Annotated in this window: 47 protein-coding genes and 3 pseudogenes (2 of these 50 cut by a window edge); 26 read left to right on the plus strand and 24 right to left on the minus strand. The window is 74.8% G+C overall.

The genetic code is table 11. From position 1 onward, the window contains the following. Positions 1–292: the final stretch of an alpha/beta fold hydrolase gene (locus tag AC230_RS21480; RefSeq protein ID WP_049717953.1), read on the plus strand. 407 nt of this gene lie to the left of the window's left edge; the window shows 292 of its 699 coding nt (coding positions 408–699); its start codon lies beyond the left edge, outside the window; it ends in the stop codon at positions 290–292. A 74-nt stretch (positions 293–366) separates the two neighbouring features. Here AC230_RS21480 and AC230_RS21485 read toward each other — a convergent pair whose 3' ends face one another. After that, the gene (locus AC230_RS21485; RefSeq protein WP_241833321.1) at positions 367–2,235 is read right to left on the minus strand and encodes an AMP-binding protein; all 1,869 of its coding nucleotides are present in this window, start codon (positions 2,233–2,235) and stop codon (positions 367–369) included. Positions 2,236–2,428: 193 nt separating this feature from the next. On the opposite strand from AC230_RS21485, the gene AC230_RS21490 reads away from it, so the two are divergent. Genes AC230_RS21490 through AC230_RS21510 form a run of 5 tightly spaced genes read left to right on the plus strand, consistent with a single transcriptional unit; the run spans position 2,429 to position 16,711 of the window. Then, positions 2,429–3,700 carry a DegT/DnrJ/EryC1/StrS aminotransferase family protein gene (locus AC230_RS21490; protein ID WP_049717954.1) on the plus strand — a complete coding sequence of 424 codons (1,272 nt, stop codon included), beginning with the start codon at positions 2,429–2,431 and terminating at the stop codon, positions 3,698–3,700. A 22-nt stretch (positions 3,701–3,722) separates the two neighbouring features. Continuing rightward, positions 3,723–4,895, plus strand: a complete 1,173-nt coding sequence (locus AC230_RS21495) for an NAD(P)/FAD-dependent oxidoreductase (RefSeq protein WP_049717955.1) — start codon at positions 3,723–3,725, stop codon at positions 4,893–4,895. Then, positions 4,892–12,376: a hybrid non-ribosomal peptide synthetase/type I polyketide synthase gene (locus tag AC230_RS21500; protein WP_049717956.1), complete on the plus strand. Its 7,485-nt coding sequence runs from the start codon at positions 4,892–4,894 to the stop codon at positions 12,374–12,376. Before AC230_RS21495 ends, AC230_RS21500 begins: the two co-directional genes overlap by 4 nt. A gap of 55 nt (positions 12,377–12,431) precedes the next feature. Continuing rightward, positions 12,432–15,563 (plus strand): non-ribosomal peptide synthetase, encoded by a 3,132-nt coding sequence (locus AC230_RS21505; RefSeq protein WP_049717957.1) that lies wholly within the window; start codon positions 12,432–12,434, stop codon positions 15,561–15,563. Then, entirely contained in the window at positions 15,560–16,711 is a 1,152-nt protein-coding gene (locus AC230_RS21510) for an acyl-CoA dehydrogenase family protein (RefSeq protein WP_049717958.1), read from the plus strand. Before AC230_RS21505 ends, AC230_RS21510 begins: the two co-directional genes overlap by 4 nt. Positions 16,712–16,783: 72 nt before the next feature. Here the strand turns inward: AC230_RS21510 and AC230_RS21515 are convergent, their stop codons facing one another. The 6 genes from AC230_RS21515 to AC230_RS21540 all read right to left on the minus strand — a co-directional run bounded on the left by AC230_RS21515 (position 16,784) and on the right by AC230_RS21540 (position 23,446). Then, positions 16,784–17,158, minus strand: coding sequence for a response regulator transcription factor (locus tag AC230_RS21515; RefSeq protein WP_049717959.1), 375 nt, complete (start codon positions 17,156–17,158; stop codon positions 16,784–16,786). Next, entirely contained in the window at positions 17,155–18,438 is a 1,284-nt protein-coding gene (locus AC230_RS21520) for a metal-dependent hydrolase family protein (RefSeq protein ID WP_107082205.1), read from the minus strand. The genes AC230_RS21515 and AC230_RS21520 overlap by 4 nt, the downstream gene beginning before the upstream one ends. Next, positions 18,435–19,532, minus strand: coding sequence for an SAM-dependent methyltransferase (locus tag AC230_RS21525; protein WP_078871469.1), 1,098 nt, complete (start codon positions 19,530–19,532; stop codon positions 18,435–18,437). The genes AC230_RS21520 and AC230_RS21525 overlap by 4 nt, the downstream gene beginning before the upstream one ends. Before the next feature lie 78 nt (positions 19,533–19,610). Continuing rightward, on the minus strand, positions 19,611–21,236 hold the full coding sequence (locus AC230_RS21530; RefSeq protein ID WP_078871470.1) for a class I adenylate-forming enzyme family protein: 1,626 nt from the start codon (positions 21,234–21,236) through the stop codon (positions 19,611–19,613). 306 nt (positions 21,237–21,542) lie between these two features. Next, on the minus strand, positions 21,543–22,760 hold the full coding sequence (locus AC230_RS21535; RefSeq protein WP_049717962.1) for an MFS transporter: 1,218 nt from the start codon (positions 22,758–22,760) through the stop codon (positions 21,543–21,545). Next, positions 22,757–23,446, minus strand: coding sequence for a FadR/GntR family transcriptional regulator (locus tag AC230_RS21540; RefSeq protein WP_049717963.1), 690 nt, complete (start codon positions 23,444–23,446; stop codon positions 22,757–22,759). The genes AC230_RS21535 and AC230_RS21540 overlap by 4 nt, the downstream gene beginning before the upstream one ends. Before the next feature lie 147 nt (positions 23,447–23,593). Here AC230_RS21540 and AC230_RS21545 point away from each other — a divergent pair, with 147 nt between their 5' ends. Beyond that, positions 23,594–24,358: a maleylpyruvate isomerase family mycothiol-dependent enzyme gene (locus tag AC230_RS21545; RefSeq protein ID WP_049717964.1), complete on the plus strand. Its 765-nt coding sequence runs from the start codon at positions 23,594–23,596 to the stop codon at positions 24,356–24,358. 316 nt (positions 24,359–24,674) lie between these two features. Here the strand turns inward: AC230_RS21545 and alaS are convergent, their stop codons facing one another. Both alaS and AC230_RS21555 read right to left on the minus strand, forming a co-directional pair. Next, a complete protein-coding gene (alaS, locus tag AC230_RS21550) occupies positions 24,675–27,305 on the minus strand; it encodes an alanine--tRNA ligase (protein WP_049717965.1) in 2,631 nt (876 codons plus the stop codon). Between the two features lie 114 nt (positions 27,306–27,419). Beyond that, a complete protein-coding gene (locus AC230_RS21555) occupies positions 27,420–28,508 on the minus strand; it encodes a diaminopropionate ammonia-lyase (RefSeq protein ID WP_107082206.1) in 1,089 nt (362 codons plus the stop codon). 117 nt (positions 28,509–28,625) lie between these two features. Here AC230_RS21555 and AC230_RS21560 point away from each other — a divergent pair, with 117 nt between their 5' ends. The 4 genes from AC230_RS21560 to AC230_RS21575 all read left to right on the plus strand — a co-directional run bounded on the left by AC230_RS21560 (position 28,626) and on the right by AC230_RS21575 (position 32,854). Further along, a complete protein-coding gene (locus tag AC230_RS21560; protein WP_049717966.1) occupies positions 28,626–29,546 on the plus strand; it encodes a LysR family transcriptional regulator in 921 nt (306 codons plus the stop codon). A gap of 156 nt (positions 29,547–29,702) precedes the next feature. Continuing rightward, positions 29,703–30,104, plus strand: a complete 402-nt coding sequence (locus AC230_RS21565; protein ID WP_049717967.1) for a hypothetical protein — start codon at positions 29,703–29,705, stop codon at positions 30,102–30,104. A 176-nt stretch (positions 30,105–30,280) separates the two neighbouring features. After that, the gene (locus AC230_RS21570) at positions 30,281–31,525 is read left to right on the plus strand and encodes a hypothetical protein (protein ID WP_049717968.1); all 1,245 of its coding nucleotides are present in this window, start codon (positions 30,281–30,283) and stop codon (positions 31,523–31,525) included. 189 nt (positions 31,526–31,714) lie between these two features. Next, positions 31,715–32,854, plus strand: coding sequence for an ABC transporter substrate-binding protein (locus tag AC230_RS21575; protein WP_049717969.1), 1,140 nt, complete (start codon positions 31,715–31,717; stop codon positions 32,852–32,854). A gap of 55 nt (positions 32,855–32,909) precedes the next feature. On the opposite strand, the gene AC230_RS21580 is transcribed toward AC230_RS21575, so the two are convergent. Further along, the gene (locus AC230_RS21580) at positions 32,910–33,503 is read right to left on the minus strand and encodes a TetR/AcrR family transcriptional regulator (protein ID WP_078871471.1); all 594 of its coding nucleotides are present in this window, start codon (positions 33,501–33,503) and stop codon (positions 32,910–32,912) included. Between the two features lie 118 nt (positions 33,504–33,621). Between AC230_RS21580 and AC230_RS31355 the strand changes: the two genes are divergently transcribed. Further along, a complete protein-coding gene (locus AC230_RS31355; RefSeq protein ID WP_053161322.1) occupies positions 33,622–33,912 on the plus strand; it encodes a hypothetical protein in 291 nt (96 codons plus the stop codon). 3 nt (positions 33,913–33,915) lie between these two features. Here AC230_RS31355 and AC230_RS21590 read toward each other — a convergent pair whose 3' ends face one another. Next, on the minus strand, positions 33,916–34,317 hold the full coding sequence (locus AC230_RS21590) for a MerR family transcriptional regulator (RefSeq protein WP_049717970.1): 402 nt from the start codon (positions 34,315–34,317) through the stop codon (positions 33,916–33,918). A 173-nt stretch (positions 34,318–34,490) separates the two neighbouring features. Between AC230_RS21590 and AC230_RS21595 the strand changes: the two genes are divergently transcribed. Together AC230_RS21595 and AC230_RS21600 are read left to right on the plus strand one after the other, a co-directional pair. Further along, positions 34,491–36,326 carry a multicopper oxidase family protein gene (locus AC230_RS21595; RefSeq protein ID WP_049717971.1) on the plus strand — a complete coding sequence of 612 codons (1,836 nt, stop codon included), beginning with the start codon at positions 34,491–34,493 and terminating at the stop codon, positions 36,324–36,326. 96 nt (positions 36,327–36,422) lie between these two features. Then, a pseudogene (locus AC230_RS21600) lies at positions 36,423–37,859 on the plus strand (purine-cytosine permease family protein). Here the strand turns inward: AC230_RS21600 and AC230_RS21605 are convergent. Further along, positions 37,805–38,317, minus strand: a complete 513-nt coding sequence (locus tag AC230_RS21605) for a VOC family protein (RefSeq protein ID WP_049717972.1) — start codon at positions 38,315–38,317, stop codon at positions 37,805–37,807. The pseudogene AC230_RS21600 and the gene AC230_RS21605 sit on opposite strands and share 55 nt — an antisense overlap. Before the next feature lie 588 nt (positions 38,318–38,905). On the opposite strand from AC230_RS21605, the gene AC230_RS21610 reads away from it, so the two are divergent. Then, entirely contained in the window at positions 38,906–40,393 is a 1,488-nt protein-coding gene (locus AC230_RS21610; protein ID WP_049717973.1) for an amino acid permease, read from the plus strand. 308 nt (positions 40,394–40,701) lie between these two features. Here AC230_RS21610 and AC230_RS34375 read toward each other — a convergent pair whose 3' ends face one another. Continuing rightward, the gene (locus tag AC230_RS34375; RefSeq protein ID WP_277816924.1) at positions 40,702–40,827 is read right to left on the minus strand and encodes a hypothetical protein; all 126 of its coding nucleotides are present in this window, start codon (positions 40,825–40,827) and stop codon (positions 40,702–40,704) included. Here AC230_RS34375 and AC230_RS21615 point away from each other — a divergent pair. The 3 genes from AC230_RS21615 to AC230_RS21625 all read left to right on the plus strand — a co-directional run bounded on the left by AC230_RS21615 (position 40,826) and on the right by AC230_RS21625 (position 42,776). Further along, complete coding sequence (locus tag AC230_RS21615) at positions 40,826–41,512, plus strand: transglycosylase SLT domain-containing protein (RefSeq protein WP_049717974.1); 687 nt, start codon at positions 40,826–40,828, stop codon at positions 41,510–41,512. The genes AC230_RS34375 and AC230_RS21615 overlap by 2 nt on opposite strands. A gap of 138 nt (positions 41,513–41,650) precedes the next feature. Continuing rightward, positions 41,651–41,992 (plus strand): hypothetical protein, encoded by a 342-nt coding sequence (locus AC230_RS21620; protein ID WP_049717975.1) that lies wholly within the window; start codon positions 41,651–41,653, stop codon positions 41,990–41,992. Further along, positions 41,985–42,776 (plus strand): SDR family NAD(P)-dependent oxidoreductase, encoded by a 792-nt coding sequence (locus AC230_RS21625; protein WP_241833322.1) that lies wholly within the window; start codon positions 41,985–41,987, stop codon positions 42,774–42,776. The genes AC230_RS21620 and AC230_RS21625 overlap by 8 nt, the downstream gene beginning before the upstream one ends. 195 nt (positions 42,777–42,971) lie before the next feature. Here the strand turns inward: AC230_RS21625 and AC230_RS34380 are convergent, their stop codons facing one another. Next, positions 42,972–43,097 (minus strand): hypothetical protein, encoded by a 126-nt coding sequence (locus AC230_RS34380; protein ID WP_277816920.1) that lies wholly within the window; start codon positions 43,095–43,097, stop codon positions 42,972–42,974. On the opposite strand from AC230_RS34380, the gene AC230_RS21630 reads away from it, so the two are divergent. Continuing rightward, entirely contained in the window at positions 43,096–43,854 is a 759-nt protein-coding gene (locus AC230_RS21630) for a transglycosylase SLT domain-containing protein (protein WP_049717801.1), read from the plus strand. The genes AC230_RS34380 and AC230_RS21630 overlap by 2 nt on opposite strands. Positions 43,855–43,869: 15 nt before the next feature. On the opposite strand, the gene ligD is transcribed toward AC230_RS21630, so the two are convergent. Next, entirely contained in the window at positions 43,870–44,835 is a 966-nt protein-coding gene (gene ligD, locus AC230_RS21635; RefSeq protein WP_049717977.1) for a non-homologous end-joining DNA ligase, read from the minus strand. A gap of 162 nt (positions 44,836–44,997) precedes the next feature. Here ligD and AC230_RS21640 point away from each other — a divergent pair, with 162 nt between their 5' ends. The 3 genes from AC230_RS21640 (at position 44,998) to AC230_RS21650 (ending at position 49,395) form a co-directional block, all read left to right on the plus strand. Further along, positions 44,998–45,801 carry an ABC transporter ATP-binding protein gene (locus AC230_RS21640; protein ID WP_049717978.1) on the plus strand — a complete coding sequence of 268 codons (804 nt, stop codon included), beginning with the start codon at positions 44,998–45,000 and terminating at the stop codon, positions 45,799–45,801. Beyond that, positions 45,798–48,347 (plus strand): ABC transporter permease, encoded by a 2,550-nt coding sequence (locus tag AC230_RS21645; protein WP_049717979.1) that lies wholly within the window; start codon positions 45,798–45,800, stop codon positions 48,345–48,347. Before AC230_RS21640 ends, AC230_RS21645 begins: the two co-directional genes overlap by 4 nt. A gap of 148 nt (positions 48,348–48,495) precedes the next feature. Then, positions 48,496–49,395: an acyl-CoA thioesterase gene (locus tag AC230_RS21650; RefSeq protein ID WP_049717980.1), complete on the plus strand. Its 900-nt coding sequence runs from the start codon at positions 48,496–48,498 to the stop codon at positions 49,393–49,395. Positions 49,396–49,397: 2 nt separating this feature from the next. On the opposite strand, the gene AC230_RS21655 is transcribed toward AC230_RS21650, so the two are convergent. From AC230_RS21655 to AC230_RS21675, 6 genes and pseudogenes are all read right to left on the minus strand, one after another. Further along, positions 49,398–49,733, minus strand: a complete 336-nt coding sequence (locus AC230_RS21655; protein WP_241833323.1) for a GNAT family N-acetyltransferase — start codon at positions 49,731–49,733, stop codon at positions 49,398–49,400. 291 nt (positions 49,734–50,024) lie between these two features. Continuing rightward, entirely contained in the window at positions 50,025–50,546 is a 522-nt protein-coding gene (locus AC230_RS21660; RefSeq protein WP_241833324.1) for a hemerythrin domain-containing protein, read from the minus strand. A 191-nt stretch (positions 50,547–50,737) separates the two neighbouring features. Continuing rightward, the gene (locus AC230_RS33930; protein WP_241833325.1) at positions 50,738–51,553 is read right to left on the minus strand and encodes a multicopper oxidase family protein; all 816 of its coding nucleotides are present in this window, start codon (positions 51,551–51,553) and stop codon (positions 50,738–50,740) included. Between the two features lie 154 nt (positions 51,554–51,707). Continuing rightward, positions 51,708–51,815, minus strand: a pseudogene (locus AC230_RS33935) (hypothetical protein); the annotation flags it as partial. A gap of 25 nt (positions 51,816–51,840) precedes the next feature. Next, positions 51,841–52,257, minus strand: coding sequence for a hypothetical protein (locus AC230_RS21670; protein WP_049717982.1), 417 nt, complete (start codon positions 52,255–52,257; stop codon positions 51,841–51,843). After that, positions 52,254–52,601 (minus strand): darcynin family protein, encoded by a 348-nt coding sequence (locus AC230_RS21675; RefSeq protein WP_049717983.1) that lies wholly within the window; start codon positions 52,599–52,601, stop codon positions 52,254–52,256. Before AC230_RS21675 ends, AC230_RS21670 begins: the two co-directional genes overlap by 4 nt. A 97-nt stretch (positions 52,602–52,698) precedes the next feature. On the opposite strand from AC230_RS21675, the gene AC230_RS21680 reads away from it, so the two are divergent. Then, positions 52,699–53,439, plus strand: a complete 741-nt coding sequence (locus AC230_RS21680) for a TetR/AcrR family transcriptional regulator (RefSeq protein ID WP_049717984.1) — start codon at positions 52,699–52,701, stop codon at positions 53,437–53,439. A gap of 235 nt (positions 53,440–53,674) precedes the next feature. On the opposite strand, the pseudogene AC230_RS21685 reads toward AC230_RS21680, so the two are convergent. Continuing rightward, a pseudogene (locus tag AC230_RS21685) lies at positions 53,675–54,538 on the minus strand (carbohydrate kinase family protein); the annotation flags it as partial. A 247-nt stretch (positions 54,539–54,785) separates the two neighbouring features. Continuing rightward, positions 54,786–55,301, minus strand: a complete 516-nt coding sequence (locus tag AC230_RS21690; protein WP_277816925.1) for an EF-hand domain-containing protein — start codon at positions 55,299–55,301, stop codon at positions 54,786–54,788. A gap of 252 nt (positions 55,302–55,553) precedes the next feature. Between AC230_RS21690 and AC230_RS21695 the strand changes: the two genes are divergently transcribed. Then, entirely contained in the window at positions 55,554–56,075 is a 522-nt protein-coding gene (locus AC230_RS21695; RefSeq protein ID WP_049717986.1) for a hypothetical protein, read from the plus strand. Between the two features lie 81 nt (positions 56,076–56,156). Here AC230_RS21695 and AC230_RS21700 read toward each other — a convergent pair whose 3' ends face one another. Continuing rightward, positions 56,157–56,744 (minus strand): TetR/AcrR family transcriptional regulator, encoded by a 588-nt coding sequence (locus AC230_RS21700; protein WP_049717987.1) that lies wholly within the window; start codon positions 56,742–56,744, stop codon positions 56,157–56,159. A gap of 267 nt (positions 56,745–57,011) precedes the next feature. Here AC230_RS21700 and AC230_RS21705 point away from each other — a divergent pair, with 267 nt between their 5' ends. Then, positions 57,012–57,569 carry a 2Fe-2S iron-sulfur cluster-binding protein gene (locus AC230_RS21705; protein ID WP_049717988.1) on the plus strand — a complete coding sequence of 186 codons (558 nt, stop codon included), beginning with the start codon at positions 57,012–57,014 and terminating at the stop codon, positions 57,567–57,569. Further along, on the plus strand, positions 57,566–57,671 hold the start of the coding sequence (locus AC230_RS21710; RefSeq protein ID WP_049717989.1) for an FAD binding domain-containing protein. 893 nt of this gene lie beyond the right edge of the window; only the first 106 of its 999 coding nucleotides appear in the window; it begins with the start codon at positions 57,566–57,568; its stop codon lies beyond the right edge, outside the window. The genes AC230_RS21705 and AC230_RS21710 overlap by 4 nt, the downstream gene beginning before the upstream one ends.

The raw sequence follows: 57,671 nt of genomic DNA on the forward strand, positions 1-57,671 counted from the left end.
GAGGGCCTCGCCCCACTGGTCCCAGGGCTCCTACGACGCGCGCCTGGCCGAACTGGCCGACTGGGACACGGAGACGACGCACATGGACTACCTGGAGACGGCCTACATCCCGGTCGTCCCGCTCGTCCCGTCCCTCGTCGTCGTCCCCGACCCCAGCCAGATCATGACCCCGGAGCACGCGGCCGAGTTCGCCCACGCCGGCTTCGAGATCCGCAAGCTGCCGGGCCTGACGCACAACGTCCACGTGGACGACTTCCCGCGCTACCTGGCCGCCCTGGAGGGCTGGATCTGACCGGCGCGGGACCCGCGAGGGTCGGTTCCACCGGCGTCCCGCCGGCCCACCGGGCCGGCGGGACGCCGCGCGTCCTACCGGGCCGCCGCCCGCCTCCGCAGCGCCGCCTTGTCGACCTTGCCGATGCCCAGGTACGGCAACCCGTCCACCACCTCCAGCCGTTCGGGCAGCTTGAAGCCGGCCAGGCCGCGGGACCGGAGGAAGGCCCGGACGTCCTCCAGGTCCAACGACCGCCCCGCGCACGGGACCACGTACAGACAGACGATCTCGCCGAAGCGCGGGTGCGGCGCCGCGACCGCCGCCGCGGCGGCTACCGCCGGGTGCTCGGCCGCCAGCAGGTCCAGCTCCGCGGCCGGGATCTTCTCACCGCCCCGGTTGACGACGTCCCGCGTGCGCCCCTCCACGACCAGCGCCCCGGAGGGATGGACGCGGACCAGGTCGCCCGTGCGGTAGAAGCCGTCGGTGGTGAACGCGGAGGCGTCCGCCGCCGGATCGCCGAGGTAGCCGGCGACCGTGTACGGGCCGCGGGTCAGCAGCTCGCCCACACCGCCGTCCGCCACCGGCGCGCCCTCGTCGTCCAGGACGAGGATCTCGTCGGCGGGGGAGAGGGGCCGGCCCTGGGTGCCGAGGACGACCTCGTCGGGGTCGTCGAGCGCGGTGTAGCACAGCAGGCCCTCGCTCATCCCGTAGCACTGCTGCACCCGGCAGCCCAGCGCCTCCGGGATCCGCTCGATCTGCCGCGGGTGCGGCCGGGCGCCGCCGACCTGGAGCACCCGCAGGCTGCTCAGGTCGGGCGTGCCCGGCTCGGACGCCGCCTCCGCCCACCGCTCGGCGAGCGCGGGCACCAGCGTCGTATGGGTCACGCCCTCACGCTCGATCAGCTCGAACGCGGCCGCCGGCTCGGCCGAACCGCCCAGGACGACCGTCCCGCCCGCGCTCAGCGTCCCCAGCACCCCGGGACAGCCGAGGACGAAGCCGTGGGTGGCGGGCATCACCGCCAGATAGATCGCGTCCGGGCCCACCCCGGCCACCGCCGGCGTGTGCCGCAACTGGTGGCCGTACGCCTCGTGGAGGCGCGGGATGACCTTCGGCCGGCCCGTGGTGCCGTTGGACAGCAGGCACACCGCCGGATCCCCGGGCCCGGCCGGCTCACCCTCCCCGCCGGCCTCGTACGGCCCGTCCGGGGGCGCGCACAGCGCCGTCAGGTCGACGGTGTCGGCCGCGTCCTCGGGCCGCCCGCCGGTCACCAGCAGGGCCATCGGCCCCTCCGGTCCCGGGTGGCCGTCGCGCAGCGCACGGCCCAGCGCCAGGTGGTCGAAGCGCGCGTGCCGGCGCGGCAGCGCGAGCGCGGCGGGACGCGTGACGGAGACGATGTGCTCCAGCTCGAACGCGCGCAGCGTCACCGGCGTGAGCACCGGCGGGGCGCCGAGCCGCGACAGCGCCAGGGTGAGCACCACCAGCTCGACGCCGTTGGGGAGCTGGACGACCACCGGACTGCCGCGCCGGACGCCGAGCGCGGCCAGCCGCCGCGCGGCCGCGCCGACGGCCGCGGCCAACTCCCCGTGCGTGAGCCGCCGTTCCCCGCACACCAGCGCCGGGGCACCGGGCCGCGACGCGGCGTGCGCCAGGACGATCTCGTCGATCCGCTCCGCCCGCCACAGCCCCTCACGGCGGTAGCGCTCCGCCCGCTCCCCGGCGATCACCGGCCACCGGCGCGGCGCCGCGCGGCTGATGAGCGCGTCGAGCTCCGCGAGCGTGAAGTCGTGCTTGTCCCACAGGTCCACCTCGACGCCGAAGCGCTTGCGGAGCGCGGTCTCCAGCTCCACGGTCTCGGTGGAGTCCAGCGCCAGATGGGCGCGGAGCAGGCGGTCCGGGAGCAACTCCTCCTCGTCCACCCCGATTTCCCGCAGGATGGTGCGTATCCCGTCCACGGATCCGTCCACGGCGACGCCCTCCCTCTCACCTTTCGCTCACCGTAGCGCGCCGACGGCCCGTGTTCTTTACATCACTGGTCGTAGAACCCACAGCATCCAACGGCCAGTAGCCGCGCGGTACACCCGGCAGGACGATTCCGGGGACGGTGTGAAAGGCACACCGCGCTTCGGGGGAAGTGTCGTCAAAATGCCCTCACGGACCATGCCACCACGATTCGCCGTGCCGTATCCGACGCGCGGCAGCGTCCTCGGCGAGGAGGAACTGGAAGCCCTGTCGGACGTCGTCAGGTCACAGCTCCCGCTGTCCGCCGGCACCCACCGCGAAGCCTTCGAGGAGGGCTTCCGCCGGCTCGTGGGCAGCCGCCACGCGCTGTCCGTCACCAGCGGCACCGTCGCGCTGGCCCTCGCCGTCAACCTGCTCGACCTGCGGCCGGGCGACGAGGTGATCGCCACGCCGCAGACGTACAAGGCCACCGTCCAGCCGCTGCTCGACCGGCAGGTGCGCGTGCGTTTCTGCGACGTCGAACCGCATTCCCTCAACGCCGATCCGGCGAGCGTCGAATCCCTGGTGACCGACCGGACCCGGGCGATCCTGCTCGTCCATTACGGCGGACTCCCCGCCGACATGGAATCCGTCATGCGCATCGCCCGCCCGCGCGGCATCGTGGTCGTCGAGGACTGCGCGCACGCCCTCGGCGCCCTCCACCACGGCCGGCGCCCCGGCGCCCTCGCCGACATCGGCTGTTTCAGCTTCCATTCCAGCAAGAACATCACCACCCTCGGCGAGGGCGGCATGGTGACGCTGCGGGACGACGCCTGGGCCGAACGGCTCGACCGCATGCGCTCCAACGAGTCCGACGCGGCGTTCGTCCCCGCCCCGCGCCGCCTCGCCGACGGCGACGACCCGTTCCCCTGGATGCTGCACCCCGGCAACTCCTACACGCACGCCTGCGTCGAGGTCCGCCACGCCGGGACCAACGCCACGCTCTCCGAGGCGGGCGCCGCCGTCGGACTCGTCCAACTCGGCCGCCTGGACGCCCTCGTGGCCCGGCGCCGCGCCATCGCCGCCCGGATCACCGCCGTCCTGGAGCGCTACCCCTTCGTCCGCGTCGTCCGCGAACCGGAAGGCGTGCGCAACGCCTACCACCTGTACACCTTCTTCCTCGACCCGGCGTGCGGCGTCAGCCGCAACGCCTTCGTCGAACGGCTCGTCGCCACCGGCGTGGAGATGCAGCTGCGCTACTTCCCCCTGCACCTGCTGCCCGAGTGGCGGGCCCGAGGGCACGGCCCCGGCGAATGCCCGGTGGCCGAACGGATGTGGTTCGAGCGGCAGGTCAACCTCCCCTGCCAGCCCGGCCTTTCGGACGAGCACGTCGACCGGCTGCTGGCCGCGCTGGAGACCGTCCTCGACGAGACCGCCCGCGGCCGCCCGCCCGCCGGCCCCGCCCCCGTACCGATGCGGATCCCCCACTGACCCCCGAGCCCGAGGCGGACACATGGAGTACGACATCGTCGTCGTCGGCGGCGGACCCACCGGGCTCGCCACCGCCTGGCACACCGCCGCCCGGGGACGGCGGACCCTCGTCCTGGACCGGCACGGCTTCTTCAACGAACGCGCCGGCAGCGGCGGCGCCGAACGGCACTGGCGCCTCCAGTACACCCAGGAGGACCTGTTCCGCCTCACCCTGGAGACCCTGCCGCTGTGGCGGCGCCTGGAGGAACTGGCCGAACGCACCCTCGTCCACTCCACCGGAAGCCTCTGGTTCGGCGACATCGAGGTGGAGACCAACGAGGGCCAGATCGCCGCCACCGCCCGCACCATGGACCGCCTCGACGTCCCCTACGAGTGGCTCGGCGCCCGCGACATCGAGAAACGCTTCGGCTTCGCCCGCCTGCCCGCCCACTACGAGGGCTTCCTCCAGCCCGACGGCGGCACCATCGACGTCCGCGGCACCCTCGCCGCCCTCTACCGCCTCGCCCAGGAGAACGGCGCGATCCTCAGCGGCGGCGAACGCGCCCTGGAGGTGCTCCCCGACGCCGACGGCGTCACCGTCCGCACCGACCGCGGCACCCACCGCGCCGCCAAGGCCGTCCTCGCCAACGGCCCCGGAATCAACGACCTGCTGGCCCCGCTCGGCGCCCGGCTCGGCATACGGCTCTACGAGATGGCCCTCGTCACGCTGCGCCGCCGCGCCCCGGACCACCTGCCCTTCTGGTTCGTCTTCCAGCAGCCGGCCGAGCAGGACACCAACCTCTTCTACGGCTTCGGCCACAACCCCTGGTCGCCCGGCGACCTCGTCCGCCTCGGCCCCGACTTCGAGGTCGACCCGCTCCCCGACGCCGACGCGGCCACCGGCCGGGCCGACCCGCGCCACGTGCGGCGGCTGTGCTCCTGGGTGGAGCGCCACCTGCCCGTCCTCGACCCGCACCCCGTGCGCACCGGCAGCTGCCTGGCCGTCCTCCCCGCCGACCCCGCCCGCCAGTTCCACCTCGGACGCGCCGACGGCCTCGTGCCGCACGGCGAGCACCTCGTGCTCCACAGCTCCGGCTGGGGCTTCAAACTCGTGCCCCTCCTCGGCCGGATCTGCGCCGACCTGGCCATCGACGGCCGCACCGCGTCCGACATCGCCCGCCTCGCCCCGACCGCGCCGCAGGAGGCTCAACCGTGACCGGCCACCCCGCAGCCGACACCACCGACCACGCCGTCGCGATCACCGGAATGTCCGGGCGCTTCCCCGGCGCCCCCGACCTCGACACCTACTGGCGCAACCTGCGCGACGGCGTCGAGTCCATCACCACCCTCACCGACGAGGCCCTCGCCGCCGAGGGCGTCCCGCCCGAGGTCCGCCGCCGGCCCGAATACGTCCCGCGCGCCCCCCTCGTCGACGGCTTCGACCTCTTCGACGCCGCCTTCTTCGGCGTCAACGCCCGCGAGGCCGCCCTCCTCGACCCCCAGCAGCGCCTCTTCCTGGAGACCGCCTGGCACGCCCTGGAGGACGCCGGACGCGGCCCCGGCACCGACGGCGACGTCGGCGTCTTCGCCGGCGCCGGCATGTCCGCGTACCTCATGTCCAACCTGCTCGGCGGCGCGCCCGTCGTCATGAGCCCGCAGATCTTCGAGCTCCAGATCCACAACGACAAGGACTACCTCGCCAGCCGCACCGCCCACCTCCTCGGCCTCACCGGCCCCGCCGTCACCGTGCAGACCGCCTGCTCCAGCTCCCTCGTCGCCGTCCACCAGGCCGTCCGTGCCCTCGTCGCCGGCGAATGCGGCACCGCCCTGGCCGGCGGCGTCCACCTGCGCGTCCCGCACCGCGTCGGCTACCTCTACGAACAGGGCCTCATCTACTCCCCGGACGGCCACTGCCGCCCCTTCGACGCCGACGCCCGGGGCACCGTCTTCGGCAACGGCGTCGGCGCCGTCGTCCTGCGCCGGCTGAGCGACGCCCTCGCCGACGGCGACGACATCCTCGCCGTCATCCGCGCCACCGCCGTCAACAACGACGGCTCCGACAAGGTCGGTTACACCGCCCCCAGCGCCGCCGGACAGGAACGCCTCATCGCCTCCGCCCTGGCCGCCGCCGGCGTCGACGCCACCACCATCACCGCCCTGGAGGCCCACGGCACCGGCACCTTCATCGGCGACCCCATCGAAATCACCGCCCTCAGCCGCGCGTTCGCCGAGCACACCACCGAACGCGGCTTCTGCGCCGTCTCCTCCGTCAAGTCCAACATCGGACACCTGGAGACCGCCGCCGGCATCGCCAGCCTCATCAAGGCCGTCCTCCAGCTCCGCCACCAGGAACTCGTCCCCAGCCTCCACTTCCGGCGCCCCAACCCCCGCATCGACTTCGACGCCACCCCCTTCCACGTCACCACCGAACTCACCCCCTGGAAGAACGGCACCCACCCCCGCCGCATCGGCGTCAGCTCCTTCGGCATCGGCGGCACCAACGCCCACGCCATCCTCGAACAGGCCCCCCGGCCCGCCCCGGCCCCCGCACCCCGCCGCACCCCCCAGATCGTCCTCCTCTCCGCCCGCTCCCCCCAGGCCCTGGAGCAGGCCACCGCCGACCTCGCCGGCCACCTCGCCGCCGACCCCGACCAGCCCCTGGCCGACACCGCCCACACCACCCGCACCGGCCGCGCCCCCCAGCGCTTCCGCCGCGCCCTCGTCGCCCGCACCGCCCAGGAGGCCGCCGACGTCCTCGCCGGCGCCGACCCCGCCCGCCTCCCCGGCGCCGCCGTCCCGCCCGGCACCCCCAAAACCGTCTTCCTCTTCCCCGGCCAGGGCACCCAGTACCCCGGCATGGGACGGGGCCTCTACGCCGACGAACCCGTCTACCGCGCCGCCGTCGACGAATGCGCCGACCTCCTGCACCCCCTCCTCGGCACCGACCTGCGCACCGCCCTCCACCCGCCCGCCGGCGCCGACCCCGAGGAGACGGCCCGCCACCTGGAGAACACCGCCCTGGCCCAACCCGCCCTGTTCGTCACCGAATACGCCCTCGCCCGGCAGCTCGCCGCCTGGGGCATCACCCCCGACGCCATGATCGGGCACAGCATCGGGGAGTTCGTCGCCGCCTGCCTGTCCGGCGTCATGACCCTGCCCGACGCCCTGCGCCTGGTCGCCGCCCGCGGCGGCCTCATGCGCGACCTGCCCTCCGGCGCCATGCTCTCCGTCGGCGCCGCCGAGGAGACCGTCACCCCGCTGCTCACCCCAGGCCTGTCCGTCGCCGCCGTCAACGCCCCCGGCCTGTGCGTCGTCTCCGGACCCCACGAGGAGACCGACGCCCTCGCACAGGAGCTCGCCGCACGCGACATCCCCACCCGGCGGCTGCACACCTCCCACGCCTTCCACTCCGGCATGATCGACCCGATCGTCCCGGACTTCACCGCACGCGTCGCCGACACCGCCCTCGCCGAACCCGCCCTCCCGTTCGTCTCCACCGTCACCGGCGACTGGATCGACGACCACCGCGCCACCGACCCCGCCTACTGGGGCACCCACATGCGCGTCCCCGTACGGTTCGGCGCCGCCGTCCACCGCGCCGTCACCGACCTCGGCCGCTGCGTCCTCCTGGAGGTCGGCCCCGGCAACACCCTCGGCTCCCTCGCCCGCCAGGCCGTCCCCGCCGGCACCCCCGTCGTCCCCGCCATGCGCCGCCACGACCAGGACGCCCCCGACACCGACGTCCTCCTCGGCGCCGTCGCCGGACTCTGGCTCGCCGGCACCGACATCGACTGGACCCTCCTCGAACCCGAGGGACGCCGCGCCCACCTGCCCGGCTACCCCTTCCAGCGCCGGCGCCACTGGATCGCCCCGCGCACCGCCCCCGGCACCGGACCCGTCCTCGACGTCACCGTGCCCGAGACCGGGGAGACCGGGGAGACCGGGGAGACCGGGGAGAGCGGCGGCGACCGCCCCGCCCACCTCCTCACCCCCTACGCCGCACCCCGCACCGACCTCGAACGCGACATCGCCGCCCTGTGGGAGGAGTTCTTCGGCTTCGCCCCCGTCGGCGTCCACGACAACTTCTTCGAACTCGGCGGGCACTCCCTCCTCGCCACCCAGATGCTCAACCGGCTCCGCTCCCGCACCGGCCGCTCCGCATCCCCCAGCGAACTCCTCGCCCGCCCCAGCGTCGCCGCCCTCGCCGCCCTCCTCGCGGACCGCGCCCCCGCCGGCGACGACACCACCGGCCTGCCCGCCCTCGTCCCCGACCCCGGCCACCGCCACGAACCCTTCCCGCTCACCGAGATGCAGCAGGCCCAGTGGATCGGCCGGCTCGGCAGCTTCGACATGGGCGGCGTCGCCCCCCACCTCTACCTCGAATTCGACAGCGACACCCTCGACCGCCACCGCCTCGAACGCGCCTGGCACAAGGTCGTCCGCCGGCACGAGATGCTGCGCATCGTCGTCCTGCCCGACGGCCGCCAGCGCATCCTCGACGACGTCCCCGACTACCGCTTCGCCCACCTCGACCTCACCGGCGCCGACCCCGCCGACGCCGAGGCCCGGCTCGCCGAGATCTCCGAACGGATGGGCGCCGACGTCCGCCCCGCCGACACCTGGCCCCTCTGGGAGATCAGGACCAGCACCCTCCCCGACGGCCGGCTGCGCACCCACGTCAGCTTCGACCTGCTCTGCGCCGACGTGGCCAGCTTCTTCTACCAGATCCTGCCGTCCTGGCGGGAGTTCCACGACGACCCCGGCCTCCCCGACACCCCGCCCGCCCTCTCCTTCCGCGACTACGTCCTCGCCGAGGAGGTCCTGCGCGACACCCCGCTCTACGAACGCTCCCTCGCCTACTGGCAGGACCGCGTCCGCGCCCTGCCCCCCGCCCCCGAACTGCCCACCGCCGTCGCCCCCGGCGACCTCACCCGCCCCCGCTTCGTCCGCCGCCACGCCCGCCTGGACGCCGCCCTCTGGGCCCGCATCAAGGAACAGGCCGGCGAACACGGCGTCACCCCCTCCAGCGCCCTCGTCGCCGCCTACGCCGCGACCGTCGCCACCTGGAGCAAGAACCAGCACTTCACCCTCAACTTCACCGCCGTCAACCGGCTGCCCTTCCACCCCGAAGTCGACGCCATGGTCGGCGAGTTCGCCTCCTTCGAACTCCTGGAGGTCGACACCCGCGCCCTGGACACCTTCGGCGACCTCGTCGCCCAGGTCCAGCGCCGCAGCTGGGAGGACTTCGAACACCGCCACATCAGCGGCGTCCGCATCCTGCGCGAACTCAACCGCGTGCGGCGCGACACCAGCGGCGGCGTCATGCCCGTCGTCTTCACCAGCGCCCTGTCCACCGAGCAGGACCCCGCCGCCGTCCCCTCACCGGTCGCCTGGCTCGGCGAACAGAACGCCTTCATCTCCCAGACGCCCCAGGTCACCATCGACCACTTCGTCCTCGAATTCGGCGGAGTCCTCGAACTGGCCTGGCACGCCGTCGACGAACTGTTCCCCGACGGCATGATGGCCGAGATGTTCGCCGCCTACCAGGACCTCCTGGCAAGCCTCGCCGAACCCCAGGGCTGGCACCGCCCGCCCGCCGTCCCCCTGCCCGCCTGGCAGCTCGAGGCCCGCGACCGCGCCAACGACACCGCCGGACCCGTCCCCGGCGGACTGCTCGCCGACCGCGTCCTCGCCGCCGGCACCGCCCCCGCGACCGCCCACCGCCCCGCCGTCGTCACCGCCGAGCGCACCCTCACCCACGCCGAACTCACCGGCCACGCCGTCGAACTGGCCCGCACCCTGGCCGGCCGCGGCCTCGGCCCCGGCGCGGTCGTCGGCATCGGCCTCGCCAAGAGCTGGCGGCAGATCGTCGCCGCCGTCGGCACCTCCGCCGCGGGCTGCACCTACGTCCCCGTCGACCCCGAACTGCCCGCCCCCCGGCGCGCCTGGCTCGTCGAGCACGCCGGCATCGACCTCGTCCTCACCGACGGCACACCCGACCCCGGCTGCTGGCCCGACGGCGTCCCCACCCTCGCCGTCCCCGCCGGCGACGGCCGCCCGCCCGAGCGGACCTGGCACTGCCCCGCCCGGCCCGAGGACACCGCCTACGTCATCTACACCTCCGGCTCCACCGGCACCCCCAAGGGCGTCGCCGTCTCCCACACCGCCGCCCTCAACACCCTCACGGACGTGGCCGAACGCTTCGGCGTCGGCCCCGACGACCGGGTCCTCGGACTCTCGTCGCTCAGCTTCGACCTCTCCGTCTTCGACGTCTTCGGCGTCCTCGGCGCCGGAGGCGCCCTCGTCCTGCCCGAACCGGAGGCGAGGCGCGACCCCGCCCGCTGGACCGGCCTCCTGCGCGACCACGGCGTCACCGTATGGAACTCCGTGCCCGCGCTCCTCGACATGCTCGTCACCCACCTGGAGAACACCCCCGCCCCCGACACCGGACCACTGCCCCTGCGGCTCGCCCTGCTCAGCGGCGACTGGATCCCCGTCCGCCTCCCCGACCGCGCCCGCGCCCTGGCCCCCGCACTCCAGGTCGTCAGCCTCGGCGGCGCCACCGAGGCCGCCGTGTGGTCCATCGCCCACCCCGTCGGCGAGGTCCCGCCCGACTGGACCTCCATCCCCTACGGCCGCCCGCTGCGCAACCAGACCTTCCACGTCCTCAACGACCGCATGGAACCCGCGCCCGTGTGGACCGCCGGACAGCTCTACATCGGCGGCGCCGGACTCGCCACCTGCTACTGGAACGACGAGACCCGCACCGCCGAGTCCTTCGTCACCCACCCGCGGACCGGCGAACGCCTCTACCGGACCGGCGACCTCGGCCGCTACCTGCCCGACGGCACCATCGAGTTCCTCGGCCGCGAGGACTTCCAGGTCAAGATCGGCGGATTCCGGGTCGAGCTCGGCGAGGTCGAGCACGCCCTCGCCCACCACCCCGGCGTGGCCGCCGCGGCCGTCACGGCCCTCGGGGCACGCACCCAGCAACGCCTCGCCGGCTACGTCGTCCCCGCCGAACCCACCGCCGACCCGGGCGAGTTGACCGCCTCCGTCCGCGAGCACCTGACCGCGACCCTCCCCGCCTACCTCGTCCCCGCCGACATCGTCGTCCTCGACGCGCTCCCGCTGAGCGCCAACGGCAAGGTCGACCGCGCCGCCCTCCCGGCCCCCGACCGCGCGGCCCCCGGCGGTCCCGGCGGCCCCGCCGACGAGGTCGACGAACGGCTCCGCGAGACCGTCGCACGGCTGCTCGCCCTCGCGAGCGACGTGCTGGGCGTCTCCGTCTCCGGGGCCGCCGACAACTTCTTCGCCCTCGGTGGCGACTCCATCATGGGCATCCAGCTCGTCGGCCGGGCCGCCGGCGAGGGACTGGTGATCGGGCCGCAGGACCTCTTCGAGAGCGACTCCTTCCTCGACCTCGCCCGCCGCGCCGCCGAGGCCGCGCCCACGGCCGCCGGGGACACGGCCGCCGTGCCGCTCACCGCCCACCAGGCCCGCCTCGCGGGCGCCGGAGCCGTCGCCCGGCTCGTCGTCCCGTGGCCCGCCGGAGCCGACGCCGCCCTCGCCGGGCGGGCGCTGCGCGAGACCGCGGCCCGCCACGCCGCCCTGCGGCTGCGCCTCGGGACGACGGAGGACGGGACGCCCGGCCAGTCCGACGCGGGCGTGCCCGACGACGCGTTCTCCGAGATCGACCTGTCCGGACTGCCGGAGGCCGCCCGCGAGGACGCCCTCGCCGAACTCGTCGCCGAGATGGCCGAGGAGACCGCCTCCGGCGAGGCCGGCACCGGGGGCGTCCGGCTGGCCCTCGTCCGCACCGGCGCCGGCGCCGACCGTCTCGTGTGGCTGGCACCGGCGGCGCTGCTCGACGACTCCTCCTGGCGGCTGCTGCTCGCGGACTTCGCCCACGCCCACGGGCAGCTGGCCGAGGGACGGGAACGCGTCGGCTGGGACGGCCCGGTGGAGTCCTTCCCGGCCCTCGTCGCATCGGCCCCCGCCGGGGCCGCACCGGACGGCGCGGGTACGGCGGCACTCGACGGCGAACTCGTGAGCGCGCTGCCCGCGGAGGCGGTCGCCGGGCTGCGCGAAGCGGCCTTCGGCGCCTACCACCTGGACCTCGGGGAGGCGGTGGCCGCCGCCCTGGCCCTGGCCGTCGGCGGGGCGCTGCCGGGCACCGCCCTGACGGTGGAGCGGTCGTGGCGGCCGGAGACGGGGGAGGGGGCCCTGGGCCGGTTCACCGAGGTGACCGCCGTGCGCGTGCCCGCCCCGGAACCCGGCGACGAGGACCTCGGCACCGTCCTCGCCGCCGTCAAGCAGGACCTGCGGGCCCGCCCGGCGGCCGCCCCGGCCGGCGACCGCGTGCACCTGCGCGAGATCCCCGACGCCGAGTGGCCCGTACGGCCGGTGGACGGCGGCCCGCTGGTGCTGCCGGCACCCCACGGCGTGCTCGCCGAGGTCGCCGGTGCCCTGGCCGACGGCGGGCTGAGGCTGCGGTGGCGGTACGCGGAGGGCGCCGAGGCCGCCGTCCGGGCGGCCGCCGGGGCCCTCGACGGCGCCGTGCGCCGGGTGACCGCGCACTGCGCGGGCGCCGCCGCCGGCTCCTACGAACCGTCCGACTTCCCGCTGGCCGGGATCGAAGCCGGCGAACTGGCCGAGTTCCTCGGCTCGCTGGAGGGGGAGGAGGACACGCCCTAGGCGGGACGCGCGTTCCCCCTCTCCTGCCCCTCCCCACCAGTGAAGGGTCCTTACCGTGCCCACCACCAAGTCCATCGAGGACATCTACGAGCTCACCCCCATCCAGCAGGGCCTCCTCTTCGAGCAGCTCGCCCGCCCCGAGGCCGGCGTCTACATCGAACAGCTCCTCCTCACCTTCGACGGCACCCTCCACCCCGAACCCTTCGGCCGCGCCTGGCAGATGGTCGTCGACCGGCACCCCATCCTGCGCACCTCCTTCCACTGGCGCGACGAGGGACTGCCGCTCCAGGTCGTCCACCGGCACGCCGAACTGCCGCTGGAGGTCCTCGACTGGCGCGACGTCCCCCAGGACGGGCAGCGGCGGCGGTTCGAGGAATGGCTCGACCGCGAGCGCGTCGAGGGCTTCGACCTCACCAGGGCGCCGCTGATGCGGATCGGCGTCGTGCGGACCGCCCCCGAGCAGTGGGTGTTCGTCTGGCGGCTGTCCCACCTCCTCATGGACGGCTGGTCCTTCGGGCTCGCGGTCGGCGACTTCATCGACTGCTACCGGGGCCTGTGCCTCGGCCACGAGCCCGAGCGGCGGCCCATGCGGCCCTACCGGGACTACGCGGCGTGGTGGGCCCGCCAGGACGCCGCCGCCGACCGGGAGTTCTGGGCGGCCGAGCTGGCCGGCTTCACCCCGCCCGAGCCGCTGCGGCTGGGCGGCCGCCCGCCCGCCCCGGGCGAGCCCAGCCACGGCTTCGTCGAACTCGACCTCTCCGACATCGAGCCCGCCGTCCGCGCCCTCTCGCGCACCCACCAGCTCACCCTGAACACCATCGTGCAGGGCGCCTGGCTGCTCGTCCTGTCCCACCACTACGGCACCGACGACGTCCTGTGCGGCTTCACCATGGCCCACCGGCCCGGCGAACTGCGCGGCAGCGAGACGATCCTGGGCCCGCTGATCTCCACCATGCCGGTGCGCGAGCGCCTGGAGCCCCACCGCACGGCGCTCGCGTGGCTGCGCGACTTCCAGGTGCACATCGCCGCCGTCCGCGAGCACACCGGCATGCCGCTGTTTGACGTCCAGCGGCTGGCGGGGCTGCCGCTGGACGTGCCGCTGCTGGAGAGCAGCGTGAGCTACGAGAACATGCCGATGCCGGACTTCGCCCTCCAGGAGACCGGCATGAAGCTCAGCTCCATGCGCTACGACGGGCGGCCGCACTACCCGATCACCATGGTGATCATGCCGGGGGAGGGCATGCCGCTGCGTGTGATCCACGACCGCGGCCGGATCTCCCCGGAGGCCGCCCAGCGCTTCTGCGACCAGCTGCGGACCGTGCTCACCCGCATGGCGACGAGCCCCGAACTCACCTTGGGCGAGCTCTCCCCGGGCGCCGGCGCCGCCGCCCCCGTCCCCGCCCCGGCGGTCCGCCTGGAGACCGAGGAGGCCACGCTGCACGGCACGTTCGCCCGGCACGCCGCCCGCACCCCCGACGCCGAGGCACTGTCGTACCAGGGCACACGCCTGACGTACCGTCAGCTCGACGAGCGCGGCGACGCCGTGGCGGGCCTGCTGGCCGGGGCGGGCGTGCGGCCCGGCGACCGGGTCGGGCTCTGTCTCGACCGCGGCCCCGACCTGATCGCGGCGATGCTCGGGGTGTTCAAGGCCGGAGCCGCCTATGTGCCGCTGGACCCGGCGCACCCGGCCGCGCGCCTGGCGTGGACGGTCCGGGACGCCGCACCGGCCGCCGTCCTCACCACCCCCGGACGCGCCGGTCTCCTGGGCGACTTCGACGGACCCGTCCTGGAGGTCCGTGACGACCTCGCCCTGCCCGCCGGCCCCGCCCTCCCGGAGACCGGGCCCGACACCCCCGCGTACGTCCTGCACACCTCCGGCTCCACCGGCCGCCCCAAGGCCGTCGTCGTCACCCACCGCAACGTGCAGAGCCTCCTCGCCGCCGGGCGCGCGCTGTTCGGCTTCGGCGCGGACGACGTGTGGACGTGCAGCCACTCCTTCGGCTTCGACTACTCGGTCTGGGAGATCTGGGGCGCCCTCGGCAACGGCGCCCGCCTCGTGCTCGTCCCGCCGGAGACCGTGCGGTCGCCGGGCGACTACCACGCCCTCGTGCGCGACGAGCGGGTCACCGTCTCCTCCCAGACGCCCACCCTCTTCGAGCACTTCGCCGCCGCCGACGAGGCGGCCGGCGACCCGCTGGCCCTGCGGCACGTCTTCCTCGGCGGCGACCGGCTCACCACCGCCGTCCTGCGGCCCTGGATCGAGCGGCACGGCGACCGGCGGCCCCGGGTGCACAACCTCTACGGCGTCACCGAGGCCACCGTCGTCTCCACCTGGCACACCGTCACCGCCGACGAGGTCCTGGCCGACGCCCCCGTCCCCATCGGCCGGGCCCTGCCCAACCAGCGGGCCTACCTGCTCGACGAGCGCGGCCGCGCCGTCGCCGAGGGCACACGCGGCGAACTCTGCGTCGCCGGACCGGCCGTGGCCGCCGGCTACCACGACCGCGAGGAGCTCACCGCCCGGCGCTTCGGCACCGAACCGGCCCCGCCCGGCGAACGCCTCTACCGCACCGGGGACTTCGCCCGCGCCCTGCCCGACGGCACCCTCCAGTACCTCGGCCGCGACGACACCCAGGTCAAGATCCGCGGCCACCGCGTCGAACTCGGCGAGGTCGAGGCGGCGTTGCGCGCCCACCCGGCCGTGCGCTCGGCCGTCGCCGTGGTCCGCGACGACGGCGGGGGCGGCCGCATCGTCGGCTACGGCGTCCCGGCCGCCACGCGCGTCCCCGAGGACGAGGTGCGCGCGGACCTCGGCGAGCGGCTGCCCGCGCACATGGTGCCGTCCGCCTTCGTCTGGCTGGACGCGCTGCCCGTCGCGGTCGGCGGCAAGGTGGACGTCCGCTCGCTGCCCGCGCCCGCCGCGCACCGCCCCGCCGGCCGGGCGGAGCCGCGCACCCCGCTGGAGCGTGAACTGGCCGCCCTGGTCGCCCGGTTGGCCGGACTGCCGGAGGTGGGACCCGACGACCGGTTCGCCGACCTCGGGCTGCACTCCGCGCACCTGATGCGGCTGATGACGACCCTGAGCTCCCGCTGGGACGCGGCGGTTCCCCTGCGGGAGATCTACGCGTCCCCCACCGTCGCCGCGCTGGCCCGCCTGGTGGAGCGGGCCCGGAAGGAGCAGCCGTGACCGTGCCGGAGGACACCCGCGCCAAGGAGGACGCGGCCTGGCGCGAGCGGGTGCGCGCCTTCGCCCGCGAGCACGTGGCCCCGCTGTCGGACGCGATGGACCGCGCGGCCGCCCTCGACCCGGGGCTGCGGGAGAAGCTGTTCGCGGCCGGACTGATGGCCGTCGAGGCCCCGGCCCGGTACGGCGGCGGGGGCGGGTCGCTGCGGCGGGTCGCGCTCACCATCGAGGAGATCGCCCGCACCGACCCCGGCGTCGCGGTGGCCGTCGACGTGCAGAACGCGCTGATCGTCGCGACCCTGCTGCGGCAGGGCAGCGGCGACCAGCGGCGGCGGCACCTGCCGCTGCTGGCCACCCGGCGCGTCGGCGCCTTCGCGCTCTCCGAGGAGGGGGCGGGCAGCGACGCCTTCGCGGGCACCACCGCGGCGGTGCCGGCGCCGGACGGCGACGGCTGGCTGGTGACCGGCCGCAAGCGCTGGACCAGCAACGCCGGCGCGGCCGACCTCTTCCTGGTGTACGCCCGCACCGAGGGGCACGGCTCCTCGGCCTTCCTGGTCGAGCGGGCGGCCGAGGGGCTGGACGTCGTCCCGCGCACCGAACAGCTCGGCGTGCGGGCCGCGTCCACGGCCGACCTCGTCCTGGAGGACGTGCGGGTGCGGCGCGCGGACTGCGTCGGGGGGATCGGCAACGGCGAGGGCGTGGCCATCGCCGCCCTCGACATCGGCCGCATCGGCATCGCCGCCCAGCTCGTCGGGCTGGCGCAGGGCGCGCTGGACGAGGCGGTGGCCTACAGCGGGCGGCGCGAGCAGTTCGGCCGTCCGGTCGGGGAGTTCCAGGGCGTGCGGTTCACGCTGGCCGACATGGCCACCGACGTCGCCGCCGCCCGGGCCCTGCTGTACGACGTGGTGCGCGACGTGGAGGCCGGGGCGGACATCGCGGAGCGGCTGCGGATGTCCGCCATGGCCAAGTACTTCGCCTCCCAGGTGGCCGAGCGGACCGCGTCGCGGGCCGTCGAGGTGCTCGGCGGGAACGGCTTCACCCGGGAGTACCCGGTGGAGCGGTTCTACCGGGACGCGAAGGCGGGCAAGATCTACGAGGGGACGTCGAACATCCTGCTGAACAGCATCTCCCGTTCCCTGGGCGGGACCTGAGCGCGGGACCCGCTCCCCGCGCGGTCCCGCCCAGGGCCGTTCCTCCGGGGTGGGGACCCGGAGGAACGGCCGTCAGACCACCCCTCGCCGCATCGCGATCACCACCGCCTCCGTCCGGTCCGCGGCTCCCAGCTTCCGGTAGATCATGTGGAGGTGGGCCTTGACCGTCTGCTCCGTGATGTTGAGCGTCCGCCCGATGCGACGGTTGGACGACCCCTGGGCGAGCAGTTCCAGCACCTCCTGCTGGCGCTGGGTCAGGTGCACGCACGGTGTCGTCGTGTCCTTCGCGGGCGGGCGTTCGGGGACCGCGGCCAGGTCCTGGAGCGCGGAGAGCCTGTCGCGCGCCTCCCGGGCCAGGTCGCCGACCTCCTGGAAGTGCGCGAGCACTTCGTCGATCGTCTTCAGCGCCGCTTCGAGATCCTGGGTGAGCGTACCGGTGCCAGTCATTGGTTTCCCTCGTCGAGTGTGCTCCCGGGGCCCTTCACCGGCGCCCCTGCCTTCCACACGTGCGTCACCGCGCCGGGGCGGGCGAGCACGGAGACGTCCTCCAGCGGATTCTCCGCCAGCGCGATCACGTCCGCGTCGTGGCCCGCCGCCAGCCGCCCCGACAGCGGGGCCTGCGGGCCCAGCGTCAGCGGGCCCGTGGCCGTGCCGGCCTCGATCGCCTCCAGCGGCGTCAGCCCGGTGGCCACCAGGTGGGCGAACTCCGCGCCGTTGCGGCCCCAGGACAGCGGGCCGCCGCGGGTGCTGGTGCCCAGGTCGGTGCCGGCCGCGATGCGCACCCCCGCCGCGTGGGCCACGGCCATGGCCGTGCGGTGGCGGTCCTCCAGCTCCTCCAGGGAGCGGCGGGCGTCGGGGGAGACGAGCTCCTTGCGGGCCAGGATCCCCTCGTAGACCGTCCGGGTGGGTACCAGGACGGCCCCCGCCTCGCGCAGGGCGACGGCCGCCTCCTCGTCGAGGTCGGTGCCGTGCTCGATGGTCCGGCAGCCGGCCTCCAGCGCGGCCATGATGCCCGCCTTGCCGTGGCAGTGGGCCGCCACCACCCGCTCCGCACGGGCCGCCTCCTCGACGATCGCCCGCAACTCGGCGGCGCTGAACTGCTGGTGGCGCGGGTGGTCGAGCTCGCTGATCACGCCGCCCGAGGTACAGACCTTGATGACCTTCGCGCCGAGCCGGAGCTGGAGGCGGACGGCCTTGAGGCAGGCGTCCACCCCGTCGGCGAGGTGCAGCATCCCCTGCGGGCGGTCCGGGGCGGCGACCCAGGGGTGGGGCAGGCCGTGCGCGTCGGAGTGCCCGCCGGTCGGGCTGATGACGCTGCCCGCCGCGTACACCGTCGGCCCGCTCACCGTGCCCTCGGCGATCACGCGGGCCAGGAAGACGCCGTAGCCGCCGACCTCGCGGACGCTGGTGAAGCCGGCCAGCAGCGCGGTCTCGGCGTCCTTGACGGAGCGGGCCGCCGCGACGGCGGCCGGGGTGAGCAGGAGGTTCTGGGTGCTGACGGCCTCCCGCAGCCCCACGAAGTGCACATGGCAGTCCCACAGTCCCGGCATCACCACCGGGACGCGGACCGTCCGGTGCCCGGGGACGGGGGCCGGAGCCTGCGAGCGGGGCCCGGCGTAGGCGATGCGGTCGCCGGACAGCTCCACCACGCCGTCGTCCACGGGCTCCCCCCGCCCGGGTATCAGCAGGCCCGCCTCGACGCGGACGCCCTCCGCGGCCCCGGTCACCGGCCGCTCCCGTCGGCCGCCGCCCTGGCCAGGACGGTGTGGACCGGCATGCCCGGCAGGCTGTGCAGGCTCTCGAACGCGAGGCCGCTCGCGGTCAGCGTCGCCCTCAACTCCTCCAGGGAATAGGTGTGTCCGCCCTTGGAGATGGCGAGCATCTGCGCCGAGAACACCCGCGAGGCCGGATCGGCCAGCGGGTCGCGGGAGACCACCAGGAAGTCGTTGACCAGCAGCCGGCCGCCCGGCCGCAGGGTGGCCGCCAGCCGGGACAGCAGCCGCACCGAGGTGGGCACGTCGAAGAAGTGCAGGACGTGGCTGACGAGGACGAGGTCGTACGGGCCGCCGGGCGCCACCTCGAACATGTCGCCCGGCAGGTACGCCACCCGGTCCGCGACCCCGAACTCCTCGGCCGTGCGCCGGGTGACCTCCAGGACGTTGGGCCAGTCCAGCGCGTGCACCCGGGCCCGGGGGAAGCGCCGGGCGAGCGTCAGCGACTGGATGCCGTTGCCGCAGGCGACGTCGAGGACGTCCAGCGTGGGGCGCGGCCCGGCCCACTCCTCCAGCAGGGCGCACACGTGCCGGGAGGTGGCGCGGCTGGTCGCCGTGATGCCCTCGGCGAACTCCCGCCAGTAGGGGTGGCCGGGTTTCTCCGCGTCGTCCTCCAGGAGGGTGCGGCCGTGGCGTACGGCGCCGGCCAGGTCCTTGACGGAGTCCAGCACGTAGTCGCAGGTGTAGACCTTGGCGAGGCCGCCGATGTAGCGGGAGGCGCCGGTGACGAGGAAGCGGCGGCTGGTGTCGGTGAGCGCGTACCGCGTCCTGCCGCCGGGCTCGTCCGGGACGCGGGCCTCCAGGAGGGCGAGCGCGGCCAGGGCCTCCAGCAGGACCTCGGTCGCGCGGGCGTCGGAGCCGATCGCCGCGGCCGCCGCGGCGGCGGTCAGCGGGGCGTCGGCGAGGGCGTCGAAGACGCGCAGCTCGATGCCCGCCCGCAGGATCCCGGCCCGTTCGACACCGGTCAGCAGGTTCATGATCTCTTCGGCCGTGGCGGGCCCGGGCGGAGCCGGCGGTGTGGGGCCGGTGGCCTGTGCGTGTGCGGGCATGCGAGCACCTCTCCCATGACATGCGGTCGGGCGGACGGTGGACGGCGCGGGGACGGGGGGGCACCGGAGCGGCGCCCGTCAGGGCAGCACCAGGGAGCGCAGGGCCCGCTTGTCGACCTTGCCGGCCGGGGTGAGCGGGAACTCGGGCAGCACGGCCAGGCGTTCGGGGAGCTTGCCGCTGTCCAGCCCGGCCCGGTCGCGCAGGTGCCGGCACAGCCCCGCCAGGTCCAGCCCCCCGGCGGCGTCGCGCAGCACGACGCAGGCGAGCACGCGTTCGCCCAGGCGCTCGTCCGGGGCGCCGAGGACGGCGGCCGAGCGGACGTCCGGGTGCTGGTGGAGGGCCTCCTCCAGCTCGGCGACGCTGATCTTGTAGCCGCCGCGGTTGATGACGTCCTTCTTGCGGCCGGTGATGTGCAGCCGGCCGTCGGCGTCGAGGAAGCCGAGGTCGCCGGTGCGCACCCAGCCGTCCGCCGTGCGGTAACGGCCGTCCAGCTCGGGGGCGCCGAGGTAGCACAGCGGCGACATCGGCCCCCGCGCGTGGATCTCGCCCGGGGCGCCGGCGGGCAGGGCCTCGTCCGCCTCGTCCGCGACGCGCACCTCCACCACGCGGGGGTCGGGCCGCCCGGCCGTGTCCGTCTTGGTGGCGAAGTCGTCGTCGAGCGCGGTGTGGCAGCAGATGCCGTCGGCCGAGCCGTAGGAGTGGACGAAGACCACCCCGAAGGTCTCCTCGCACCGGCGGATCGTTTCCGCGTGGACGTGGGCGCCGCCGCAGACGATCGCGCGCACCGGGGCGAAGGTCTCCCGGTCGGCGCCGTCGGCGGTCAGCAGGCGCTCCAGGATGGCGGGGGAGAGGAAGACGTGGCTGGGCCGGTGCGCCCGGACCGCCGCCACCGTGGCCGCGGGGTCGAAGCGGTCGACGGTCACCAGCGTCGCGCCCATGGCGGCCAGGGTGCAGGGGGTGCCGAACGAGCCGAACGGCGAGGACAGCGGGACGCAGAACAGGAAGCGCGGCGGATTCCCCGCGCCGTCGTCCCCCAGCTCCGTCAGATACGGCGTCTGGCCGCCGACGAGCGCGTCGTGCGAGTAGAGCACGAGCTTGGGCTCCGCCTCCGACCCCGACGACGCCATGATGCGCGCCGGCCCGCCGGGATCGACCTCCGGCAGCTCCCCGGGCGGGGCGCCGCCCGTCAGGGCCTCGTCGAGGGGAAGGGTGCCCGGGGGCGCCCCGTCGTGCACGAACACCGCCTCCAGGGCGGGCAGTTCGGGCCGTAACTCGTCCACCAGCGCCGCGTAGTCCGTCCCGCCGACGCGGCGGGTGACGATCGCCGCGCGGGCGCCCGAGCGGCGCAGCAGGGAGAGCGTCTCGCGCCGCTTGCGGCCCACGGGATACGGCAGGACGACCGCGCCGAGGGCGGCGACGGCGAGGTCGGCGGCGCAGGCGCGCCAGCCGTTGGGCAGGTTGACCGCGACCACGTCCCCCTGGCGGACGCCGGCCTTCCGCAGGGTTCCGGCCAGATTCAGGGAACGGGTCAACAGCGTCGCGTAGGTGGTGTTACCGTCCTCGTCGGCGACGGCCGTGCGGTCCGGGGCGCGCCGTGCCTGTTCGGTGAAGGCGGTGAAGACGTCCTTGCCCGGATACAGCCCGAGAGCGGTCCAGCGGTCCCTCAGCGCCCGTGGTGTCAGATCGTGGTGACGCCGGCTCACAGCAGAAAACCTCCGCGTGGCGATCCCCCGGTCAGGGGGCGGATCGGTCGGCCGCGGAAGGGGAAAACGTCGCGTCGGGACGCTCCCACCCCCCGTGATGCACGCAACCCGCCACGCGTCCGGGACGGGCGCGTGAGCAGGCAGTCAAATAGGAGCCCAGACAACCAATGATTGAATGTCTCCGAGCCTACCTCCCGGCTTTGGTCATGGGCAAGTAATGACCTTGAACCGACCGGAAGTTGACGGATCACCGGGCCCGTCCGCGGGGGGAGGCGGACGGGCCCGGCGGTTTTTCCCGGCGCCCCGCTACGACACGGAACGGTCACTGCCGGCGGGCAGGCTCACCACCACGTTCACCGCCATCAGCGTCATCAGCGCGGCCAGCGGCAGCGTCCACGAACCGCTCGCCGAGCGCAGGGCGGAGGCGAGCGGGGGCCCGGCCGCCGCGATGACGTAGCCCACCGTCTGTGACATGCCCGACAGTTGGGCCGCCGTCCGGGCGTCCGGCGTCCGCCGGACGTAGAGCACGCCGGGGATGCCCTGCCCGGCGCCGAGACCCAGGCCCAGGACCACCGCCCACACCGGGGCGCTGGCCGCCGGCGCGAACAGCACGCCGGCCAGGCCCGCGAAGCACAGGGCGGCCGTGGTCACCACGTGCCGCCGCTGGTCGGCGCCGCGCCCGGCCAGGCTGGGGCCGAAGAAGCCGCCCACGGCCACGAACACCGCGCAGACCGAGAGGTAGAAACCGGCCGTCGTACGGTCGACTCCCTTGTCCACGTAAATCGTCGGCAGCCAGGAGAACACCGCGTAGAACAACAGCGACTGGAAACCGAAGAACGCCGTGACGCTCCACGCCGTCCCGCTGCGCAGCAGCCCCGCCCACTTCAGCGCGCCGCCGCCGGACGCGCGGTCGTGGGGCACGCGCACCTGGGTGGCGAGGAACGCCAGGGCCAGGACCGCCGGGACGACGGTGCAGCCCAGCGCGATGGCCGAACTGTCGCCGGACGCGCGGTAGACGGGCTCGGAGAGCGCCGCGATCGCCGCGGCGCCGCCGCCCATCATCATCGCGTACACGCCCATCATCACGCCGATGCGCTGCGGGGGGAACCGCTTGCGCACCAGCACCGGGGTGATCACGTTCAGGACCGCGATGGCGATGCCCGCCACCACCGTCCCCGCGTACAGGCCCACCGTGCCCGCCGACCGCAGCAGGATGCCGCCGACGAGGAGGGCCATCGCCCCGAACACCGCGCGCTCCTCGCCGAACCGGCCCCTGACCACGGTGCCCAGCGGGGCGAACAGGCCCATGCACAGCGGGGGGAGGGTCGTCAGGACGGTGGCCGCGGTGTGGCCGAGCCCGAGGCTGGGGATGAGCGGGCCGACCCCGCCGAAGACCACCCGCAGGTTCAGGCTGAGCAGGACGAAGGCCGTCACCAGCAGGGCGCCGGTCCCCGCCCGGCTCCGCTCCGGCGCGGCGGCGGCCTGCCCGGTGACGACGCCCGGTGGTGGGCTGATGTGGCTCATGGAGTACTCCTCAGGCGCTCGCGCACCCGGTCGATGACGATGTTGATGTGATGGGCCGCCTCGGTGGCGGCCCGTGCCGGGTCGCCCTGCGCGATCGCCTCGACCAGCAGCGCGTGCGCCTCGTGGTCGAAGTCCGGCAGCTCCAGATCGTCGGTGGAGCGGCGGATCCCGGCCTCCGTGGCCGAGGAGAGGGCGCTGTAGAGCTCGATCAGCACGGGATTGCGGGAGAGTTCGACCACGGTGTGGTGGAACTCCATGGCCCCGGCCACCACTTGCTCGGTGCCGTCGCCCTCGGCCGGCACGGAACTGCGCGCCAGCGCGCGGAGCCGCGGCACGTCCTCCGGCAGGCGCCGCTCGGCCGCCTGGCGGGCGGCCTCGACCTCCAGGCCCCGCCGGACCACCAACAGGTCCAGCAGGTCGGCCAGTCCGAGCCGGCGCATGAGCACTCCCTGGGTCTCGTCCCGGGCCCGCACATAGGTGCCGTCGCCGTGGCGGACCTCCAGCACGCCCGCGTGGGCGAGCGCCCGGACCGCCTCGCGCATGGTGTTGCGCGCCACGCCCAGGGCCTCGATCAGCTCGTTCTCCGCGGGAATCCGCCCGCCGACCGGCCACTCGCCGGACTTGATGCCTTCACGGATCTGGTCGATGGCCTGGTCGACGAGGGAGGTCCGTGTCACTTCGCGCATATCCACTCCAGCATCCATTGATTGGATGTCTCAGGGTAGTTGGCCGGGGCCACCCGTGTTCCGGCCTTTCCACGATGCCCGCTCAAGTCGGCTTGAGGTCAACTTCCCCCGTGCGAAGGGCTCCTGCCCGGGCCTACTGTGAGCCGCATGACTTCCGCCACGTCCGACTTCGACCGCCACTGCGACCACATCGTCCGCCAGACCGACCTGTTGATCTCCCACGTCACCGGCGCCGCGACCAGCACCCCCGTCCCCACCTGCCCCGGCTGGAACCTGGGCAACCTGCTGCGGCACCTGGCCGGAACCCATACCTGGTCCGCCCGCGTCGTCACCGCACGGTCCTCCGAGCCCGTCCCCCACGACGAGGTCGACGACGTCGCCGGCCCCGACGACGAGGATCCGGCCGCCCTCGCCTCCCGCTGCGCCGCCGCCGCGCGGCGCCTCGCCGCGGCGCTGCGGTCCACCGGTCCGGACGTGCCGCTGTGGACCGCCGGGCCCGGCGGCACGGCCGCGTTCTGGGCCCGGCGCATGGCCCACGAGACCGCCGTCCACCGGGCGGACGCCGCGTTCGCGGCCGGGGCGCCCTACGCGCTCGACCGCTGGGCGGCGGTCGACGCGCTCGACGAGTGGATCGGCTTCTCGGTGTCGCCGGAGGCGCCCTCCCTCCGAGGGCCGGGCCGCACGCTCCACTTCTCGGTGGGGGACGGCGCCGAGTGGTTCGTCGATCTGAGCGCCGACCCGCCCGCGTGGCGCCGCGGTGGCGGCTCCGCCGCCGTCGACGTGCGCGGCTCCGCCACGGATCTGCTGCTGTCGATGTACGGGCGGCCGGTGGGGGAGGGGGCCGTGGAGGTGCGCGGGGACGGGGAGTTGTTCCGGCGGTGGCGGGAGGCGGCGGCGTTCTGGCTGGAGTAGGGCGGGGCTGCGTGCGCGTGCCCCGCGTGCGCGTGCCCCGGGAGGGGGGTCTCCCCGCCCCGCCCTTTCTCCGTTCCTCGCGCGCTGCCGCGCGGGGGCAATGCGGCTTCGCCGCATTTGTCCTCAAGCTTCCCCAGAGGCGGGTACCCCCAGGACGGGCTGAAAATCAGCCCGTCCGGCGTTCGAGGACGAGCGGCGAAGCCGCGATCCGGGGGTCCAGGGGGCGAAGCCCCCGGTGGGGTGCAGGGGCGAAGCCCCGCCCCACCGCGCGGCAGCGCGCGAGAAACGGCTGAAGGGCGGGGCGGGGAGAGAACCCTTACGCGCCGGCCACCACCCGCGGCACATCCCCCAGCACCGCCCCCACCCGCTCCCGCGGCAGCCCGCCGCCCTGGGCCACGTCCGGCGACCCTCCGCCCCGCCCGTCGAGCAGCCGCTTGACCAGGTCCGAGGCGGACAGTCCCCGGTCGCGGGCGGCCCGGTTGAGCGCCACGACGAACGTGCCCTGCTCGCTCGCCACGGCGACGACCCCGGGCGAACGGGCCGGCAGCCGGTCGCGGACCGCCAGGGCCAGGGCCCGGCCCTCGTCGGACACGGTCGTCACGACCCGCACCCCGTCCGCGTCCACGGCCTCCCCGGCCAGGGCCGCCGCCCGCCCGGCCGTCGCCTCGGCGCGCAGCCGCTGGTTCTCGCGCTCGACCGCCTTGAGACGGTCGAGCAACGAGGCGATGCGGTCGGGGAGTTCGGCCCGGGGCGCCTGGACCTGCTCGGCGAGGCGCGTGACGAGGTCGCGTTCGCGGGCGAGGTGGTCGAAGCCCTCCAGGCCGACCGCGGCCTCCAGCCGGCGCATGCCGGAGCCGACGGAGGACTCCGAGACCAGCGAGACGACACCGATCTGCGAGGAGCGCTCCACGTGCGTACCGCCGCACAGTTCGCGCGACCACGGCCCGCCGATCTCGACGACGCGGACCCGCTCCCCGTACGTCTCGCCGAACAGGGCGAGCGCGCCCAGCTCCTTGGCCTCCGGCAGGGTCGTCCACCGCACGGCGACCGGCAGATCGCGCCGCAGCGCGCGGTTGGCGGCCTCCTCGACGTCGCCGCGCAGGGCGGGGCCGAGGGCGCCGCGCCAGGGGAAGTCGAGGCGCAGGTAGCCGGGCCGGTTGTAGGAGCCGGACTGGAGGGCCGTCGGGCCGAGGACCTCGCGCAGGGCCGCGTGCACCACGTGCGTGCCCGAGTGCGCCTGCCGGGCGCCGAGCCGCCACTCGGGATCGACGGCGGCGCGCACCCCGTCGCCGGGGGCGAGTTCACCGGCGGTGACGCGCACCTGGTGGACCACCAGCCCCGGCAGCGGCCGCTGCACGTCGAGGACGTCGGCCTCCACGGACGCCCCCGTGAGCCGCCCCGCGTCGCTGTCCTGGCCACCGGACTCGGCGTAGAACGGCGTGCGGTCCAGGACGACGGTGACGATCTCCCCGGTGCGCGCCACCGGCACGGCACCGGCCGGGCCGAGCAGGGCCAGCACGCGCGACTCCGTCTCCAGCGCCTCCCAGGCCCGCCAGTCGGTCGGGCCGTGCGCGCCCAGGACCTCGCGGAGCGCGGCCGTGTCGGCGGAGCCGGACTTGCGGGCGCGGGCGTCGGCGCGGGCCCGCTCCCGCTGGGCGTTCATCAGCGCGGTGAAGCCCTCCCGGTCCACCTCCACGCCCTGCTCGGCGGCCATCTCCAGGGTGAGGTCGATGGGAAAGCCGTAGGTGTCGTGCAGCAGGAACGCCTGCCGGCCCGGCAGCGAACGGCCGCCCAGCGCCTTGACCTTGGCGACGGCGGTGTCCAGCACCGCGGTGCCCTGCTTGAGGGTCTCGCGGAAGGCGTCCTCCTCGGCGAAGGCCCGCTCGGCGATACGGGCGAAGGAGTCGACCACCTCCGGGTAGCCCGGCGCCATCACGTCCCTGGCCACGGGCAGGAGTTCGGGCAGCGCCCGGTCCTCGAAGCCGAGCCGGCGCATCGAGCGCACCGCGCGGCGCAGGATCCGGCGCAGGACGTAGCCGCGGCCCTCGTTGCCGGGGACGGTGTCGTCGGCGAGCAGCATCAGCGCCGTGCGGACGTGGTCGGCGACCACCCGCAGCCGCACGTCGTCCTCCGCGTCCGCCCCGTACCGGGCGCCCGCCAGCTCCGCCGCGCGGTCGAGGACCGGGCGCGTCTCGTCGATCTCGTAGAGGTTGTCCACCCCCTGCAGCAGGGTGGCCATGCGCTCCAGGCCCATGCCGGTGTCGATGTTGCGGCGCGGCAGCTCCCCGAGGATGGGGTAGCCGGACTTGCCGGGGCCCTCGCCGCGCTCGTACTGCATGAAGACCAGGTTCCAGAACTCCATGTACCGGTCCTCGTCGACCGCCGGCCCCCCCTCGGGGCCGAAGGCCGGGCCGCGGTCGTAGTACAGCTCCGAGCAGGGCCCGCACGGCCCCGGGACGCCCATCGACCAGAAGTTGTCCTCGTCGCCCCGGGCCACGATCCGCTCGTCCGGCAGCCCGGCGACGCGCCGCCAGACGCCCCGCGCGTCGGCGTCGGAGTGGTGCACGGTCACCCAGATCCGGGCCGGGTCCAGCCCGAAACCGCCGTCGGCGACCGGCGTCGTCGACAGCTCCCAGGCGTGCGCGATGGCCTCTTCCTTGAAATAGTCGCCGAACGAGAAGTTCCCGTTCATCTGGAAGAACGACCCGTGCCGGGTGGTGCGCCCCACCTCCTCGACGTCGAGCGTGCGCACGCACTTCTGCACGCTCGCCGCCCGCGGCCAGGGAGCGGGCGACTCGCCCGTCAGGTACGGCTTGAAGGGCACCATCCCCGCGTTGACGAACAGCAGCGTCGGGTCGGGCGTGGGCAGGGGAGCGCTGGGGACGACGGTGTGACCGCGCGCCGCGAAGAAGTCCAGGAATCGGGTACGGATGTCGGCGGTACGCACGTCGCGCTCACGGATCCCTTCGTCACCACTGGTCCAGTTGCAGGTCCATCGTAAGTGCAAACAGTTCGCAGCTCAGGGGGCATTCCCGGCCGGCGGGGGCCCGGGGGCCGGCCGTCACGTGTGCGGGTTCGCCGCCGCGCCCTCGGTGTTGAGGAGGACGACCGTCGAGGCGCGGCCCAGGGACAGCTCCGCGCGCCGGCCGGCGCCGCCCTCGCCGCCGAGTGCCGCGCGGACGCCCGCGAGGGCGGCGGCGCCGCACGGCCCGGAGGAGACGCCCAGGGCCGCCAGGTCCCGGGCGGCGGCCGTGCTCGCGGCGTCGGTGACCGCGACGGCGGCGTCGAGGCCGTCGCGCAGGTACGGCCACGCGAGGGCGGACAGCGTGCCGCAGTTGAGGCCGGCCATGACGGTCGTCCCGGCCGGGACGGTGACCGGGCGTCCCCGCCGCAGGCTCTCCAGCGCGCACGCCGCCGTCACCGGCTCGACCGACAGCAGCGCCGTGGGCGTCCCGCAGGGGCGGCCGCGGTAGTGGGTGACCGCGGCCTGGGCGAGGGAGCCGACGCCCACCGGCACCGCCACGAGCGCGGGCGGGCGGGCCCCGGCCGCGGCGAGCTGGGCGTCGGTCTCGGCGAAGAGGGTGGAGTAGCCCTCGCAGATCCAGCCCGGGACGCGCTCGTAGCCGGGCCAGGCCGTGTCCTGGAGCAGGACGGCGCCCGGCGCGGCCGCCGCCTCGGACGCCCGGCGCACCGCCGCGTCGTACGAGTCGCCCGCCTCGGTCACCTCGGCGCCCTCCGCGGCGATGGCGGCCACGGCGGCCGGGTGCACGCCGCGCGCCACGAAGACGTGCGCCCGCTGCCCGAGCAGCCGCGCCGTACGGGCCACGGCCCGGCCGTGGTTGCCGTCCGTCGCCGTGACGAGGGTGACCGTCCCCCGCGCCCGCCCGGCCAGCGCCCGGTGCACCGCCCAGGAGACGCCCAGCACCTTGAACGCGGGCAGCCCCATCCGCCGGGACTCGTCCTTGACGAAGACCCGGCCCACCCCCAGCTCCACCGCCAGCGCCGGGAGTTCGACGAGCGGGGTGGGGGTGTGGTCCGGCAGGGAGGCGTGGAAGGACCGCACGGCGGAGGGGGCGGGCGCACACGTCCAGTCGCGGGCGGCGGGGCGGGAGAACCACGGGAGGGCGGTGAGGGAAGCGGATGTCGTCACCCCGTCAGCCTGCGGCCCGGACAACGATCGGTCCAGCACATGTTTTCCACCGGTACCCGTCGGCCGGGCCGAACGATCGACTAGGGTTCCCGGCGACACCCGGGGGGACACCGCGCCATGACCTACGACCTGCACCGGCTGCGGCTGCTGCGCGAACTCAAGCACCGCGGCACGCTCGCCGCCGTCGCCGCCGCCCTGTCGTACAGCCCGTCCACCGTCTCCCAGCAGCTGTCCCGGCTGGAGGCCGAGACCGGCGTCCGGCTCCTGGAACCCGCCGGCCGGCGGGTCAGGCTCACCGCACAGGCCGAGATCCTCGTCGCCCACACCGAGGCCGTCCTGGAACGGCTCGAACGGGCCGAGGCCGACATCGCCGCCTCCGCCACCGGCCTCACCGGCACCCTGCGCGTCGCCGCCTTCCAGACCGCCGCCCTCGTCCTGCTGCCCGCCGCGCTGACCCGGCTGCGCGCCGCCCACCCGCACCTGCGCGTGCACCTCACCCAGAGCGAACCGGAACAGGCCCTCCCGGCGCTGCTCGCCCGGGACTTCGACCTGGTCGTCACCGAGGAGTTCCCGGGCCGGCCGCACCCCCGGACCGACGGAGCGGACCACGAGCCCCTGGGCGACGACCCGTTGCGCCTCGCCCTGCCGGCCGGCACCGACGCGCCCTCCGCGCCCGCGGCCGCCCTGCGGGCGCTGGCCGGCCGCCCCTGGGCCATGGAGCCCGAGGGCTCGGCCGCCCGGCAGTGGGCCGTCGCCCTGTGCCGCGAGGCCGGCTTCGAACCCGACGTGCGCTTCGAGTCCCCCGACCTCCTGCTGCACCTGCGCCTCGCCGAACAGGGCCACGCCGCCGCCTTCCTGCCCGATCTCGTCCATGCCGGCCGCACCCCGTCCGTCCCGCTGCGCACCCTGCCCGGCGGGCCCGTCCGCGCCCTCTCCACGGCCGTGCGCCGCGGCCACGGCGGGCACCCGGCGATCCGCGCCTGCCGGGCGGCGCTGCGGGAGGCGGCGGACGCGGCGCTCGCGGCGCCGGGACGCTGACCGGCGTCACCGGCGCCATCGTCCGCGATCTTGCGGGTACGCTTCCCCTGCCCCGCGCCGCAGGCCCGGGGCCCCGCCCACCGTCATCGTCGGCCCCGACGGCCCGCGCCCGCGGCCGACCCCGCCCGGCGCCCGGGCCCGGAAGGAGAACGGCCCGTGAGCCGCCGCAACCGCACCCCCGCCCCCGCCGCCGCGCCCTGCACGGTCACCGTCTGCCGCGGCTGCTGTTGCGGCACGCCCAAGATCCCCGGCGTCGACCACGCCGCCCAACTGGCCCGGCTGCGCGGCGACCTGGCCGGCACCGACGGGCGGCTCCGCGTCACGGACTGCGTCGACGCCTGCGAACACGGCAACGTCGTCATCGTCCAGCCCTCCGCCGAGGGACGCGCCGCCGGCGGCCGCCCCGTCTGGCTCGGCCTCGTCAACGACCCGGACGCCACCGCCGACATCGCGGCCTGGATACGCGCCGGCGGTCCCGGCCTCGCCGAACCGCCCGGCGTGCTCGACCTCTACGCCTTCACCCCGTCACGCCGCGTCCGGCAGGCCGCCGGCGCCTGAGCCCGGTGCGCACGGTCCACCTCTGTGACCGTCCCGTCCCCACGGGGAGTGAACGGGCCCGCCCGGGGCGGGACTTCGGGGCCGCGCCGGGATAGCGTGCTGCCCACTGGTGTGCCGGGAAGCCTGGTCGGCGTGTGCGTCGCAGCATGTCCATCAGGAGCGGGAGGCCCCTGCCGATGAAGACCGCGCCGTCCCGGCACCTCGTGTCGTACTGTGCGCGCCGCGCCCGGCGCGCGGCGTCGAGGGCGTCGGGCGTCCGGCCCCTGCTGGCGGCCGCGCTGGCCTTCGCGGCCCTCGCCGATCCGGCCTCCACCGCGGCCCGCGCCACCGGGGCGGCGCTGCGGGCCCTGCGCGAGGAGGCCGGTCCGCTGCCGCCCGCCGCGGTGGGCGCGGCCGCCGTCGCGGGCCTCGTCGTCGCCCACCGCGTACGGGCGGACGGCGCGGGGGCGCGGGCGCCCGTCCCGGCCGGGGCGCTGCTCGTGGACCTGGTGCTGTGCGTCGCCGCCGGCTCGGCCTGCGGGGCCCTCGCGTCCGCTGCGCGGCTGCCCGCCGTCGCCCCGTGGCGGGTCCCGCTGGCGTCGGCCGTGGTGGCGGCCGTGGCGGGCCTGACCTGGTCGGGGCCCGCGGGGCGGGCCGCGTTCGCGGTGACGGCCCTCGCCCTCCTCGCCGTCGCCTTCGCGGTGCTCGCCGAGGGGGCGGGCGCGTCCCCGGTGCCGGCCGGAACCCTGGCCCCGCAGGCGGTCCACGCGCCCGCGTCTGCGGTCCTCGTGGCCTTCCCGGTGGCGCTGGCGGTGACCACGGGCATCGAGGCCCTGGCCCGCCCCGGCCGGCGCGGCGAGCCGGTGCGGACGCAATCCCGCCGCGTCGTCCTGTGGCCGAGCCTTCTCGTCGTCGGGGGCGCCGTCCCGGCCCTGGCCGCGGAGGCGGCGCACCCCGGCGGGCCCGGGTCCGGCCGGACGGCCCCCGGCACGGCCGACGTGCTCCTCCACCTGCTGGCCGTCCTGCTCCTGCTGGCGGCCGCGGCCGCCTCCTTCCGGGCCGGGCCCGGGCTCCTCGCGGCGCTCGCCCGCCACCGCGGACGCGGCGGGAGGCCCGCACCCCGCACGACCGCCGCCCTGTTCCTCCTCGCCGTCACGGCGATGACGCTCTGCGCGGCCGGCGGCCGGCACCAGCGCCTGGTCCTGTGCCTCGCGGTCTCCGTCTTCCTGTCCTTCCTGGCGGGGCTGTCGGCCCTGGCCCGCCTCGCGGCCCCCGGGCGGCAGCTCCCGGCCGCGGCGGGTGCCGTCGGCACGGTCGCCGTCGCCTTCGTCCTGGCCGTCGACCTCGCTCGCGGCGCCCCGGCCCTCCCCCTCGCGGCCGTCCTGCTCGCCGCGGGGGGTCTGTACGCCCTGTGGCTGCGCGGCGGCGCGACCGACAACTAGGCGCGAGAACACGGCGGTTACGGGAGGTCCCGGAAGCCGCCGCGCCGGAACGCGCTGATCGCGCCGCGTCTGCCGCATGTAAGGACACCGTCAATGCGTTCCTTGAAGTTTCAAGCGACCTGGACCTAAGGTGAGCGCCGCAAGTTCTTGAACGTTCAAGAACTCCTTTCTCCCCACGAAGGAGTCGTCGTGAAGTCCACCCGCAAGGCCTGGGCCGCAGCCGTCGCCCTCGGCGTGCTCGCCGCGAGCGGAGCCACCGCGGCCGCCGCCGCCCCCTCGTCCTCCCGCCCGGCGAAGGCCGCGAGCGAGGACGGGCAGTTGCAGAAGCTGTACCGGGACGCCGTGGCCGAAGGCGGCCGGCTGGTCGTCTACGCCGGCGGTGACAAGCCGGGGCAGGCCGACTACCTCAAGAACGCGTTCGTGAAGCAGTTCCCGAAGATGAAGGTCGACACCGTCGTCGACTTCAGCAAGAACCACGACGCGCGCCTCGACAACCAGATAGCCGAGCACAAGGTCGTCGCGGACGTCGTCCACCTGCAGACGCTCGACGACTTCCCGCGCTGGAAGAAGGAAGGGGCGCTGGAGCGGTACAAGCCGGTCGGCTGGAACAAGGTCTACGACAAGATCAAGGACAAGGACGGCTACTACACCGGCCTGTACTTCATCGGCTTCGCCGACGTCACCGCCACCACGCTCGGCGACAACGCCCCCGTCGAGGCGGAGGACTTCCTCAAGCCCGAGTACAAGAACAAGCTCGTCTTCACCTACCCCAACGACGACGACGCCGTCCTCTACTACTTCAAGCAGCTCACCGACAAGTACGGCTTCGACTACCTGAAGAAGCTCAAGGCGCAGAACCCGACGTTCGTCCGCGGCACGGCCGACGCGGCCGCGCAGGTCGGCAAGGGCGGCTATGTGGCCAACTTCGGCAGCTCGGGCAGCGCGAGCGGGCTGTCGAGGACGAGCATCCCGGAGAAGTCGCCGTGGGTGGCGTGGCCGCAGACCGGCGCCATCCTCAAGGACGCGCCGCACAAGGCCGCCGCCAAGCTGTACATGAGCTGGATCCTGTCGAAGGGCTACCAGCAGCACGCGTACGGCTGGAGCGCCCGCACCGACGTGCCCGCCCCCGCCGGCCGCAAGGGCATCTTCGACTACACGAACATGAACCCGCTCGGCCTCGGGAAGTTCATGGGCGACCGCACCGCGCTCGACCGCTACAAGGCGCGCGTCGGCCTCTACGTCGGTGACGTGAAGGGCGCGGACCCGGCCGACCCCGAGGGCCGGCTCGGCCTCCACCCCGTCGACCAGAACGGCACGCAGGGCGGGTGACCCGACGGCGGCCGCACCCGGGGACGGGGTGCGGCCGCCCGCGGCGCGTGCGGGGTCACCCCTCCCGCCGGCCCCGGAGCCCGGCCAGGGGGAGGAACAGCCGGTCCACGATCTCCTCCAAGTCGCCCTCGGAGGGCGTGCGGTGGGCCAGGAACAGCTCGTGGACGACGAGGACCACCGGGAGCGTGACGACGCGGTCGGGAAGCGAGCCGGGCGCCCCGATCTCCCCGCGCGCGGCCGCCCGTTCCAGGACCGTGCGCATCCAGTCCGCGCCCGGGCCGCGGTCGCGGGCCGCGAGGTACGCCGACAGCTCCGTGCCGGGCCCCTCGGCGGCCAGCACGCGGTGGACCGGCGCGAGGTCGCGCGTGCGCCGGACGACCAGGCGCAGCAGGGCGAGGACGTCCCCGCGGAGGCTCCCGGTGTCGGGCGGCGCGTCCGGCAGGGCCGGGGCTCGGTGCCGCAGCGCGGCGAGGACCAGGTCCCGCTTCGCGGGCCAACGCCGGTAGAGCACCGGCCTGCTGGTGCCGGCGCGGGCGGCCACCGCCTCGTACGTGAACCGCTCGTAGCCGGCCGCGGCCAGCTCGGCCCAGGACGCCGCCGGCCGCGCCGAACGGCTGCGCCGCGCCGGCGCCGCCGTCCGGCTGGTCACCGGCCCGTCGCGATCCTGGAGGCCGGCTGCTGCACCTTCCGCGGGGCCGGGGACTACGGCGGCGCGGGCTGGTACGTGGCCATGGAACCGGACGGCGTCACCCCCCAAGCCGGATCTCGTGCGCGACGAGGACGAGCAAGTCCGTTACCTGGACGACCTCATGACCGTCTTCGAGGAGGAGGGCGTCGACACCGTCTTCTGGTTCAGCTTCGCGGGATACGCCCACCCCCACCGCCCGTCCGGCGGGCCCGACCGGGACCTCGCCTCGTACGGCATCGTCGAGGTCTACGCCGACGACGCCGAGGGGGCCGTCCCGGCGTCCGCCCGGACGTACCCCGGCATGCCCTGGGAGCCGAAGAAGGCGTTCCACGCGCTCGCCGAGCGCTACCGGCGCCCCGGCCGGCGGTGACCGTCAGCGGGCGGCGGTCCCCCGCAGCGCCTCCCGGGCCCGGCTCGTGACCTCCTCCGGCGCCGCGGCGATCACCTTGTCGAGGGCCGAGCGGGACGCCCGCAGATCGGTGATCGAGCGTGTGATGCGGTCGCGTTCGCGGAGGAGGTCCATGAGGAGGCCGGGGCAGGTGGGGACGAGGCGGTCGTCCTCGTCGCGCAGACAGGGGAGGATCGTGGCGATGGTGGCCGTGGTGAGCCCGGCGGCCAGCAGACCACGGATCCGGCGGACCGTCCGGACATCGGCCTCGGCGTACTCGCGGTAGCCGCTGGGGCGGCGCTCGGGGTGGAGCAGGCCCTGGGCCTCGTAGTAGCGCAGGAGCCGTTCGTGGACACCGGTCCTGCGGGAGAGTTCGCCGATCCTCACCGCGGTCCTCCAGGCGGTCTCGACTCCGACACGGATGTCGGACTCTACGGCAGCGGGCCACGTGGCAGGAACCGCGCGGCACTTCATGGGGTCAGAGATTCGACCCCGGCCGCGCGCGATTGCCGCGCGGCCGCACCGGACAGAAAGACAGCCGCCGCTCACGGGGGAGAACCATGTCCGAGACCGCCACCGTCACCGGACAGCCGCGCACGCCCGCGGCCGTCCCCACGCCCCACCTCGACCCCCTCTTCGTCCCGCCCGTCCTGCGGCCCGGCGAACAGGGCGTCGGCACCGAGCTGGAGATCCAGCTCCGCGAGGCCCTCAAGACGGTGCACAGCGAGCTGCCGCCCACGCTGGTCTGGTGCTACGAGGGGCAGTTCCCCGGACCCACCATCGAGGTGCGGCGCGGCCGGCGCATCCGCGTCGCCTGGACGAACGGCATCGCCGGCCGCATGCCGGTCACGGCGGTGGAGGTGCCGTTCGTCCCCGGGACCGGCGCCGTGCAGGCCACCACCCGGCCCGGCCGGGAGGGCGCCACGCCGGTCCGGGCCGTCGCCGGCCTCCCCGCCTGGACGGTGACCCACGTGCACGGCGCGGTCACCGGCGGCGGCAACGACGGCTGGACGGAGAACGCCGTCCCCTACCGCGACACCCAGCTCGCCGAATACCCCAACGCCCACCGCGCCACGGCCTGGTGGTACCACGACCACGCCATGAACATCACCCGGTGGAACGTCTTCGCCGGACTCGCCGGGATGTACCTGGTCCGCGACGACGAGGAGGACGCGCTCGGCCTGCCGTCCGGCCCGTACGAGATCCCGCTGATCGTCGCCGACCGCAACTTCGACACCGACGAGCACGGCCGCCTCACCGGCGACCTGCTCCACAAGACCCTGGACCAGGGCCCGGACCCGGAGACCGGCCGACACGTCACCTTCCCGTTCACCGGCCCGTACACCCTGGTCAACGGCGTGCTGTGGCCGCACCTGGACGTCGAGCCGCGCTGGTACCGCTTCCGGCTGCTCAACGCCTCCAACGCCCGCACCTACGACCTGGCCCTCATCGACGAACACGACCGCCTCCTGCCCGGCGCCGTCCAGCAGATCGGGTCGGACGGGGGACTCCTCCCGCACCCCGTACCCGTCGACTTCGGGCCCGGCCGGCCGCGGCTGACCGTCGCCCCCGCCGAACGCCTGGACCTGCTCGTCGACTTCCGCGCGCTGCGCGGGACGAGGCCGCGGCTCGTCAACGTGGCCACTGCACCGCCCGGCCGGCCCGACCCGGTCAACGACCTGCCCTTCCCCCAGGTGATGGAGTTCCGCGTGGGCAAGGAGGCGGTCGCCGACCCGTTCCGGCCGCCCCGGGTGCTCTCGCCCTCCTTCCGGCGCGTCGAGGTGGGGGAGCACGACCGGCGCCGGCTCGTCGTCATCACCGAGCCCGGCACGAAGGGCGGCGGCGGGCACCCCGAACTCTGGGAGATGGAGGAGGCCGCGGACGGTTCCGTCCCCGTCCCCTCCGACGGCGTCGTCCAACTCCGCGGAAAGGACGGGGCGCTCCGCACCTACCGGCGCACCGCGCGGGCCTTCGACGACGCCCTCGGCTTCACGGTGGCCCACGGCGACCTGGAGGCGTGGGACCTGCTGAACATCAGCCGGTTCACCCACCCCGTCCACATCCACCTCGCCGACTTCCAGCTGCTGGCGCGGCAGCCGGTCGACAGCGCCGGCTTCGACCTCGCACTCGGCGGCACCCGCGCCCCCGTCACCGTCGACACCGCCCGGCCGGTGCCCGTCGGCCCCGAGGAACAAGGCTGGAAGGACGTGTTCCGGGTGCCCGGCGGACAACTGGTCACCGTGGCCGGACGGTTCACGGGCGGGCACGGACGGTTCGTCTACCACTGCCACCTGCTGGAGCACGAGGACCTGGGCATGATGCGGCCGTTCGTCGTCATGCCGCCGGAAGTGCTGGCCCTCGGCCATCACGCGCCGGGGCAGCACCACGGCCACTGATCCCCGCGCGGGCAACGCGCCCGCCGCACAACGACGTTGACCCCGCATGCCCCGCGTGTCAGATTCTGCGCACCGTCCCCGGAGCCAGGGAGTGCCATGAGATCCGACCCGCTCGTCGAGCACCGGACCATCGAGGTCGTCCCCGACGAGGAGCGGCACGGCTCCCCGCGGAGCCAGTTCACCCTGTGGTTCGGCGCCACGACGCAGATCACCGCGATCGTCGACGGCGCCCTGGCCGTCGTCGCGGGGGCGGACGCGCTCTGGGCGATCCCCGCGCTGCTCCTGGGCAACGTGCTGGGCGGCGCCGTCATGGCCCTGCACGCGGCCCAGGGCCCACGGCTCGGCCTGCCGCAAATGATCTCCAGCCGGGCGCAGTTCGGGGTGTACGGCGCCGTCCTGCCCCTCGCCCTCGTCGTCCTGATGTACCTCGGCTTCGCGGCCACCGGCAGCGTGCTGGCGGGCCAGGCGGTCAGCAGGCTGCTGCACCTCGGGAACACCACCGCCGGCATCCTGGTCTTCGGCGCCCTGACCGCCGTGGTGGCCGTGACCGGCTACCGGGTCATCCACATCGCCGGCCGGATCGCCACCGTCGTGGGCACCGCCGGCCTCGCCTACCTGACGGCCGCCCTCTTCGTCCGCCACGACGTGCCCGCGCACGTGGGGGAGAAGCCCTTCGGAGCGGCCACGTTCCTGCCGGCCGTCGCCCTCGGGGCCGGCTGGCAGCTGACCTTCGGGCCGTACGTGGCCGACTACGCGCGCTACCTGCCCAGGGACACCAGCGCCCGGGCGGCGTTCTGGTCCGTCTTCGCCGGCAGCGTCGCCGGCTCGCAGTGGGCCATGACGCTCGGCGCCCTGATCGCCGCCGTCGCCGGCGACGCCTTCCTGTCCGACCAGGTGGGCTTCGTGGGGGACCTCGCCGGGCCGGCGGCCGCGGCCCTCCCCGTCCTCCTGGTGATCGTGACCGGCAAGCTCACCGTGAACTGCCTCAACGCGTAGGGCGGTTTCATGTCCCTGCTGACCGCCGTCACCGCGTTCACCGGCCGCTCCGCCGTCGCCCCCGCCGCACGCGCCGCGTGCATCACCGCCTTCACCGCCGTCGCCGTGCTCATCGCGACCCTGGCGAGCGCGGACTTCCTCGACACCTTCAAGAACTTCGTCCTGCTGCTCCTGACCGTCTTCACGCCGTGGAGCGCCATCAACCTCACCGACTACTACCTGATCTCCCGCGAGCGGGTGGACACCGCCGCCCTCCACGACCCCGACGGCCGTTACGGGCGCTGGAACGGCATGGCGCTCTCCTGCTACGCCCTGGGGGTGCTCGCGCAGGTCCCGTTCCTGTCCCAGAAGCTCTACACCGGCCCGGTGACCGGGTGGCTCGGCGGCGCGGACGTCTCGTGGATCGTCGGGCTCGTCGTCACCGGCGTCGTCTACTACGCGTGGGCGCGGCGGCGGCCGGCGCGGACGCCCGGGGCGGCGGCCTACTCCTCGTCCCCCGCTCCGGAGGCGCCCTCGTCGGAGGCGGCGTCCTCGTAGGCGGCCTCCAGCGCCGCGATGTCGATCTTCGTCATCCCGAGCATGGCCTGCATCACGCGGTCCGACTTCACGGGATCGGGATCGCTCAGCAGGTCGGTGAGGGTCCTGGGGATGATCTGCCAGGAGAGGCCGTAGCGGTCCTTGAGCCAGCCGCACGGCCCTTCCTCGCCGCCCGCCCCGAGCTTCTCCCACAGCTCGTCCACCTCCTTCTGCGACGTGCAGTCCACATAGAGGGAGACGGCCTCGTTGAACGTGAACTGCGGACCGCCGTTGAGCGCGATGAACTGCTGTCCGGCGAGCTCGAAGGTGACCGTCATGACCGTCCCCGGCTCTCCCGGGCCCGCCTCCCCGTAGCGCTGCACGTGGACGATCCGGGAGTCCGGGAAGAGGGACGTGTAGTGCTCGGCGGCCTCCTCGGCCCGGTCGTCGAACCACAGGAACGGGCTGATCTTCTGCATGGCGCGGCCTCCTGACACTCGCCTGACAATCCGGGACGAAGCAGTGGAATCCACTGCCGATCGGGCTCATCGGACACGGCCCGGCCGCTACTCTGCCCGCGCCCCCGCGCCCGCACGCGCGGATCACCCGGACGGCCCCGGCCGCGCCCCGCCGGTGATGTGAGATGAGTCATCCACCGGCCGGAATTCAGTGAAAGGCTTTTTCCGTTCCGGGGGAATCCGTCGGCGGAAAAACCCTTTCGGTCCGGTGTCCCGGCCTCGGCGGGCCCGTTGGTGGCGCTGCGTAGCCGTCCGCCGGAGCCGCGGCCGGGTGACCTGCGATCTTGCGGCGGGGGGTCACTTAGCGTGAGTCTTTGAAAATGTCAATTCCCCTCAAACTCTTGACGACATACTGACGCTGCTTTCACCATTCCGATCAGGACTTGTCAGATACCGCGGGTAAGTCCTCCCCCCTCCCCGTACAACTCCTAGATCACTCCTACCTTCCGACCCCCAGGCCGGCCGGCGCCGCCGGACGTGCCGAGTGCCGGGCGCGGTCCCCCACGGACCGGACCCGGTCCTGCCCCCACCAACGAAGGCAAGACATTCATGAGTGACCGCACTCTCACCGCGGCCGGCGCCGCGACCGACGCGCCGGCCCCGGCCACGGCGTCCGCCCACGTGGACGCCGGCGACGCGGGCTACAGCAAGGACCTCAAGTCCCGCCACATCAACATGATCGCGATCGGTGGCGCCATCGGCACCGGCCTCTTCCTCGGCGCCGGAGGCCGCCTCGCCCACGCGGGACCCTCCCTCTTCATCGCCTACGCCGCCTGCGGCCTCTTCGCCTTCTTCGTCGTCCGGGCACTCGGCGAGCTCGTCCTCTACCGCCCCTCCTCCGGCGCCTTCGTCTCCTACGCCCGTGAGTTCATGGGCGAGAAGGGCGCCTTCACGGCGGGCTGGCTCTACTTCCTCAACTGGGCCACCACCGGTATCGCCGACATCACCGCCGTCGCCACGTACACCCACTACTGGGGCATGTTCAGCGACATCCCGCAGTGGATCCTCGCGCTGATCGCCCTCGCGGTCGTCCTCACCGTGAACCTCATCTCCGTGAAGTACTTCGGCGAGATGGAGTTCTGGTTCGCGATCATCAAGGTCGGCGCCCTCGTGGTCTTCATGGGCATCGGCATCTTCCTGCTCGCCACCCAGCACCACGTCGGCGACTCCGCCCCGGGCCTGGGCAACATCCTCGACCACGGCGGGATCTTCCCGAGCGGTGTCATGCCGATGCTGCTCGTCATCCAGGGCGTCGTCTTCGCCTACGCCTCCGTCGAGCTCTGCGGCGTCGCCGCCGGCGAGACCAGGAACCCCGAGAAGATCATGCCCAAGGCGATCAACTCGATCATGTGGCGCGTCGGCATCTTCTACGTCGGCTCGGTCGTCCTGCTGGCGCTGCTCCTGCCCTACACCGCCTACAGCGGCGACGAGAGCCCCTTCGTCACCGTCCTGTCGAAGATCGGCGTCCCGTACGCGGCCGGCGTGATGAACCTCGTCGTCCTCACCGCCGCGCTCTCCAGCCTCAACTCCGGCCTCTACTCCACCGGCCGCATCCTGCGCTCGATGGCCATGTCGGGCTCCGCGCCCCGCTTCACCGGCCGGATGAACAAGGGCCAGGTGCCCTACGGCGGCATCCTGCTCACCGCGTTCTTCTGCGTCCTGGGCGTCGGGCTGAACTTCGTCGTCCCGAAGGACGCCTTCGAGATCGTCCTGAACTTCGCCGCGATCGGCATCATCGGCACCTGGGGCATGATCATGGTCTGCTCCCTGCTGTTCTGGCGCCGCTCCCGCGACGGCCGGGTCACCCGCCCCGGCTACCGGCTCCCCTGGGCCCCGTACACCCAGATCGTCACCCTGGCCTTCCTGGCCGGCGTGCTCGGCCTGATGGCGGCCGACGACGGCCCCGGCCGCACCACCGTCCTGTGCCTCCCGCTGATCGTGGCGGCCCTGACCGGCGGCTGGTTCCTCGTCCGTGGCCGCGTCGAGCGCGTGCGCCGCGAGGCGGAGCTCCTGCGCGCGGGCGGCGCCGAGGGGTAAGCCCCCTCCTCCCGCCCGGCCCACGACGGATGCCGCGGCCCCTCCCCGGGGGGGCCGCGGCATCCGTCGTTCCTCTCCTCCCCGTTCCTCCCTGTTCCTCCCTGTTCCTCTCCGATCCTCTCGAATGCGACAACGGCGCGTAGCGTCCGGCGGGCCCCGAGTGACGCCCGGACCGCCCGCGTGTGAGGCCGGGCATAGGGCGTACATCACTTACTGCGCGGCTTAGTGAAGTACGGCCGCACGCCCGCGCGGATTTCCCGGGGCGACGGCCCGCCGGAACGGTCCCCGGTAGTAGGTCACAGTCCTTGTCAGGCGTTTTCGGCGCCGCTAACAATTACCGGGTCGCTGGGCGCCGTCGGATTACGGCGCTCCTTTCGTGCCGGGTTTCCGGCGCGGTGCGACTCCGCGATTGGGAAGAGGTTCTTCTTCAGCATGCGTTCCACTCACTCCGGCTATACCCGTCTGTCCAAGGTCCACAAGATCTCCGCCGCCGGTCTCGGTGCCGCCGGTGCGGCCGCCGTGGCGTTCGCGGTGGTCTCCGGTGGTCCGGCCGCAGCCGACGTGCAGTCGGTGGGCGTGAAGCCGGTGGCGTTCGACGCCAAGGCGTTCACGGCCGACGGTGACCAGGGCGAGCTGGCGAAGCAGTCGGACCAGGCCGCAGCGCAGGCGAAGGCCCAGGTCCAGCAGAAGGCCGACCGGACGAAGGCGGACAAGGAGCGCGCCGGGAAGCAGGCCGCGAGCCGGTCCACCGACCGTCAGCCGCTGAAGGCCGCCGAGGCCCCGGCGCCCAAGACCTACGCCGACGACCTGGACGGGTGGATCAACCAGGCGCTGGACATCATGCGGGCCAAGGGGATCCCGGGTTCGTACGAGGGCATCAAGCGCAACATCATGCGGGAGTCGACGGGCAACCCGCAGGCGGTCAACGACTGGGATGTCAACGCGGTCAACGGTGTGCCGTCGAAGGGTCTGCTGCAGATCATCGACCCGACGTTCAAGGCGTTCCACGTGGACGGTACGTCCTGGGACATCTACGACCCGGTCGCCAACATCGTCGCGTCCTGCAACTACGCCGCCAAGACCTACGGCTCCATGGACAACGTCAACTCGGCGTACTGATCCGTCACGCACCGCAGAGGGCGGTGGCCTCCCCGGTGGGGGCCACCGCCCTCCGTGCGTTCCGGCACGGGCCGTCGGGTAACGTGCGGAACACCAAATGATCTTCGAACTTCCCGTGAAGGGTGGGGCGCGCTTCCCATGATCCGGACGCTCTTCTGCATCGCCGTGACCCAGGAGTTCTTCAACGCCGGTGACGAGGAACGCGCCTCCGTGATGGAGGCCATCCCCGGCGCCTTCGCCGACCTCGCCGGGCGCTTCGGCGCCACCGTGCTGGGCACCTTCGACGACGACCGCCTGATGGTCGGCGCCTCCGCCGGCTGGCCGTGGACCTCGTACATCCTCGCGGACGTGCCCGACCTGGCCGCCGTGGAGGGCATCTGCGGCATCGTCCGCGAGACACCCGTCGGCGAGCGGCGGCTGTGGAAGTACCTGCGCATCGAGGCGCGGACGGGCCGGCGGCTGTTCTTCGGCAATGCCTGAGCGGACCGTCCCCGAGCGGGAGGAAAGGACGCGCACGATGGCGGAACTCGACGGGCGCACAGCCCTGATCACCGGCAGCGCCCGGGGCCTCGGCCGCGCCCTGGTGCGGGCCTTCCTGGACGCCGGCGCCCGGGTCGTGGCCTGGGACGTGGACGAGGAGGCGAACCGGGCCATGGCCCGGGAGACCGGCGCGGACGGGGACCGGGTCGTCCCCATGACCTGCGACCTCGCCGATCTCGACGCGCTCGCGGAGTGCTACGCGGAGGTCCGCGAGCGCCACGGAGCGGTGGACGTCCTCGTCAACAACGCCGCCCGGGCCCTGACCAAGCCGCTGTGGGACATCACCCCCGGCGAATGGGACCAGGTCTTCGACGTCAACCTGCGGGCCGCCTTCTTCCTCACCCGCGAGGTCACCGGCGACATGCGGGCCCGGGGGAGCGGCCGCGTGGTCAACCTCGCCTCCATCGCCGGACAGGCCCCCCGGCCCACCGGCGCCGCCTACGGCGCGGCCAAGGCCGGACTGATCGCGCTCGGCCGCGTCTTCGCCGCCGAGCTCGGCCCGCACGGCATCACCGTCAACACCATCGCCCCCGCCATGATCGACACGCCCATGGTCCGCTCCGTCGGGGACGAGGTGCTGGCCGCGCTGACGGCCCAGGTCCCGGTGGGGCGCATCGCCACCCCCGAGGAGGTGGCGCGGCTGGCCGTCTACCTGGCCGGGCCGCACGCCGGGTTCATCACCGGCGCGACCTACGACATCAACGGCGGCGCGCTGATGCGCTGAAAACCCCGGAAAAACGCTCGCAACGAGTAGCGCCCGCCGGCCGCGGAGTGAGCCGGCGGGCGCCGGCGTGTGAGGCCGGGCATAGGGCGCGCGTCACATACTGCGGTCTTTAGTGAAAAGCGGCGGTGAATTCCCGGGCCGGGGTGTCGTGTTGATCTCCTGGGTGCGGTGCCGGGTAGTAGGTCCGCGTCCTTGTCAGGGGTTTTCGGCGCCGCTAACAATTGCGGGGTCGCTGGGCGCCGTCGGTTTACGGCGCTTCTTTCGTGCCGGGTTTCCGGTGCGGTGCGGCTCCGCGATCGGGAAGGTGTTCTTCTTCGTCATGCGTTCCACTCACTCCGGCTATACCCGTCTGTCCAAGGTCCACAAGATGTCCGCCGCCGGTCTCGGTGCCGCGGGTGCGGCCGCCGTGGTGTTCGCGGTGGTCTCCGGTGGGCCGGCCGCCGCGCAGCCGGTGGCCGTGAAGCCGGTGGCGTTCGACGCCACGGCCTTCACCTCGGACGAGCAGGGCCGCGGCGAGCTGGCGCGGCAGGCGGACGGCGCGGCCGAGCAGGCGCGCACCGAGGCCGCCGCGAAGGTCAAGTCCGTCGCCGACGCGAAGGCCGCCCGGGCGAAGGCCGACGCGAAGGCCGCCAAGGACGCCAAGGCGAAGGCCGACCGCCAGGCCAAGGAGCGCGCCGGGAAGGAGGCCGCGAGCCGGTCCACCGACCGCAAGCCGCTGAAGGCCGCCGAGGCCCCGGCCGCGGCGCCGAAGGCGTACGGCAACGACCTGGACGGGTGGATCAACCAGGCGCTGGACATCATGCGGGCCAAGGGGATCCCGGGTTCGTACGAGGGCATCAAGCGCAACATCATGCGGGAGTCGACGGGCAACCCGCAGGCGGTCAACGACTGGGATGTCAACGCGGTCAACGGTGTGCCGTCGAAGGGTCTGCTGCAGATCATCGACCCGACGTTCAAGGCGTTCCACGTGGACGGTACGTCCTGGGACATCTACGACCCGGTCGCCAACATCGTCGCGTCGTGCAACTACGCCGCCAAGACCTACGGCTCCATGGACAACGTCAACTCCGCCTACTGATCCGGCGGGAGCCGCTCACCAGCCGGGCAGGGTCAGATCGGGGCGCAGCCGGTGCCAGACGGGGTGCCGGATGTGCCCCGCGGGCGTCCAGCCGGTCAGGGTGACCTCGGCGACGAGCCGCGGTTCCACCCAGTGCGCCCCGGGCGCGTCGACCGGCCCGGCGAACGGCGAGTCCTCCCGGGCGACCGCCGCGAGATAACGGGCGAGGTCACGGCGCTCGTGACCCGACAGCCCCGAGCCGACGGAGCCGACGTAGCGCAGGCCCGTCGGCTCGTCCACGCCCGCCAGGATCGCCCCCGGCAGCCCGGCCAGCGAGCCCCGGCCCTCCGTCCAGCCCCCGATGATCACGTCGAGGGTGAGCAGATGCTTCACCTTCCGCCAGTCGGGTGACCGGACCCCGGGCAGGTAGAGCGAGGTCAGCCGCTTGGCGATCACGCCCTCGTACCCATGGCGCAGGGTGGCGTCCCACGCCTGCCGGGCGTGGCCCTCCAGATGCGTGGGGACGGACCAGTTCCGGCCCGTCAGGCCCATCCCGGCGAGCACCGCGCGCCGCTGCTGGTAGGGGGTGGCCATCAGGGACCGGCCGCCGACGTGCATCACGTCGAAGAGCATCAGATGGATCGGGTACTCCATCGCCAGGTGGGCGGCCCGCCGCGGATTCGTGATCCCCATGCGGCGCTGGAGCAGCCCGAAGTCGGGCCGGCCCTTCTCGTCCATCGCCACCACCTCGCCGTCGAGGACGGCCGGGCGCCCCTGGAGCTGCATGCCCAGCTCCCGCAGCTCGGGGTAGGTGGAGGTCACGTCGTTGCCCGTCCGGCTGACCAGCCGGACGCTGCCGTCGCCCGGCGCGGTGACCACGCACCGCACCCCGTCCCACTTCACCTCGAACCCCCACTCCGCCTCCTCGCGCTCGTCCGGCAGCGATCCGGAGACCGTCAGCATGGGCCGGATCGCGGGGAGCGGGGCGACGGGCAGGGCCATGTCTCCGATGGTCCGGCGCCCGGCGGGGTTTCGCAGGTCATGCGGGCCCGCCGCCCGGCCCTGGGGTAAACCCCACCCCCCACTGCCCGGCTGCCACCATTCCGCACTGACCTGGGCCTTTCTACCGTCGTAGCGACGATGAACGACGACGGAAGGGACACCATGGCCCCGCGCCGCGACCGCGAACCCACCCCGCAGCACCCCGGGCACGGCCCCGCCGTCGAGCTACGCGCCGTGCGGCGCACCTACGGCCGCGGCGAGGGCGCCGTCCAGGCCCTGCGCGGCGTGGACCTCGCGCTGCCGCGCGGCAGCTTCACCGCCGTGATGGGCCCGTCCGGATCCGGGAAGAGCACGTTCCTCCAGTGCGCCGCCGGACTCGACCGGCCCGGAGCGGGACAGGTCCTGCTGGGCGGCCAGGAGATCACCGGACTGAACGAGGACCGGCTGACCAAGCTGCGCCGCACCCGCGTCGGCTTCGTCTTCCAGTCCTTCAACCTGCTGCCCTCGCTCACCGTCCTGCAGAACGTCCTGCTGCCCCAGCGCCTCGCCGGGCAGCGGCAGGACCGGCAGCGCGCCCGGGACCTGCTGGCCGAGGTCGGACTGGACGGCTACGGCGGGCGCAGGCCCGGACAGCTCTCCGGCGGCCAGCAGCAGCGGGTCGCCATCGCCCGGGCGCTCATCAACCGGCCCGAGGTGGTGTTCGCGGACGAGCCCACCGGCGCCCTCGACACCCGCACCGCCCACGACGTCCTCGCCCTGCTGCGCCGGGCCGTGGACGCGCTCGGCGCCACCGTCGTCATGGTCACCCACGACCCCGTGGCCGCCTCCCGCGCCGACCGCGTCCTCTTCCTCGCCGACGGCCGCCTCGCCGGCGAGCTGGCGCACCCCGACCCGGGGACCGTCGCCGACCGGATGACCGCGCTCACCGCCGCGCACGACGGCCGTTTCGCGGGGGCGCCCGCATGACCAACGGCCTCGCCCGGGCCTCCGTCCGCTTCCGCCCCGCGTCCTTCGCCGGCAGCCTCGTCGCCCTGCTGATCAGCGCGGCCGTCGTCACCGCCTGCGGCGTCCTGCTCCAGACCGGCCTCACCGCCCGCATCGCCCCCGAGCGCTACCGGCACACCCCCGTGGTCGTCGCCGGGGACACCCACGTACGGATCACCACCGGCCACGGCGACAACCGCGCCACCTCCGAGGCCCCGACGCCCGAACGCGCCCGCGTCGCTACCGGCCTGGCCGCGAGGATCCGGGCCCTGCCGGGCGTGGCCGCCGCCGTGCCCGACCTCTCCTTCCCCGTCCGGCCCGGCGCCGGGACCACGGCCCCCGCGGCGGACTGGACCGGACGCCCCTACGCCACCGCCGGCCTCGACACCGCCGCCGGCACCGCCGCCCTGACCGAGGGCCGCGCCCCGCGCGCCGGCGAGGTCGTCCTCGACGCCGCCTCCGCCCGCTCCGCCCGCCTGGCCACCGGCGACCGCGTCGCGCTCGCCGCCCCCGGCGGCACCGCCACCTACCGCGTCTCCGGCCTCGCCCCCGAGGCGGGCGGCGGCCCGGCCGCCTGGTTCGCCGACACCACCGCCGACCGGCTCTCCGGACACCCCGGAACGGCCGACGCCATCGCCGTCCGCCCCCGCCCCGGCGTCACCGCCGCCGCCCTCGCCCCCCAGATCCGCCGGGCGGTCGGCGGCGACGGCCGGGTGCTGACCGGCGACGCCCGCGGCCGGGCCGAGGAACCCGCCCTCACCGAGGCCAAGGAACTGCTGACCGGACTGGGCGGCTCCTTCGGCGGCATCGCCGCCATGACCGCCGTCTTCGTCGTCATCGGCACCATCGCCCTCGCCACCGGCCAGCGCTCCCGCGAATTCGCCCTCCTGCGGGCCATCGGCGCCACTCCGCGCCAGATCCGCCGCACCGTCGCCACCGAGGCGGCGATCGTCGCCCCCGTCGCCGGCGCCCTCGGGATCGCGCCCGGCCTCGCCCTGGCCTCCTGGTGGTTCGACCAGCTCGTCGACCGCGGCGCCGTCCCCGGGCGGGTGAGCCTGGACATCGGACCCGTCCCCATGGCGGCCGCGATCGGCGTCAACCTGGTCTCCGCGCTGATCGCCGGGTACGCCGCCGCCCGCCGCCCCGCCCGGCTGCGCCCCGGCCTCGCGCTCGGCGAGGCCGCCGTCCCCCGCCGCCGCCCCGGCCCCGTCCGCACCCTCCTCGGCCTGGCCGCCGCGGCCGGCGGCGTCACCCTCGCCGGACTCGCCGCCGGCCAGGACGGCGACAACGCCGCCAACACCGCCCTGGGCGTCGTCATGTGCTTCCTGCTGGCCGTCGCCCTCCTCGGCCCGCCGCTCACCTGGCTGTGCACGACCCTCCTCGGCCTGCCGCTGCGCCCGGCGGGCGCCTCCGGGTCGCTGGCCGCCGACAACACCCGGGCCCACGCCCACCGGCTGGCGTCCGCCATCACCCCCATCGCCATGGTGACGGCGTTCTGCGGCACGCTCGTCTTCCTGCAGAGCACCGTCCGGCACGTCGCCGACGACCACGTCCGCGGCGGCGTCGTCGCCGACCACGTCCTGGTGCCCGCGGGCGCGGGACTGCCCGCCGCCACCGCCGGGCGGGCCGCCCGCGTCCCCGGCGTCGACGCCGCCGTCGGCGTCCTGCGCACCGGAGCCGTCCACCGCTCCGGCGACGCCCTGCTGCCGGCCACCGCGCTCGGCGTCTCCGGCGACCCGGCGAAGCTGGACCGGGTACTCGACCTCGGCGTCCGGGACGGCTCCCTCGCCGCCCTCGGCACCTCCCCGGGCACCGTCGCCCTCGACGCCGCGCTCGCCCGCGCCCTCCACGCCGAGCCCGGCGACACCGTCCCGCTCTGGCTCGGCGACGGCACCCCCGTGCGGCCGAGGCTCGTCGCCACCTACGAACGGGGGCTGGGCATCGGCGAGATCCTGCTGCCCCGGGCCGCCGTCGCCCCGCACGTCTCCGCGGCCCTCGACGCCCAGGTCCTGGTCCGCGACGCCCCCGGCGCCGACCACGCCGCCGTCGCCCGCCGCCTCGCCGCGCTCGGCACCCCCGGCACCACCGTCACCGACGCCGCGGGCTTCGCCGCGCGGGCCGACCGCGACCGGGAGGTCAACGCCTGGGCCAACAACGTGATGGCGGCCGTCCTCGGCGGCTTCGCCGCCGTCGCCGCGGCCAACACCCTGGTCATGACCGTCCTCGACCGCCGCCGGGAAATCTCCCTGCTGCGCCTCTCCGGCACCACGCGCCGCCAGGTGCGCCGCATGATGCGCTGGGAAGCGCTCCTCGTCGCCGTCACCGGACTGGCCGTGGGCGGCGCCATCGCCTGGACGACCCTGGTGCCGGTCACCCGCGGCGTCACCGGCTCCGCCCCCTTCGTCCCGGCCGGCACGGCCCTGCCGCTGGCCGCCGCGACCGTCCTGCTCGCCCTCGCCGCCACCGGCCTGCCGACCCGGGCCCTGCTCCGCCGCGGCCCGCTCGCCGCCGGCGCCGAACGGCAGTGAGGCCGGCGGACCGGCGGCGGTGGGACCGGCGGGCGGACGTCAACCCGGCTTCGGGGCGGGGCGGTTGGTTGATATCCGCGGAACCCCGCCGTGATACTGGCTGTCGGCCCGCCGGGCCGGGACGGTGCGGGACGACGGAGCGGGGCCCATGGACCAGGAACGCGCGCTGCCCGACCTGCTCGACCTGCTGGACCTCGACCCCGTCGACGACGGGGACGGGGACGGGGTCCGGCACTTCACCGGCGACCCTCCCGCGGAGCCGTCCGCCCCGGTGTACGGAGGGCACGTGGCCGCCCAGGCCCTCGCCGCCGCCGGCCGCACCGTCCCCGGCGACCTGCCCGTGCACTCCGTCCACTGCTCCTTCCTGCGGCCCTCCCTGCCGACGGCGCCCTTCGACTACCGCGTCGAACGGGTCAGGGACAGCGCCGACTTCGCCACCCGGCGGGTCCGGGCGGGCCAGCGCGGACGCGAAGTGTGCGCCGTGACCGCCTCCTTCCACCGCCCCGGGCCGGGCCTCGACCACCAGGACCCGATGCCGCCCGTTCCCGCCCCCGACGCCCTGCCGACCTACGAGGAGCGCCTGACCACGGCCTTCGGCGCCGCCGTGCAGCCCCTGGGCAAGCCGTACGACCTGCGCTTCGCCGGGCCGTTGAGCTTCGACACCGAGAAGGACCTGTCACTCGTCTCGGACCGCACCCGCGTGTGGCTGCGCACCAAGGGCCAGGTGCCCGCGGCCGGCGACCGCGAACACCTCCTGCACTCCTGCCTGCTGACCTACATGTCCGACGTCGCCATGCTGGAGACCGTGCTGGTCCGGCACGGCGTCTCCTGGTTCTCCACGAGCGGCAGGAGCATGGACCACACCCTCTGGATCCACCGGCCCTTCCGCGCCGACGACTGGCTGCTCTGCGACCAGGAGACCCCCGCGGCCTCCGGCGGACGCGGGCTGGTGCTGGGCCGGGTCTTCAGCCGCGCGGGACTCCTCGTCGCCACCGTCGCCCAGGAGGGCCTGCTGCGCGTCCGCGACCGCACCGGCCGGACGGACTGACCTCACGTGGCGGTACGGGCGGCACGGCGCAGGCGCGACCGGGCCGGATCCCGCGGCACCTGGGCCGCCGGGGGAGCGGGCCGCTCGGGGTTCGACCGGGCGAACAGGGTCACCGTCACGCCCTCCGTGAAGCCGTTGCGCCGCATCATCGCGGCCGAGGCCGTGTTCCCCGCCTCCACGTCCGTGATGATGCGCGAGGCGCCCGCCGCGAACAGCGCGGCACAGCACCGCTCGACCAGCGCGCTCGCGATGCCCTTGCCGCGGGCCCGCTCGTCGAGCGCGATCCACTCCAGATAACCCCAGTCCTCCCGCTCGTCGTACGAGAGCGACCCGAGCACGAATCCGAGCAGCCCCTCGTCGTCCAGGGCGACCCAGCACGCCTCCGGCTGCGTCCCAGTGCGTGGCGACGCTGGACAGTGACCACGAGGTGTAGGGCATCGCGTTCACGTCGTAGGAGCGGTAGCCGAGGTTCAGCACGGCCTCCAGATGGGACAGCTGCATGGGGACGATGTCGACGTGATCCATGGACGAATCCTGACACACCGGGTGGGACCGGGGCGCGCGGCCGCGGCACGGCCCGCACCTCGGCCCCGCGCTCACCGGCACCCGGGGAGGACCCGGACGGGAGTTCATCCCGTACCGGAGCCGAACACCATGCCGCGCCACTCCGCGCCGGACGGCTCCCCGTCCGGCTGCTCCGCGCCGTCCACGCCCTGATCGAGGAACGCGCCGATCGCGCGCTCCTCGTAGGCGAAGTGCGACTCCATGATGGCCGCCAGGCCGTCGAGTTCGCGCCCGACGGCGTCGAGGGCCGGGCCCGGGTCCAATGAGGCGGCCCGGCCGGCGAGTTCGGCGACGCGCGACAGGAGGGAGGCGATCAGGCCGTGGTCCTCGGCGAGGTTGCGGATCGCCGGGGCCAGGTCCGGGCGGACGTGCAGCAGCCGGGGGAACAGGCCGGCGTCCTCGCCCCGGTGGTGGGAGGTCAACGCGGCGCAGAAGGCCAGGCAATGGGCGACGAGGCTGTCGTCGTCCAGGCGGCGGCGCCCGAGGCCGGCCCTGACTGCGGCCAGGCGGCTGCGCAGTTCGTCGTGTGCTTGCGTGAGTTGTCGGCCCAGGGCGACCACGCGGTCGCCGTCGTGGGGGAGAGACACGGAAGTGTGCCCTTCGGTACCGCACCTCCATGCCTGACGCGGTCCGCCACCGGCACGCGATGCCGCCCCCATCCGAGCACGCGACCGGCTCGAAGGGCAAGCCCCGGGGCGAGCCCCCGGGGCGGGGCCCGCACCGGACCCGGGCTTTCGAGCTGCCTCGGAGAACCCGGCAAAGCCTCACGGCCGGGGCATCAGACGACCTCGAAGGTGCCCATCATGGCCATGTCCTCGTGCTCGAGGTTGTGGCAGTGCAGCATGTAGCGGCCCCGGTAGCCGGTGAACCGGGCGAGGACTTCCACCACTTCGTACGGGCGGACGTCCACGGTGTCCTTCCAGCCGGCGTCCGCGGCGCCCGGCGGCCGCCCGCCCCGGGCGACGACCTGGAACCGGGCCAGGTGCACGTGCACCGGGTGGTGGAAGTCGCTGCTGAAACGCCACCGCTCCACACTGCCCAGGCGCGGCGACGCCAGCACGGTGTCAGGGCGGAACGGCCGGCCGTTGACCGTCCACATCGGCCGGTCGCCACCGTCGCGCGTCCGGCGGAAGTCGAAGACCCGCACCGGCATGTCCCCGGCCGGCACGAGCCGTTCGAAGGAAGGGGCGAGGCGCGCCGGTACCCGGCTGTCGTCCCGTCCCCGGCGCACGACGTGGAAGCGCATGACGTCGCGCATCCCGCCCTCGGCCGCCGTGTTGCGCAGGGTGACGCGGCTGCCGACCGGGAAGCCGGCGAAGTCGACGACGGCGTCGCAGCGTTCCCCCGGTGCCAGGCCGACCGCGTCGAGCCGCCGCGGCGCGCCGAGCAGACCGCCGTCGCTGCCGACCTGGACGAACCAACCGCCCCCGGCCGCCCCCGCCGGCCTCCAGACGCAGGTGGTAGCGGCGGGCGTTGGAGGCGTTGAGGAGACGGAGGCGGTAACGGACGGCGGACACCTCCAGCACGGGCCACGGCGCGCCGTTGACGAGCTGGACGTCGCCCAGCACCCCGTCGGGGAAGCCCTCGTGGCCACGGACGGGGTAGCGGAAGGAGCCGTCCTCCTCGAACGACCGGTCGCACAGCATCAACGGGACGTCCCGGTCGCCGCGCGGGAGCGGGAGCCGGTCCTCCTCGTCGTCGCCGACGAGGAAGAGGCCGGCCGGCCCGCGCCACACCTGCGGGGCGCTGAAGTCCATGCGGTGGTCGTGGTACCAGAGCGTCGCCGCCCGCTGCGGCAGCGGATACACGTAACTGCGGCTGCCCACGGCCGTCCGGCCGGCGCCGGCGCCCGCCATGCCGGCGTGCGCCGCGCGTACGGCCTCACCCGGCCACCCCCGACCCCGCGACGGGCCGCGCGCGGCACGTGAACGCCCAGTACGTCAGGGCCGTCGCGCAGCCGAAGACCCCCATGTCCAGGGGCATGTGCCCGGCCAGCGCGCGTGCCTCTCCCAGCCCCCGCTGCGCGCTCACCAGTCCGACGAGCACCGCGGCGGCCGCCGCGGGCCCGCCCGGTGTGCGCAGCCGGCGCCACACCAGCACCGTGGCCACGGCCTGAAGGACCGTGAGCGCGCTCAGCACCCCGGCGTCGGCCGCGTGCCACGCCAGCAGCTCCAGGTCGCCCGTCACGAACAGGCCGGCGAGGGCGGCCTGGACGAGGGTGTCCAGCAGGACGGGCACGGCCGTGGCGCGCAGCAGCCGTACGGGCCGGGGGAGCCGGTCCTCCGCCCGGGCGCTCACCGGGACCCCGCCCCCTCGGCCAGGGCCCGCTGGTACGCCTGGAAGCCGTCCTCGACGCCCAGGAAGACCTCGCCGAGGACGAAGTGGCCCTCACTGACGAGGGGAGTGTCCCGCAGGGCCTCGACGAGGAAGTAGTACGCGCCGAGGTCGTCGGTCTCCAGGACGGCGAAGTCCGAGAAGCGGCCGTTGAACGCCTCGGCGTCGAAGAAGCGCGCCCGCACCCGGTCCGCGTACGCCGCGAAGACCGGATCCAGGTGCGCCGCGCGCATCGCGTCGCGCTCCTCGCGCGAGAGCGCGAGCCAGCGCGGAGTGACGGTGCAGGTGAGGACGATGCCGTACCTCATGGGACCCCCGGAGAAATTGCTAACGGTGTTAACTTTCGGGGGCAAGGTAAAGTTACAGGCGTTAACTTTGTCAAGCGGGAAGGCAGGGAAGGGCGCTGTGCCGAGCACTCCGCGAACCTCCGCAGGCGGGCGGCGTCATCGCGTCCGCGAAGAGGCGCTGGCCGAGATCCTGCGCACCGGCCGGCGGCTGCTCGTCGAGGAGGGGCCGGCCGCGGTCACCCTGCGGGCCATCGCCCGCGAGATGGGCATGACCGCGCCCGGCCTCTACCGGTACTACGCCGGCCACCGCGACCTGGTCCAGGCGCTCGCCTCGTCCCTCTACGACGAGCTGGCCGCCGCCCTGGCCGCCGCCCGCGACCGCTGCCCGGACGCCGGTGCGGGGCCGCAACTGCGCGCCGTCTGCCGCGAGTTGCGTCGCTGGGCCCTCGACCACCCGCGCGAGTTCGGCCTGCTCTTCGCCAAGCCCGTGACGGACGCCGACACCGCCCCGGGCACCTTGGCCCACGACTCCGGCTGGCGCTTCGGCGGCGTCGTCCTCGACCTCATGGTCCGGCTCTGGCGCGACGGCGGCGTCCGGGCGCCCGCCGGGCTCGACCCGGCCTGGACCGCGCAGCTGGAGGAGGTGCGCGAGCACCTCTCCGGAGAGCCGGTGCCGCCGGAGGTCCTCTACGTCTTCGTCGCCTCCTGGGCCCGGCTGTACGGCACCGTGGCCGTCGAGGTCTTCGGGCACCTCGACTTCGCCCTGACCGACCCCGAGCCGCTCTTCGAGCACGCCCTCGACGACGTCCTGGCGGCGCTGGGCGGCACCGGCCGCGGACCGGCCGGCCCCCACGCGTGATCAGGACGGCCCGGCAGTGCACCTCCGTGACGCCTTCCGGCGCCACTCCGGCGGGCGGGTCGCCGCCCCCTCGAACGCCCCCCTCGAAACCTCACCGGCCGGGCGATTCCGGCGGGTTGGGGCCTCGGCCCGGGCGGCCTCAGCCGGCGGGCGACAGGGCGAGCTCGTCGGCGTACGGGGGCCGGGCGCCGGCACGGGAGCAGGTGACCGCGGCCGCGCGGGCCGCGAAGGAGAGGATGTCGCGCCATTCCCCGGCACCGAGGGCGGGGGACGCGGTGAGGGCCCCGTGGCCGTCGAGGCGGTGCAGGAGTGCGGCGTTGACGGTGTCGCCCGCGCCGATGGTGTCCACGACCGTCACCCGCTCACCGGGCACGGACACGTCGAGGCCGTCCCGGGTGAGGACCGTCAGCCCCGCGCCGCCACGGGTGAGGACGACGGCGTACGGGCCCGCGGCCAGCCACTCCCGCACGGCGGCCGCCGGGTCGGCCGCCGGACCCGCGAGCCAGGCCGCGTCCTCCTCCGAGAGCTTGAGGAGGCTCACGTGCGGGAGCCACGAGCGGAACCGGGCCCGGTAGGCGTCCGCGTCGGGGACGATGCCGGGGCGCACGTTCGGGTCGAGGACCGTGAACAGGCCGCCGGCGGAGGCGCGGCGCAGCAGCTCCTCGTAGGCGCTCGCGCCGGGTTCGAGGACGAGCGAGCAGGTGCCGAAGGAGACCGCGCGGGCCGCCGCCGGCAGCGCGTCGGGGGCGGTGAAGAGGCGGTCCGCGGTGCCGCCGGCGTGGAAGGAGTACTCGGCCGAGCCGCCGTCGCCGACGTGCGCCACGGCCAGGGTGGTGGGTTCGGGACCGCGCCGGACCAGGGAGGTGTCCACGCCGTCCGCCCGCAGACCGGCCAGGAGCGCGCGCCCGAAGTGGTCGGTGGACAGCCGGGAGCAGAACGCGGTGGGGGTGCCGAGGCGGGCCAGCGCGACGGCGGTGTTGTACGGACCGCCGCCGCGCTGGGGCAGCAGGGCGGGAAGGCCGTCGGCGGCGGTCCCCTCCTGGTCCCGGGGCCCCGCCGGAACGAGGTCGATGAGGGCTTCCCCGGCAACGATGATCATGGAATGGGGCCTTTCGGACGGCGGGCCGCGCAACGGCGGGCCCGGCGGCGGTCGAGGGTGCGGGCAGGAGGCGGAGGGCGGGGCGACTTGCACCCCGCCGTCCGGCCTCCAGGAGCATTCTCGCGGCCACCGTCGCACCGTCGGTACGGGCCCGTCCCCGCCACCGCCACAGCCCGCGCCCGCTCCCGGGTCCGGGGGCCGGGGCCCTGGCGGGCGCGGCTCCTCGCCTCGTCCCGCGCCGGCGTCCCTAGTAAAGAACCTCGCCCATGGGCGAGTTGTCGCCGACGACGTAGGCGCGGATGGCGGCCAGGTACGCGGCGCGGCCGACGCGCCCGTCGCCGTCGGTGTCCAGGGCGTCGAACGCGGCCCCGGCGTTGTCCGGCGGATTGTTCAGCGCGGTGCGCAGGGTGGTGAACTGCGCCCGGTCCAGGGCGCCGTCCCCGTCGGCGTCGACGAGGTCGAAGAGCGAGCCGAGCGCGAAGCGGCACACGTTGTCGAACTTGTCGCCGTCCACCCACGCGTCGTAGGCGCCGAAGGTCAGCCGGCCGTCCCCGTCGGCGTCCATCGTCTCCCAGGCCGTGCGCCCGTGCGCGCGGGCGGCCTTGACGAGCGGGTCGTCCTCCGTGCGCCCGGTCGCCCGGACCACCCGGTCGATGCGGGAGAGGTAGTCGTGCGCCGAGATCACGCCGTCCCCGTCCGCGTCCATCATCGCGAAGACGCGGGCGGTGGGGGTGGCGGCTGCGGTGGTGGTCGTACGGTCCAACTCGGCTGTCCTCCTGCTCACTCCGGTGCGACGAGGGCTCGTCCCGCCCTTCCTACCCGCGTGCCGCCGGTTGCCCGTGCCGCCGTGGCGACGGACGGCGTCCGGCGGGTGCGACGGCGCGCGGGGCCGCGCGGAGGGGCGGGCGCACGCGGAAGGCGCGCTTCCGGGCGCCGGGGTGGGAACAGCGGCCCGGGGCAGTCACAGTCCGTGCAAAACAGACGAGTTGGAGGACATGTGTACGGAACGCGTGGTGTGGCCGTGGCCCTGGGGGCCCTGGCGCTGGTGTGCTCGTCACCCGGCCCCGCCTCGGCGGAGGGACGCGGCGGGCACGGCGGGTACGAGGCCGTCACCTGCACGGGCCGTTCCACGAGCCGTTACGATCCGCCGCTCGCCCTGCTGCCCCGGACGACCCGCAACCACGCGCACGTGCGGTACGCCTGCACGGTCGGCCCGGGCCGTACCGTCGGGGCCGTCGGCACGTTCGACTCGTTCCCGACGTCGGCGTCCTGCGTCTCGGTGTCGGGCGCGGGCGGGGCGGAGACCGTCCGGTACGCCGACGGCGGACGGTCGGTGATCGTCCTCGACAACGCCACCGCCGTCCGCGTCGCGGGTGTCCTGGAGGTTCTTCAGTCGGGCCGCGTCGTCGAGGGACGCGCTGCCGGGCACCCAGTACGGCGGACCGTGACCGCCCTGCCCCGGGAACTGCCCACGGACTGCCTCACCTCCGGCCTCCACGGCAGCGACAGCGCCGTCCAGTTGGAGATCCTGCCGTAGGGCCCCTCGACCGTCCCCCGCCCGCGGCGCCGCCCTCACCGCGGCGCGCGGGCCGCGAGCGCCGCCCGACGGCCGGGGGCCTCAGCCCCCCGGCCCCGGCGCCCCCGCCCGGAGGCCGTCCGTGACGAGGTCGAAGAGGCGCCGGACGCGCTCGTGGGCGTCGTCGTGCGCGGCGACGTGCCACAGGCCGGAGATGGCGAGGAGGAGATCGTCGGGGGTCACCCCGGGGCGGATGGTGCCCGCCCTCTCGTTGGCCTCCAGCAGGAGGGCGACGGCCGCGGTGACCGGGGCGTGGCCCCAGCGCGCGGGGGCGGCGGGCGCGCAGGTGGCCGCCCGCATCGCGTCGGCCAGGCCCGCCTTGGCCGCGGCGTACTGGGCCAGGCGGTCCAGCCACTCGCGCAGCGCCCGGTCGGGCGGCCGGGTCGCGAGCAACTGGCGGGCCGCTTCGAGGACCTGCTGGACCTCGAAGCGGTAGACCTCCAGGATGAGCGACTCCCGGTCGGGGAAGTTCCGGTAGAAGGTGCCCTGCCCGACACCCGCCTTCCGCGCGATCGCGCTCAGCGCGACGGCCGGCGAACGCGTCAGCTCCGCCAGGGCGACCTCCAGGATCCGCTCCCGGTTGCGCCGGGCGTCCGAGCGCCGGGGCGGCCCGTCGTCCTGCGCCGGCACCCTGGTCCGCACGTGGCCTCGCCCTCCGCTCGTCCCGGTCCGCGCACCCCGTCCACCACCCTTGTTAAGCGGACAACTGTCCGCTAAATTCGGGGCCTTGGGGCAGCCGCCCGTCCTCCCGCACAAGCACTCTAGTGGCAGCCGGGGCGGCGGAACGGCCGGCGCCGCCCGCGTCACCCACCGCGTCGACCGCCCGCGCGGGCCGCCCCGTCCGGCACCGCCGCGGCGCGCGACCGCCATCGCGACCGCCATGCCGAAGAGGGCCACATGACCGCACCGACGTCCAGCGTCATCACCCTGCACATCAACGGAGAACCCCACACCCTCACCGTCGACCACCGCACCACCCTGCTCGACGCCCTGCGCGAACGCCTCGGGCTGACCGGCACCAAGAAGGGCTGCGACCACGGACAGTGCGGCGCCTGCACCGTCCTCCTCGACGGCCGCCGCGCCCTGGCCTGCCTCCAGCTCGCCGTCGCCACCGAGGGACGCGCGGTCACCACCGTCGAGGGCGTCGCCGACGGCGACCGGCTCCACCCCGTCCAGCAGGCGTTCCTCGAACTCGACGGCTACCAGTGCGGCTACTGCACCCCCGGACAGATCTGCTCCGCCCTCGCCGTCCTGGAGGAGCACGCCGCCGGCTGGCCCAGCGCCGTCACCGCCGACCTGCGGCCCGAGGCCGGCCCGCCCGCCCTCACCGACGACGAGATCCGCGAGCGGATGAGCGGCAACCTGTGCCGCTGCGCCGCCTACCCGGCGATCGTACGGGCCGTCGCGCGCGCCGCCCAGGAACGCCCGGGGGAGTCCGGGACGGTGGCGGCATGAGGGAGTTCCACTACCGGCGCCCCGCCCGCGTGTCCGACGCACTCGCCCTCCTCGGGACCGACCCCGGGGCCCGCCCGCTCGCCGGCGGCACCAACCTCGTCG

Origin of the sequence: Streptomyces caatingaensis, from assembly GCF_001187435.1 — a bacterium.
Classification (GTDB): Bacteria; Actinomycetota; Actinomycetes; order Streptomycetales; family Streptomycetaceae; genus Streptomyces; species Streptomyces caatingaensis.

Coding starts and splice junctions, on each gene's coding strand:
- AC230_RS21650 (WP_049717980.1), top strand. CDS start 48,496: ATGGACCAGGAACGCGCGCTGCCCGACCTGCTCGACCTGCTGGACCTC.
- AC230_RS21535 (WP_049717962.1), bottom strand. CDS start 22,760: ATGAGCCACATCAGCCCACCACCGGGCGTCGTCACCGGGCAGGCCGCC.
- AC230_RS21570 (WP_049717968.1), top strand. CDS start 30,281: ATGAAGACCGCGCCGTCCCGGCACCTCGTGTCGTACTGTGCGCGCCGC.
- AC230_RS21625 (WP_241833322.1), top strand. CDS start 41,985: ATGCCTGAGCGGACCGTCCCCGAGCGGGAGGAAAGGACGCGCACGATG.
- AC230_RS34380 (WP_277816920.1), bottom strand. CDS start 43,097: ATGACGAAGAAGAACACCTTCCCGATCGCGGAGCCGCACCGCACCGGA.
- AC230_RS21630 (WP_049717801.1), top strand. CDS start 43,096: ATGCGTTCCACTCACTCCGGCTATACCCGTCTGTCCAAGGTCCACAAG.
- AC230_RS21640 (WP_049717978.1), top strand. CDS start 44,998: ATGGCCCCGCGCCGCGACCGCGAACCCACCCCGCAGCACCCCGGGCAC.
- AC230_RS21515 (WP_049717959.1), bottom strand. CDS start 17,158: ATGACTGGCACCGGTACGCTCACCCAGGATCTCGAAGCGGCGCTGAAG.
- AC230_RS21525 (WP_078871469.1), bottom strand. CDS start 19,532: ATGCCCGCACACGCACAGGCCACCGGCCCCACACCGCCGGCTCCGCCC.
- AC230_RS34375 (WP_277816924.1), bottom strand. CDS start 40,827: ATGCTGAAGAAGAACCTCTTCCCAATCGCGGAGTCGCACCGCGCCGGA.
- AC230_RS21610 (WP_049717973.1), top strand. CDS start 38,906: ATGAGTGACCGCACTCTCACCGCGGCCGGCGCCGCGACCGACGCGCCG.
- AC230_RS21545 (WP_049717964.1), top strand. CDS start 23,594: ATGACTTCCGCCACGTCCGACTTCGACCGCCACTGCGACCACATCGTC.
- ligD (WP_049717977.1), bottom strand. CDS start 44,835: ATGGCCCTGCCCGTCGCCCCGCTCCCCGCGATCCGGCCCATGCTGACG.
- AC230_RS21490 (WP_049717954.1), top strand. CDS start 2,429: ATGCCACCACGATTCGCCGTGCCGTATCCGACGCGCGGCAGCGTCCTC.
- AC230_RS21620 (WP_049717975.1), top strand. CDS start 41,651: ATGATCCGGACGCTCTTCTGCATCGCCGTGACCCAGGAGTTCTTCAAC.
- AC230_RS21595 (WP_049717971.1), top strand. CDS start 34,491: ATGTCCGAGACCGCCACCGTCACCGGACAGCCGCGCACGCCCGCGGCC.
- AC230_RS21560 (WP_049717966.1), top strand. CDS start 28,626: ATGACCTACGACCTGCACCGGCTGCGGCTGCTGCGCGAACTCAAGCAC.
- AC230_RS21495 (WP_049717955.1), top strand. CDS start 3,723: ATGGAGTACGACATCGTCGTCGTCGGCGGCGGACCCACCGGGCTCGCC.
- AC230_RS21675 (WP_049717983.1), bottom strand. CDS start 52,601: ATGAGGTACGGCATCGTCCTCACCTGCACCGTCACTCCGCGCTGGCTC.
- AC230_RS21705 (WP_049717988.1), top strand. CDS start 57,012: ATGACCGCACCGACGTCCAGCGTCATCACCCTGCACATCAACGGAGAA.
- AC230_RS21605 (WP_049717972.1), bottom strand. CDS start 38,317: ATGCAGAAGATCAGCCCGTTCCTGTGGTTCGACGACCGGGCCGAGGAG.
- AC230_RS21645 (WP_049717979.1), top strand. CDS start 45,798: ATGACCAACGGCCTCGCCCGGGCCTCCGTCCGCTTCCGCCCCGCGTCC.
- AC230_RS21615 (WP_049717974.1), top strand. CDS start 40,826: ATGCGTTCCACTCACTCCGGCTATACCCGTCTGTCCAAGGTCCACAAG.
- AC230_RS21540 (WP_049717963.1), bottom strand. CDS start 23,446: ATGCGCGAAGTGACACGGACCTCCCTCGTCGACCAGGCCATCGACCAG.